Origin of the sequence: Streptomyces sp. NPDC004610 (genome assembly GCF_040609715.1) — a bacterium.
Taxonomy (GTDB): Bacteria; Actinomycetota; Actinomycetes; order Streptomycetales; family Streptomycetaceae; genus Streptomyces.
Genome location: NZ_JBEXLA010000055.1, coordinates 1 through 46,455 on the forward strand (window position 1 = coordinate 1; position 46,455 = coordinate 46,455).

The window sequence follows — 46,455 nt, forward strand, 5'->3', positions numbered from 1 at the left end:
CGAGATGACGACCTGCTGAGTGTCCATACGGTTGCCCTCCAGTTGGTCAACGACCAGATCACATCGGTACAGCGGCTCTAGGTCACCGACCGAGAACCTCTGCGCAGTAAACTAGGTCAGTGACCAATAGACAAACGTGCCCTATGCATTCCAGCCAGAGTGGCCGATTCCGTCCACGTTGACCCGGCTGCGCCGCTTCGTCGCTCCGGTGCCCGCACACGCCCCACCGCGATGCCCGCTGCCAGGCGCGATCGGTCAAGGTGTCGGAGCACTACCGGCGCCCGCGCAGTGCGCGGAGTTCGTCCACCGTGACCGGCAGGCCGTGGTAGCGGAGCGTCTCGCGCATGTCGCCGCCGCTGGTGACGGTCCAGCCGGTGATGGTGTCGGCGATCGCCGTGACGACGCCGTGCTGCTGCGGGGTGAGCGGGGCACCCAGGCCGTATCCGCCGTCGGGGAAGGCCGCCTCCAGCAGGAGCCAGGTCAGGTCGGCTGCGACGTAAGGGCCCGCCGAGTCGAGTAGGGCGCACAGGCCGGTGAGGTAGTGGCCGAACTCTTCCGGTGAGAGGTCGCAGAGGGCGACACGGGGGCCGGTGGGCGGGTGGGCGCCAGGGGTGTCCGGTCCGGGCAGGGAGGGCAGGGCGTGGGTCTGGAGGGGGAATGCTCGGGTCTCGGGGGTCGCGCCGGTCTTCGCCCAGGTCCTGGAGGCGCAGTAGACGAGGAGGGGGTCGTGGTCGTCGAGGAAGGGTTCCACGAGGGCGTCGGTCGCGGCGCCGGGGGCCTGGGACAGGCACAGGAGGAGGTCGCTGAGGGTCGCGCGGTCGCGGTCGCCGGGGCGGGCCAGTTCCCTGGTCATGCAGGCGCGGAGCGCGGTCGCGGCCTTCTCGCCGGGGGCGGCGGCCAGCAGGTGGCGGGCCAGTTCCCGGACCCGGCCGGAGCCTTCCCGGGCCAGCCGGGTCCAGGTCGGTACGGCGGCGGCGAGACAGGTGTAGATCTCGTGGTAGGCGGGCTCCGTGCCGGAACGGGCATAGAAGGCCGCCGGGTCGTCCTCCCTCTCGGCCAGGGCGTGGAGGATGTTGAGGTGCCTGGTGGCGTAGAGGGTTCCGTCGCGGGTGGCGATGTCGAGGACGAGGCCGAGGAGATCCTCGTCGTGCGGTCTGGACTCGGCCAGCGCGATCATGTGGCGCATCGCCGGACCGGCGATGTCGGCGACGCTGCTGCTGACGGGGCTGATGCCGGGGGTGATGCGCCGGTGCAGCAGCGCGTCCCGGAGTGCGCCGCGGGCGTGGCCAGCGGCGAGTTCGTCCGGTGCGGCGAGTCCCTTCAGGAGGAGGGGGAAGTCCGTGGCGGCGCCGGTGAAGGGCCGGTAGCGGGACCAGTCGGCGTCGGCCACGCCGGTCAGGGCGTCCGGCAGCGGCATCGTCCGCCAGCGGTGCAGCGCGTGGGCGAACCGGCCCAGGTCACCGGCACGCCGGACGGTCAGCCCCGTGAAGCCCACCTTCGTGGTCATCGTCACGGGCGCGGGCACGGTACCGCGCTCCTCGCCCTCGCCCTCGCCGTACAGCGTCCACTCGCCCACCGGCGGGCCCTTCGGTCCGGGGCGGACCGGGCCCTCGGCGATCAGCCCGCCGACGCCGTCCAGCGCGCGCCACCACTCGACCGGCCCGCCCTCCACCCTCATGTCGCAGGGCGCGACCCGCGCCACGCGCGTCCGGCCGTCCTCGGCGAACCAGACCTCGGACACCAGGGCGCCGCCCCGCTCGACGCGTTCGGCGCGGCAGCCGTCGAGGAAGCGGCGGTGGACGACCGTCCCGTCCGGCAGGTACTCGGCCTCCGTGTCCCGCCGTCCCCACTCGTACGTGCGGTGCAGCAGCACCGCGCCCTCGGCGTCGTACGTCCACTCCTCGTCCAGGTCGTCGGAGCGCACCGGCAGGTACGCGCGCCGGGCGGCCGGGCGGCCGTCGCGGAAGTCGGTGACGATGTGGCGGCCGATCACCGGGAAGGGTGTGCTCTGCCACAACCGCCAGGTGCCCAACGCCGCTCCGGTCGCACGGTCGGCCTCCCCGATGACCCACGACGCCAGACCCGCCACCCACACCGCCTCCCCCGGTACCTCGCCCCGCCGGTCCGGCTCCGTCGTATACGCGGGACCGGCGGGCGCCTCGCCGTCCGCGTCCAGGAGCCGCAGCGCGAGCGCCGCCCGGCCCTCGTACGCGGCGTGCAGCGCGGCGCCCGGGGCGGCGCCGAGCCCGAGCGCGAGGCACCGCTCGACGGCGCCCGCGTCACCGGCCCGGTCGGCCTCGATCAGGGGACTGCCGCTGCCGAGCCGGGCGAGCAGCCCGCCGTCGAGGCTGTGGTACTCCACGTCCTTGAGTGTTCCGTCGGTCCCCCAGAGGCAGTGCAGTCCGGCGCTGCGCCGCAGCCCGCCGGGCTCGAAGCGCTGGAGGTACCAGTGGCCCTGCCGGGACATGTACTGGGCGGCCTCGGGGACGTTCACCGGGCGGGGCGGCACCGGCTCGCCGTCGAGGTCGACCTCGGAGCCGTCGGCGGTGTGGAAGCGCCGGCGCACGACGTAGCCGTCGTCGTCGAAGTCCTGGGTCATCCGGCGCACGGACGGCGGGAGCCGGTCCATCGCGCTCTCGCGGGAGGTGCCGTCCGCGAGGTGCACCACGGTGGCGTGCCGTCGGCCGTCCCTCCACCGCACGACCAGCGCCACGGACCCGTCGTCGCGGTAGCGGGTCTGCACGCCGTGGAGCACGCCCCCGGTCCAGTGGGAGTCCTCCACGAGAGTGCCGTCCGCCCGCCACGCGTGCCACGTCCCGGTCCTTGCCCCGGCGCCCGTCTCCCCCAGCGTCCACTCACCCTCCTCCGCCTCCCACACCGCCCCGGAAGGGACACCGTCGGGCCGGGCAGGGGTGACGGGGTGGTGCGTGCTCATGTCCGGGTCCTTCTCAGGCGGGTGGTGGGATGCCGTGGCCCAACGCGATGTCACTGGCCGTCAGGTTCAGATGCAGCGGTTGGGTGGAGGGGGATTCTGCCAGAGGGGGGGTGGCATGGGCCGGGTCGGGTCCGGGCTTGCCCAGCGCGACCCACCCGGAGCGCGCGCCCGCCCGAACGCCCGCCCGGCGGGGCCCAGGCGACGGGGGAGCGGGATGTGGGCGATGGTGAATGTCCCATGCCGGATGCCCCATGTCCCTTACCTCATGTCCCATGTCCCATGTCTCCGGGCGCAAGCCCAGGCAGGTTCCGGGTCCGCTGACGTGCGGCCCACGGTGAGGCAGGTCGCATCAGTCCCACCAGAGCACGATGAGAAGTGGGCGTCGGGATGCGCCACGGTAGAACTCACGCAGGGCGTTGAAGTGCACCGTCAGGTGCTTCTTCGGGCCACCGACGATGCCGTCCGCTCCGTTGCCGAGCAAGGTAGCGATCTCTGTTTCGTCCGGCGGCAGGGAGGCCGGCAGGGCCGGGAAGTCGATCTGGGCGAGCAGTTCCGCGGCGCGGGCCACTTGAGCCGCGGAGAGGGATGTGGGGGGCGGGCCGGAGGGGCCGATGGCGTGCGGGTGAGTGGTGAGGAAGGTGAGGTCGATCGCAGTGTCGCCGTGGAGGGCCATGCGGAGGCCATCGTGTTTTCCCTGACTGGGTTGTTGGTGGGGATGCCTGTGGGGACGGGACGTGTGGGGGGCGGTGGGGTTCGTCGTGCACGCGGAGCGGGCCCTCTCCGCTCGTGCGTACTTCCCTTGTCCAGATCTGGGATGCCGGATACCGTATATCAAACATCAGCATGAGGAGCGCAGCATGAGCGGTCTCGCCGATCCCGCAGGTCTCGCAAGTCCCACAGGTCCCTCAGGTCCCGCAAGTTCGACAGGGCAACGGCTTCGCCATCTCCCCAGGGGGATCTGGGGTCTGCTGGCCACCCCCTTCACAGAGGGGGGTGACGTGGACGAGGAGTCCCTGGTCCGGCTGGTCGAGTACTACGGTCGGCTCGATCTGAGCGGGATGACCCTGCTGGGGGTCTTCGGGGAGGCCGCCGACCTCACCCCCGACGAGCGGCGCCGCGTCGTGGCGCTGGTGCGGGAACGGGCGCCCGGGGCACGGCTGGTGATCGGCGTGACCGCGCTCGGCACCGAGGACGCGATCGCCGAGATCCGCAATGTGGAGAAGGTGGCCGGGGACGCCGTCGACAGCTATCTCGTGCAGCTGAACAGCGCCGACCCCGGCGAGGTCGTCGCGCACTACCGGCGCCTCCACGAGGCCACCGGCGCCCGGATCGTCGCCCAGGACTACCCGGCCGTCAGCTCCGTGCACATGGGGCGGGAGGATCTGCTGACGGTGGTGCGCGAGGCGGCCATGGTGTCCGCCGTGAAGCTGGAGTCGGTGCCGACGCCCGGCAAGGTCGCGTATCTGTCAGCGGGTGCCGACGTGCCCGTCTTCGGCGGGCTGGGCGGCAGCTATCTGCTGGACGAGCTGGAGTGCGGGGCGGCCGGCGCGATGACCGGCTTCACCGCGCCGGAGGGGCTGATCGCCTGCTGGCGGGCCTATCTGGACGGCGGTTTCACGGCGGCGGCCGAGGCGTGGGCGCCGTATCTGCCGCTGGTGAACTTCGAGTTCCAGCCGGGGCTCGCCCGTACGCTGCGCAAGGAGGGGTTCAGGGCGCGCGGGCTGTTCACCACCTCCGTCTCGCGCACGGGCGCGGCCGAGCCGACCGAGGAACTGCGCCGGCTCGTCCTCATGCACCATGCGCGGCTGCCTGGGCGCTCTGCTGGGTGAACCCGGCCTCCACCAGCCCCTGCACCTTGGACAGATGCTCGCGCAGCCGCTGCTCGGCCGCGTCGGGGGTGCGCTCCGTGATCGCGGCGGCGATGCCGATGTGGTGCTGGGCGCACTCCAGTGAGTTGTCCACCTGCGGGACGTCCCGCAGCCGCAGCGTGGCCACCAGGTCGACGTAGTCCCGTACCAGCCCGGCCAGCCGGGTGTTGCCCGCCGCGTCGGCGACGGCGAGGTGGAAGCGGCGGTCCAGCGCCCGGAAGGCGGTCACGTCGCCGTCGTGGACCGCGTCGTAGGACGACTGGGCCAGATTCGCGATGTCTCCGGCCTCGCCGTCGCCCCGGCGCAGTGACGCCAGTCGTACGCTCTGCGCCTCCAGCCCGGCCCGGACCTCGTAGGCGGCCCGGATCGCCGGGAGCGACGGGGTGACCACCCGCAGCCCGCGCCGCGGGCCCGGCTCCACGAACCCGATGTAGGCCAGCCGCACCAGCGCCTCGCGCACCGGGGTCTTGCTGACCGCGAGCTGCTCCGCGAGGCCCGCCTCGGTGACCTGCTCGCCGGGCGGGATCTGGCGGGTGACGATCGCCGAGCGGATCCGCTCGTACACGGTCTCCGTCAGGCTCGTCAGCCGTGCCGGGATCGGGTCCAGCCCCACCATCGCGTTCTCCTCCGGTTCCCGGGGTTCTCACCCGCTCGTCCGCGCTCGTCCACCGTCACCGTCGTACGCCCGGTGCGCCCCCGTTCCGCAGCCGAGTCTAACCGACCCATTGACGCTTCATATCTCGTATGTGAAGCTCCCGTGACTGAGATTCCGTATCCGTATATGGAGTACGGGCGGAGAGGAAGGTCAGAGAAGGTCAGAGAAGGTTCAGAGAAGCAAGAAGGTCACGGAAACACCCATCGGAGAGAAGAGGAGGTGCGCGCGGTGCCCGATCCCGTCGCGCTCGTCACCGCAGGAAGCCGGGGCCTCGGCCTCGCCTCGGCCCATGAGCTGCTCAAACGCGGCTACCGGGTGGCCATCGCCGCCCGGACACCCCAGGGGGTCGCGGCGGCCGTCGAGGAACTGCGCCCCTACGGCACCGTCGAGGGCTTCAGCGCCGATCTCGCCGACCCGGCCGCGCTGGAGGCGCTGGTGTCATGGACCCGGGACACCCTGGGGCCCGTCACCGCACTGGTCGCCAACGCCGGGGGGCCGCCGCCCGGGGGCTTCTTCGACGTCACCGACGCCGACTGGCGGGCCGCCTTCGAGCTGACCCTGTGCAGTGTCGTCACCTCGGTGCGGCTGGTCGTGCCGGACATGCGGGCCGCGGGCGGTGGGCGGATCGTCGTCACCGGCTCCTCCAGCGTGCGCCGCCCGCTGGACGGGCTCGTCCTGTCCAACGCCTTCCGACCCGCCGTGAACGGCCTGGTCAAGGATCTCGCCGTGGAGCTGGCCCCGGACGGCATCACCGTCAACATGGTCTCCCCCGGCCGGATCGACACCGACCGGGTACGCGGTCTCGACCGCGCCCGCGCCGCCCGCACCGGCGTCCCCGAGCAGGAGGTGCGGGCCCGCTCCCAGGCGTCCATTCCGGCCGGACGCTACGGCACCCCCGCCGAGTTCGCCGCCGCCGTCGGCTTCCTCGCCTCCCCCGAGGCGGGCTATGTCACCGGGCAGAGCCTGCTGGTCGACGGCGGCCTGGTCCCCGCCCTGCCGTGACCCCGGCCGGTCACCCCCATCACTCCCCTGCACACCCTGAGAAGGAACCCCGTGATCATCAGCCACTTCCAGGCCCACCACCTGCGTGACATCCCCATGCAGTCCCCGCCCTTCCGCGACCTGCCCGACCGCACCCGCGCGCTGCTCGTCGAGGTGCGCACCGACGACGGACTCACCGGCTGGGCGCTCGCCGGGTACGCCCACAAGTCGCTCGTGCCCTTCCTCAACCACCATGTCGCAGAACTCGTCCTCGGTGAGGACCCGTTGCGCACCGCCCGCCTCCACAACAAGCTCCAGACCCATCTCACCCGCCGCCATCTGGGCGCGACCCTCACCAACGCGCTCGCCACCCTCGACGTCGCCCTGTGGGACATCCGGGGCCAGGCCACCGGGCTGTCCGTGCACACCCTGATCGGCGGCGCCCACGACCGGATCCCCGTCTACATCACCCACGGCGCCGCCTACGACAACGCGCCCGTCTACTCCGTGGAGGAACTCGCCCGCGAGGCGAAACTGCTGGTGGACATGGGCAACACCCACATCAAGAACGTCGTCGGACGCCAGGCCGTGCCCGACCCCGACGACGACCACCGGCGGATGGCCGCCATCCGCGAGGCCGTGGGACCGGACATCTCCCTCGCCATGGACGGCAACTGCCGGATGACCCTGCCCCAGGCGGTGCGGCTGTGCCGCCTCACCGAGGAGCTGAACATCTCCTTCCTGGAGGAGCCTCTCCTCGACAACGACCCCACGCTGCTGCGCCAGCTCCGCGACCGCACCGCGATCCCGATCGCCGCGGGCGCCAACCACCGCCACTCCGCCCGCGATCTGCTGGTGTCGGGGGCCGTCGACATCATCCAGCCCAATGTCTGCAACGACGCCGGGTACACCGCCGGGATCGCCATCGCCGAACTCGCCGACGCCTTCCAGGTCCCGCTCGGCCACGGCAACGGCTGCGGTCCGCACAACATCGCCCTCCAGGCGGGTGTCCGCAACGGGCGGATCGTCGAGTACCACTTCCACAAGTGGATGGCGTACAACGCGATCTTCGAGCGGGTCCCGCAGCCGGAGAACGGGTTCCTGACACCGTCGGCAGAACCGGGCACCGGGCTGCGCCCGCGTGACGGGCTCATCGCCGAGTACCGAGTGGGCGAGTGACGCCATGGTCTCCGGTACCGCCCTGCACGACCCGGTGACCGCGCCCGCGCGGCCCGCCGGGAAGCCCCCCGGACGACGGGCCCGTCCCCGGCTCGGCCCCACCGGCGCCCTGTTCGTGCCGGCCGTCCTGCTGCTGCTCTACTTCGTCGCCCTGCCCATCGCGGGCATGCTCGTGCAGAGCCTGCGCGGCGCCGAGGGCGGCTTCACCCTGCGCAACTACGCCGACTTCGTCACCAGCGAACGGCTGATGCGCGCCACCCTCAACACGGTCGTCGTGTCCGTCGCCACCGGCGCCGGCAGCGTCCTGATCGCCACCCCGCTCGCCTTCGGTGTCGCCCGCACGAACATGTGGGGCAAGGGCCTGGTGCGGTTCGCGGTGCTGGTCTGCTTCGCCAGCCCGCCCTTCCTCATGACCCTCGCCTACATCTTCATCGCCGGACCCAACGCCGGATACCTCAATGTCCTGCTGCGCTCGCTGTTCGGGCTGGACACCACCGAGGGCCCGGTGAACGTCTTCTCCCTCGGCGGATTCGTGCTGCTGGCGCTGCCACACACCGTGGCACTGGTGTTCGTGATGATGCTCCCGGCGTTCGGCACCATGGACGCCTCCCTGGAGGAGGCCAGCCGGATCGCCGGGGCCGGACCGCTCCAGACGGTGTGGCGGATCAGCCTGCCCACCATGCGCGCCGCGATGATGGCGGGCGGCCTGCTCACCTTCAGCCACGCCCTCGCCATGTACGCCACCCCGCAGATCCTCGGCATCGACGTCCTCACCGTGTCGATGCGCCGCTCGATCCTGATCGACGGCGACTTCGGACAGGCCGCCACCATCGCCGCCGTCTCCGCGGTGCTGTCGATGACCGTCCTCTACTTCTACCGGCGCAGCGTCAGCGCCGGACTGCGCTACCAGACCATCACCGGCAAGGGCCTGCGCCTGGGCGCGCTCGACCTGCGGCGCGGACGGCATCTGCTGGGCGGGGCCGGCCTGCTGTACGCGGTGCTGGGCGCGCTCATGCCGTACTCGCTGATGATCGCGATCTCCTTCATGAAGGTGCCCGCCGACGGGCTCGCGGCGGCCAATCTGACCCTCGGCCACTACACGACGATCCTCGGCGACCACACCGTACGGCTCGCGATCTACAACAGCCTGCTGCTGGGGGTGGGCGCGGCCACCGTGATCGCGGTGCTCGGGTTCCTGCTCGCGTACCTCGTCACCAAGACCGAGGCGCGCGGCCGGGCGGTCGTCGACTATCTGACCGTGCTGCCGCTCGGCATCGCGGGCACCGCCTTCGCGGTCGGGGTCATCGTCACCAACCTGGAGACCCCGCTCAGATCGCTCGGCCTGTACGCCAGTGTCTGGATCCTGCTGGTCGCCTATATCGGCCGGTACATCCCCTTCGGGATGCGCACCGCGCAGGTCGCGCTGCTCCAGGTCTCCCGGGAGCTGGGTGAGGCGTCCCGGGTCTCCGGGGCCGGGCAGGTGCGCACGCTGTGGCACATCGCGCTGCCGCTGGTGCGGGCCGGGGTGTCGTACGCCTGGATCCTCGGTTTCGTCCAGGCGTTCGCCGAGGTCAGCGCCTCGGCGATCCTGTCCGGGCCGACCACGCAGGTCACCGCGGTCTCCCTGATCGGCCTGTGGCAGGGCACCGACGGGCTCCAGCGGGCCAGCGCGCTGGGGGTGCTGATGTTCGTGCTGACCCTGGCGCTCGTCGTGCTCGCCCAGCGGCTCGGCGGCCAGTCCATCGTGCCGAGGAACCCGGGGAGTCCGTCATGAAGTCCGCTGTCACAAGGGTCACGGTCGGGACCGCTGCCGCGAGGAGAGTTGTCGGGAAGACCGCCGCCCGGAAGCCGCCGGTACGTCGGCGGACGCTCCGCGCCGCGGCCACGGTCGCCGTCACCGCCCTCCTCGCCACCGCGCTCACCGCCTGCGGCGACTCCGGCCGTGTGGAGCTCGTCCTCTACCAGTCCCTGTCCCCCACCCAGATCAAGCCCATCGCCGAGGGCTTCGAGCGCTACTACCGGGCGACGACCGGCCATGAGGTCGAGGTGTCCGCCTTCCACCAGTCCGGCGGCGATCTGCGCGCCACCCTCGGCCTGGAGGCCCGCGCCGACGCCGTACAGGCCGATGTCGTGATCACCGACAGCAGCGACCTCACCGCCCTCCAGGAGCGCGCGCCGGGTCTGTTCGAGCGCCTCGACCTGCCCGAGACCCGCGACCCGCACCTCACGCCCGCCGTCCGGTCCGTGTCCACCGGCGCCAACAGCGTCGTCACCGGCCTCCAGCCCTATGTCATCGCCTACAACACCGACCGGGTCTCCCCCGCCGACGTGCCCCGCTCCTGGGCCGATCTGCTGCGCCCCCGTTTCGAGCACCGCATCGGCATGGGCGACCCGGAGACCACCAACGGCGCCCATGTCCCGCTCTGGTTCCTCACCGAGCGGCTCGCCCGGAGCGAGGGGGCCCCGTACGGCTGGGAGTACTACCGGCGGCTCGGCGCGCTCGGCCCGCGCACGGCCGGCAGCCACGACGCCGTGATGGCGTACATCGCGCAGGGCGAACTCGACGCCGGGATCCTCGGCTACGGGACGGTCGCCCAGTCCGCCGCCGACGGCAACCCGGTCGCCGCAGTACTGCCCGCCGAGGGCGCGGGCGCGCTGGCGATCGGCACGGCGGTCGTCGCGGACGGCGAACAGCGCCACATCGGGCGGATGTTCACCCGCTGGATCGTGGGGCCCGAGGGCCAGGCCGCCGTCTACGAGGGCACCGGCTACCTCCCGGTCCGCGACGACGTGCCCGTCGGTCGGCCTCCGTTCCCCATCGACCTCGATGTCGGCCGGATCGCCCCCATCGACACCACCTGGGTGGCCACCCATCGCTCGGCCAACATCGCGCGGTTCCGCGAGGAGATCGGCTAGCCGCGCCGCGAAGCCGGCGAACTCAGTAGTTGGAACGGCCAGCACGATCAGAAGCAACAGCGCGAAGAGATCCACCGGATCCGATAGATCGGACAGTCAATGGCGACTCTCACCACCGCACCTTCGACCCCCACCGCCGCTGCCGTCGGGCTGGAACTGCGCGGTCTGGGCAAGATCTACGACGGGGGCGTGCCCGCCGTCACCGGCCTGACCCTGTCGCTGCCACCGGGGCGGCTGCTGGCCCTGCTCGGCCCCAGCGGCTGCGGCAAGACCACCACTCTGCGCATGATCGCCGGTCTGGAACGCCCCACCAGCGGCGCGATACGGGTCGGCGAGGAGACCGTCGCCGACGGCAGCCGCTGGGTCGAACCCGAGGATCGGGGACTCGGCATGGTCTTCCAGAGCTACGCCCTGTGGCCGCACATGACGGTCTTCGAGAACGTCGCCTACGCGCTGCGCCGCCGTCGCGTCGGCAAGGCGGCCATCGCCGAACGCGTCCCCGAGGTGCTGGCCATCGTCGGCATGACCGGCTACGGGTCCCGACCCGTCGCCCACCTCAGCGGTGGCCAGCAGCAGCGCGTCGCCGTGGCCCGCGCGCTGGCCGCCCGTCCCCGGCTCCTCCTCTTCGACGAGCCGCTGAGCAATCTGGACGCGGTGCTGCGCGAGTCGATGCGGGTGGAGATCCGCGCCCTCCAGCAGGAGAACGGCATCACCGCCGTGTATGTGACCCACAGTCAGGAGGAGGCGCTGTCCATGGCGGACGTGGTGGCGGTCATGGACCAGGGCCGGCTCCAGCAGCTGGCCCCGCCGGAGGAGCTGTACGCCCGTCCCCGCAACCGGTTCGTCGCCGGGTTCGTGGGGCTGACGAACCTGCTGGAGGTGACCGTGCGGCACGTCGACGGCGACACCGCCGCCGTGTGCCTGGCGGACGGCACCGCGGCCACCGCCGTCGCCCCGCGCGGCCACCGCGCCGGGGACCGGGCGACGGTCGCGCTGCGCCCCGAGCACCTGACCCTGCGCCCGGCGGGCACCGGTCCGCACGAGGGTGAGCTGGAGCTGACCGGCGAGCTGGTGTCGTCCATGTTCTCCGGCAACATCATCGACTACTTCGTGCGCGTGCCCGGTCTGCCGGACCTGGTGCGCGTCCAGGACTTCCCGCCCCGGGCGGCGGCGCCGGGCGACCGGGTGGTGCTCACGGCACGGGCCGCGCGGTGTGTGCTGCTGGAGGACGAGGCGGGGACGGCAGCCGAAGGGGAGGTGGCGTAGTCGTGCGCATCGCGCGCTTCACCACCACCCCGGGCGGCCCCCCGCGCTACGGCGAGATCACCGGCTCCACGGTGCGCCCGCTGGACGGCGACCCGTACGCCCCCGGCGCCGCGCCGCCCGCCCGCACCGGCGAGCGCCTCCCGCTGGACGCCGTACGGCTGCTGGCGCCCGTGCCGCCCACCGCGAAGATCATCGGGGTGGGCCGCAACTACGCGGCGCACGCGGCGGAACTGGGCAACGCGGTTCCGGCGCCCCCGCTGCTGTTCTTCAAGCCGTACACGGCGGTCACCGGGCCCGGCGCCCCCATCGAAGTGCCCGCCTTCTCGGCCGACCTGCACCACGAGGCGGAGCTGGCGGTGGTGATCGGCGCCCGCGCCAAGCACGTACGGGCGCGGGACGCCCGGGGGGTCGTCCTCGGCTGCACCGCCGCGAACGATGTGACCGCGCGGGATGTGCAGCGCGCGGATGTGCAGTTCACGCGGTCGAAGGGGTTCGACACATCCTGTCCGCTGGGCCCCTGGATCGACACCGCGCTCGCACCGGACGACCTGCGGGTGCGGTGCCGGGTCGACGGGGTGACCCGGCAGGACGGCCGAACGGGGCAGATGGTCCTCGGTGTCGACGCCCTGATCGAGCACATCAGCGCCGCGTTCACCCTGCTCCCCGGCGATGTGATCCTCACCGGCACCCCGGCGGGCGTGGGACCGCTGCGGCCCGGCCAGACGGTGGAGGTGGACATCGAGGGGTTGGGGGTGCTGAGCAATCCGGTGGTCGCGGGGGGCGGCTGAGCCCGGGGCTCGGATCGGTGACCCGGCCAGGTCGGGCCCACACCACCGCCGGTGCGGCGGCAGCCGGGTACGGGGACGGGGTTGGGTGCCGGGCTGTTCCGTGGCGGTGCGCCCGCCGGCCGTTGGGAGCGGACGGCGGGGTGCCTCAGCAGATCCGGGGGAGCTGTTCGCCCAGTGGCATGTCGACGACTCGGGTGCCGCCGAGGCCGGTACGGGCCACCACCATGCCGGGGTGCTGGGCGACCACCTCGCCGATCACCGCCGCCCCGGCGCCCTGGGGATGGGCCCGCATCGCCGCGAGCACGGCGTCGGCCCGGTCACGCGGGACGACGGCGACGAGCTTGCCCTCGTTGGCGACGTAGAACGGGTCGAGGCCCAGTACGGCACAGGCGTTGGCCACCGCGGGCGGGACCGGGACGTCGCGCTCCGTGAGGACGACGCCCGTGCCCGACGCGGTGGCGATCTCGTTCAGGGAGGCCGCCAGTCCCCCGCGAGTGGGGTCACGCAGCACCCTTACATCAGGCGTGACGGCGAGGACGGCCGCCACGAGGTCGGCGAGGGGCGCGCAGTCACTGACGATCTCGACGCCGAACTCCAGGCCCTCGCGGACGCTGAGGACGGCGACGCCGTGCTCGCCGATCGGGCCGCTGACGAGCACCACGTCGCCGGGCACGACCCGCGCGGGGCGCAGGTCGACGCCGGGCGGGACCAGGCCGATGCCGGAGGTGTTGAGGTAGATGCCGTCGCCGTGTCCGGACTCGACGACCTTGGTGTCACCGGTGGCAATCTCCACCCGCGCGGCCCGTGCGGCGGCGCCGACCGCGTCGGCGACCCGGGCGACGGTCTCGATCTCGACGCCCTCCTCCAGGATGAACCCGCAGGACAGATAGGCGGGGCGGGCACCGCTCATGGCGAGGTCGTTGACGGTGCCGTTGACGGCGAGGTCGCCGATGCTGCCGCCGGGGAAGAACAGCGGCCGGACGACGAAGGAGTCGGTGGTGAAGGCGAGCCGGGCGCCGCCGAGGGCCAGGACGGCGGCGTCGCCCTGTTCGGCCAGGGGCGGGGAGCCGAAGGCGGGCATGAAGACATGCTCGACGAGTTCGGCGGTGAGGGTGCCGCCGCCGCCGTGGCCCATCACCACACGGGACTGGCCGCGCAGCGGTGCGGGGCAGGTCCAGCCGGTCACGTCCAGGATGTCACTGGTGTCAGGCAACGGGGCTCGCCTCCCGGGGCGCGGGCGTGCTCTCGAGACGCCGGTACAGGTAGTAGGCGGCGCAGGCTCCCTCGCTGGAAACCATGGTGGCGCCGAGCGGGGTACGCGGGGTGCAGCGGGTGCCGAACATCTCGCACCCGGTGGGCTTGAGCAGCCCCTGGAGCACTTCGCCGCTGCGGCACTCGGCGGGTTCGCGGGTGCCGGTGCCGTCGACGCCGAAGCGGGTCTCGGCGTCGTAGTCGCGGTACTTCTCCGCCAGTCGCCAGCCGCTTGCGGGGATGACCCCGATGCCGCGCCAGGGACGGTCGGTGACCTCGAAGACGTCGGCCAGCATCGCCTGCGCGGCGGGGTTGCCCTCGTCGCGGACGGCACGCGGGTAGGCGTTGTCGACGGTGTGCTCGCCGCGTTCGAGCTGTCGCACGGCCCGGCGGACGCCTTCGAGGATGTCGAGGGGTTCGAAGCCGGTGACGACGAGGGGGACGCGGTGGCGTGCGGCGATCTCGGGATACTCGCCGGTGCCCATCACGGTGCAGACGTGCCCGGCGGCGAGGAACGCCTGTACCCGGCAGTCGGGCGAGCTCATGATGGCCTCGATGGCCGGGGGCACCCGCACATGGGAGACAAGCAGGCTGAAGTTGCGGATGCCGAGCCTGCGGGCCTGGTGGACGGTCATGGCGTTGGGCGGTGCGGTGGTCTCGAAGCCGATGCCGAAGAACACCACCTCGCGGTCCGGGTTCTGCCGGGCGATCCGCAGGGCGTCCAGCGGCGAGTAGACGACCCGCACATCACCGCCCGCGCCGCGTACCTGGAACAGGTCACAACCGGTGCCGGGGACGCGCAGCATGTCGCCGAAGGAGCAGAAGATCACGCCGGGGCGGGAGGCGATCTCCAGCGCCTTGTCGATCATCTCCAGGGGGGTGACACAGACCGGGCAGCCGGGTCCGTGGATCAACTCGACCTGTTCGGGCAGGAGTTGGTCGATACCGTGCCGGATGATGGAGTGGGTCTGGCCGCCGCACACCTCCATCAGGGCCCAGGGCCTGGTGACCGTGGCGTGGATGTCGTCCAGCAGTCTGCGGGCCAGTGCGGGGTCCTGGAACTCGTCGATGTACTTCACGGGCGCGTCTCCTCGCCGCCGTGCGGGGCGGCGGCGGGGTCCGCCGTCTCCCAGGGGTCGCCGAACTCCTCCTGGAGCATGCCGAGTTCGGCGAAGAGCGCGAGGGTCTGGAGGGCGGACTCCTCGTCGAGGCGCTGGAGGGCGAAGCCGACATGGACGATGGCGTACTCGCCGACCCGGAGGTCGGGCAGGTACTCCAGGCACACCTCCTTCACCACGCCGCCGAAGTCGACGCTGGCCACCCGGGTGCCGTCGCGTTCGCCGATGTCCAGCACTCTGCCCGGTACCGCCAGGCACATGGGCCTCTCCTCGCTGTGGGGGTCGTCATCAGGGGTTGATCGGGGTTCGATTGGGGGTTGTGTTTCGGAGGTTGTCGAGGGGCGTTCGGGGGTGTCAGGGGACGGGCGCGGTGGGTGGCCCGGTCGGGTCCGGGCGGCCGGTGCGGGCGGCCACCATCAGCTGGCCCAGGGCCAGGCCGCCGTCGCCCGGCGGGACCAGGTGGTGGCGCAGCACGGTGAAGCCGTCCGCGGTGAGGGCCGAGGCGCAGGCCGAGGACAGCAGGGAGTTGAGGAAGACACCGCCGGTGAGGGCGACGGTGTCGACGCCCCGGCGGTCGCGGGTCAGCAGGCAGACGCGGTGCACGAGAGCGGTGACCGCGCGGTGGAAGCGGGCCGCGATCACCGGCGCGGGCACCCGCGTCCGCAGGTCGGCGACCACGGCGGCCAGCAGTGGGGCCGGGTCCGCCCGGAGCGGGCCGTCGGGGGATCCGCTCTCGTGCAGGTCGAAGGCGTAGGCGGTGGTGTCCCCGGCGGGGGCGGCCAGCGCGGCGGCCTCCAGTTCGACGGCCGCCTGGGCCTCGTAGCCCGAACGGTGGCAGATGCCGGTCAGGGAGGAGACCGCGTCGAAGAGGCGGCCCATGCTGGAGGTGGGGACGCAGTTCAGGCCGCGCTCCAACTGGCGTTCCAGGACGGTGAGTTCGTCGGGCGGGCACGCCCTCGTGCAGGGCAGGTCGGGGTCCCAGCCGAGGCCGGCGGCGCGCAGGTGGGACAGGGCCATGCGGTAGGGGCGGTGGACGGCGGCGTCGCCACCGGGCAGGGGGACGTAGGCGAGGTGGGCCAGACGGAGGAAGCCCGCGTAGTCGGCGAGGAGGAACTCGCCGCCCCACACCGCCCCGTCGTCGCCGTACCCGGTGCCGTCGAAGGCGGCGCCGAGGACCGGACTGCCACCGTCGAGCCCGTGCTCGGCCATGGTGGCGGCGATGTGGGCGTGGTGGTGCTGGACGCGGACCACCGGGCGTCCGGCGGCGTGGCTGTCGGCCCAGCGGGCGGAGCGGTAGCCGGGGTGGCGGTCGGCGGCCAGGAGGGTGGGCCGTACCGGGGTGAGGGACTCCAGGTGGGCCACGGAGCGGGTGAAGGCGTGCTGGGTGGCGAGGTCGTCCAGGTCGCCGATGTGCGCGGACAGCCAGGCCCGTCGGCCCGCGCCGAGGCAGAAGGTGTTCTTGAGGTCGCCGCCGACCGCCAGGGCGGGGCGCACCGCAACGGGGAGGTCCAGGGGCAGGGGCGCGTGGCCCCGGGCGCGGCGCACGACGAGGGGGCGTCCGTCGCAGATCCGGACGACGGAGTCGTCGCACGGGACCTGGATCGGCCGGTCGTGGACGAGCCAGGCGTCGGCGAGCGGGGCGAGGCGTTCGAGTGCCTCGGTGTCGTCGGTGACGATGGGCTCGCCGGAGAGGTTGCCGCTGGTCATCACCAGCAGCCGGGGTCCTTCGGGATCGTGGGGCAGGCCCAGCAGGAGGTGGTGCAGGGGGGTGTAGGGCAGCATGACGCCGAGGTCGGGACTGCCGGGGGCGACCGCCGGTGCCGGGCGAAGGCCCGCGGGCGCGGGACCGGTGCGGCGGCGCAGCAGGACGACGGGGCGGGCGGGGGACGTGAGCAGGGTGTGCTCGGCGTCGTCCAGGGTCACCAGGTGGCTGATGTCCCGGGGTGTGCGGGCCATGAGCGCGAAGGGTTTGCCGCCCCTGGCCTTGCGCTCTCTCAGCAGGGCGACGGCGGCCGGGTCGGTGGCGTCGCAGGCTAGGTGGTAGCCGCCGAGTCCCTTCACCGCGACGATCGCGCCCTCGGCGAGCAGTCGGCGGGCCCCGGTCACCGGGTCGGCGCCGTCCGCTTCCTCGGGTGCGGTGCCGGGGCGGGCGAGGCGCACCAGCAGGCGCAGCCGGGGGCCGCAGTCCTTGCAGGCGACGGGCTGGGCGTGGAAGCGCCGGTCGGTGGGGTCGGCGTACTCGCGGGCGCAGTGCGCGCAGAGGGGGAAGGCGGCCATGGTGGTGTGGGCGCGGTCGTAGGGCAGGCCGGTGACGATGGTGAAGCGGGGACCGCAGTAGGTGCAGTTGACGAAGGGGTGGCGGTGGCGGCGGTCGGCGGGGTCGGCGAGTTCCTCCAGACAGGCCGGGCAGGTGGCGGTGTCCGGGGGGATGAGGGCGCCGGCCGGGCCGTCGGGGCGGGAGACGAGGATGGTGAACCGGCCGTCGCCGGTGGCGGGCAGGTCGTGCTGGTCGATGCCGTCGACGCGGGCCAGCGGCGGGGCGCCCGGGGCGAGGCGCCCGCAGAACCGGTCGAGTCCGGCGCGGTCGCCCTCGACCTCGACGACCACCCCGCCGGGGGTGTTGGTGACATGCCCGGCCAGACCGAGCGAGGTGGCGAGGGAGTGGACGTACGGCCGGAAACCGACGCCCTGGACGACACCGCGCACGGTGACACGGCGGCGCAGGACGGTGCCGTCGGCGGCGCCGGTGGGACTCACGAGGTGACGGGGGCCGGGGCACCGCTGGGGGCGGCGTCGCCGTGGCTGCCCTGGCTGTGCCCGGCGTGGGGGTGCGGCTCGCTGCCGTTGCCGTTGTGGCCATGGGCGTGGCCGTGTGTCCGGCCGGACATGACCGGGGTGTGCGGTGCGCTGCCCGTGTCCGCGGCGGTCAGGGCGCGGTCCAGCAGTGTGCCGAGGCCCGTGCCGTCGCGCACGGAGGTCAGCAGCACCTCGACGCCCGGGTTGACCTGCTCGACATGGGCGCGGAACGCGGTCTCGTCGAAGTCGACGGCCGCGGCGATGTCGGTCTTGGTGACGACGACGAGGTGGGCGAGGCCGAACGCCGTCGGGTACTTGAGGGGCTTGTCCTCGCCCTCGGTGACGGACGCGAGGACGACCCGCAGCGTCTCTCCGAGGTCGTAGGTGGCCGGGCAGACGAGATTGCCGACGTTCTCCACGAACAGCAGGCGCGGGGGCTCGGGCAGCCAGCCGTCGAGGTAGCGGGCGAGCATGCCCGCCTCCAGATGGCACAGCCCGTCGGTGTGGACCTGCCGGACGGGGGCGCCGGAGCGGGCCAGCCGGGCCGCGTCGTTGTCGGTGGCGAGGTCGGCGGTGAGCGCGGCGACGGGCACGGACCGTTCGCGGGCGAGGGTGAGTTCGTGTTCCAGCAGGGCGGTCTTGCCGCTGCCGGGGCTGGAGAGCAGGTTGACCATGGTGGTGCCGCCCGCCGTGAGCCGGGCACGCAACTGCTGCGCGGACTCGTCGTTGCGGGCGAGCACGGACTGGTGCAGATCCACCGCACGGCACATGTTCAGCGCTCCTCGCTGCTGGGTTCACGGATGCGTCCGGCGTCCGCGGGGCCGTCGTCCCAGCGGACCTCGGTGATGCGCAGTTCCCGGCCGGAGAGCAGGTCGGTGCTCGATCCCGCGCAGCGGGGGCAGCTCAGCCGCGGGGGCATGCCGACGGCCCAGGTGTGGTCGCAGGGGACGCAGCGGGCGCGTCCCGGCACGGGTTCGGCGATGAGTTCGGCGCCGTCCAGGAGGGTTCCCTCGCGGGCCAGTTCGAAGGAGAACGCCAGGGCGTCGGGCACGACTCCGGCCAGTTCGCCCACCTGGAGCCGGACCGAGCGCACCGCGGTGACCGCACCGGCCCGTCCGGCCGCCTCCTCCACCTGCTCGATCACCGCCAGCGCGATGGACATCTCGTGCATCTCTCTCCGTCCCGGAGCGCGCCGTACGTGGGGCGCAGGGCCGGATCCCATTAGAGGCGCGGGACGGCGGTCCCGCGTCCCGGCACGCCGCCGGGGCCGGGCACGTACGTCGTTTGCCGCACCGGCCGCCGCCGGACGGGGTGTCACATCCTGCGGATGCGCAGATAGCGCCGGATGTCGGGCAGGGACAGAGCGGCGATCACGGCCAGCGCAGCGGCGAGCGCGGCGGCGACGGTCTTCTTCACGGGGTCTCTCCTCAGTTCGCGGCATGGCCGGCCGGTGGGCGCGGCGGTGTGTCCGGGGCAGCCGTCAGCAGGTCCTCGACGAGCCGTACGGCGCGGGGCACGGCGCCGGAGACGGGCCCGCTCAGCTCCATCCCCTCGTCCAGGCAGGCGGGCTCGCAGCCCACGACGAGGATCCGGCGCGGGGGCCGTCCGCCGGTTCCGGCGCACAGGGCGGCGAGGTGGGCGAGGACGGCGTCCGGGGTCATGCGGTGGCCGTCCAGGGGGGCGGCGGCGGCCTCGGCGACGGCGGTGGTGTCGTCCTCGTGCTCGATGACGTAGAGGGTGCCGGGCGGTCCGCCGCGGGCGGTGGCGTCGACCAGGACCAGGGTGTCGTAGCCGTCCAGCAGCCGGTAGGCGAGGTGCACGCCGCGCACCCCGATGTCGGCCACCTCGACCCCGGCGGGCAGCGGGCGGGCGGCGAGGACGCGGGCGGTGCGGACACCGAAGGCGTCGTCGCCGAGGAAGATGTTGCCCATTCCGGCGACGAGGGTGCGGGGCGGGGCGGGCGGGGCGCTCATACGGGGTCCTCGGGCGAGGGGTGTGCGTCGGGCCGGGCGGGGTCGTCGAGCGAGACGGGCTCCTCGGGCGAGGGGCGTTCGTCGGGCCGGGCGGCCTCATGGGGCCGGATGGGATCGTCGGGCCAGGCGGGCTCCTGGGACCGGGCGGGTTCGCCGAGCCGGGCGGCCTCCTGGGGCCGGACGGGTTCGTGTTCGTCGGGCCAGGCGAGTTCGTCGGGCTGGAAGTACAGAAAGCGGCCCTGGGCGCGGCGCAGGTCGGCGCCGGGGTCGCCGTCGAGGACGACCGCGAGGTGGACGGCTCCGTCCACGTCGTGCAGCACCGATTCGACGGTGGCGGTCCGGCCGTGCAGGAACAGGTCCTGGGCGTCGGTGCGGCGCGGCCCGGGGCGCAGCACGAGCCGGGTGCCCGCACCGGCGGGGCGGCCCGCGACGAGGGCCTGGTCGCGCCCGGGGTCGAATCCGGCGTCGGCCGCCGGGTCCCACCACGGCGCGTCGGGCTCGGGCACGCCCTGCGCGTCGGGGAGGCCGGTACGGGTCCCGGGGGCCATCCCCCCGGTACGGGTCCCGGGGGTCGTCGCCTCGCGCAGGCCGCGGATCGCGCCGTGCAGGCGTTCCAGCATGTCGGGGGGCAGGGAGTCGGCGAGGTCGATGACGGCGGCGGCCCGCTCGTCGGTGCCGCGTGCCTCGCGCTTCTCCTCGTCGGTGAGGGCGGCGGTGCGCAGGGCGAGGATCTCGTCGATCTCGGTGGCGTCGTAGAGCGCGCCGGGGCTCTCGGGGGCGATGGCGGGGTGGTCCGCCAGGATGATCGGTGAGGACAGCAGCAGGTCCGCGTGGCCGGGCTCACCGGCGAGGACGGGCCAGGTGTGCTCGTTGCGGCAGGCGGCGACCGCGCCCCTGGCCCATTGCGGCGGGTCGGTCATCGACAGGAACGCCCCCCGGTCCACGGCCATGAGCAGATGCGCGGCGACCAGGGAGCGCGGCAGGGCGGCGTCGCGGTCGTGCCCTGCGTCGGCGGGCGGGGTCCAGGCACCGGTGTTCTCGACGAGGGCAGTGAGGTGGACGACCCGGTAGGGGCCGTCCAGTTCGCGGGCGGTGAGCCGCAGGCGTGCGCTGAGCGGCTCGTGGCGGTGGACGGTGCGTCCGGCGGTCCGGCCGTCCGGGTCGAGGACGGGCTCGTGGACGGTTCCGGCGGGCCGCTCGACGGGGATCGTGACACCGTCACCGAGGAGGTCGGCGACCGGGACGACCGCGGTGACGCGTTCCTCCACTCCCTCGTCCCAGGGGACCAGGATCCGGTCGGCGAGCCGGAGTTCGGCCACGGTCTCGAAGCCGCCGTCCGGGAGGATCCGCTGGACCGTGCGGCGGCGGGCGCGCAGGAATCGCAGCTCGACGCCGAGGGTGGCGCCGGTCCTGGGTTCCAGGAGGCATTCGGTGCGCTGGTGGGAGTGTTCGGCGCGGTCGGCGCCCCAGCCGGGCGGCACCAGGACACCGAACTGCCAGCGCAGCCGGTTCTTCGCGGCGGAGGCCCGGTAGGGGTAGAGGACATACCCCTCGAAGAGGACGGCGTCGGCCACCTGCCGGGCGAGGGCGAGGCGGGCCTCGGTCCGCGGGGCGAACGCGGTCGTGCTCACGGGGCGGTCCTTCCCGGTGTGCGGGTCAGGGCGGCGGCGGGGCCGGTGGCGCGGGCCCCGGCGAGCAGATCGCGCACGGTCGCCTCCCAGGAGGGCAGGGCCCGGCGCGAGCGGTGGGCGAGGAGGGCGTCCATGGTGTCGCGGGGCAGTCTGATCCAGCCGCAGCCGGGGAAGTGCTGGTCGACCATCTCGCGCCAGGTCGCGACCGGCATCCGGAACGCGGCCTCCCGGTCCCAGGGCACCGGCCGGACCCGGAATCCACCCGCCCCGGTGAATGCCGTCCCGGAGAACAGCATCAGCAGCGGCACCTCCCCGCCGTCGAGGGCGGCGAGATAGCGGGTGGCGGCGATGTCGAGGTCGTAGGTGCAGGGCACGAAGAGGTCGGCCTCGGTCTCCCCGGTGAAGCCGGGGACCATCAGCGGGACCTGGGCGAACTGGAGCGGCTGTAGGGTGCTGCCCCACCGCGACGGCTCGCCGAACAGGTCCACCAGGCCGTCGGTCTCGGCCGGGCCGTACCCGCGCCGGGCGGGTTCGACCCGGAGCTGACAGTTCAGCACGAGGGCGTGTACGGGTTCGTCGCCGGTGTGGGTGACCTTGAGCCGGAAGACCAGGGTCGGGCCGGCGGCGTAGCGGTCGGCGCGTACGCCGGTGCAGCTGAAGGTGAATCCGCTCATGCCGGGTCCTTCCCGGTGACCGGCTGGGGATGGTCGATCGGCAGGGCATGGTCGACACGTCGCGCACGATCGACCCGCTGGGCGCGGTCAATCACCGCCTGCGCACGATCGACCGGCTGGGCATGGTCGATCACCGGCTGGCCACGATCGACCGGCTGAGGATAGTCGACTACCGGCTGGCCACGATCGACCGGCTGAGGATAGTCGACTACCGGCTGGCCACGATCGACCGGCTGGGGATAGTCGACCGCCGCCTGGCCATGGTCGACCCGCCGAGCACGTTCGACCGGCCGGGCACGGTCGTCGGCGGCGGCGAAGAAGGCGTCCAGGGCGGCTCGTGCCTCGGCGCCGCCGTCGAAGCCCTGCCACAGCATCCGCATCCGGCCGACGAGTTCGTAGCAGGCGTCGATGGGCACCAGGTAGGTGCGGATTCCGTCGCCGGTGCGGCGCAGCAGCAGCGCCTCCACGTCCGGTTCCAGGAGCCCGGCGAGGGGTCCGGCGCCGAGGACGTCGGTCCAGGCGTCCGGTTCCAGTTCGCTCTCGGTGGCCCCGACCGGGCTGGGGTAGAGGGCGATGAGCCGGTCCAGAGCGGCGTTGCGGAAGAAGAACGCCACGCCGACGGGGATGCGCAGACGGTCCCAGGCCCGGTCGTCCAGACGGTGCGCGGGGTCGGTGAGCCAGCGGGCGGGCACCGGGCGGAAGCGCTGGCCGCCCGCGCCGGGCCGCTCCATCAGCAGGAAGCAGGCGGGGCAGGCGCAGACCAGGCTGCGCCGCTCGGTGTCGACGAGGTGCCGGTGGTCCGTGTCCGCCACCGGCGCCGCGCACAGTCCGCAGCGCTCCTGCGGCGGGGGGCGGTCGGTGAGGAAGCGGCGCAGTCCCGGGCGGGGGCGGTCGGTGGCGGTCGGGGCCGGGCTCATGCGCCGGTTCCCGGGCGTACGCCGATCTGGAGCAGGGCGGGTTCGGCCCGGCGGGGCTCGCTGCTCACCTCTACGGCGGTGACCTCGGGGGCGAAGCAGGAGAGCGCCTCCTCGGCGGCCCGAGCCGCGGCGCGCTCGGCGGCCCGAGCGGCGTCCGGTGCGCCGGACGAGCAGCCGCAGCCGGTGGCGGTGGCGGGCGCCGCGCGCAGCCGCAGGGTGCCGGTGCTCTCGTCGTGGTCCAGGATGTCGTAGCCGGTGCCGTCGACACGGTCCAGGGCGCGGCGGATGCGGGTGGGGAGGTCCTCGGGGTGCAGATCGTGCAGGAGCAGCAGGCTCGCCACGAGGTCGTCGCCGAGGAGGTTGTCGAGGCGGTCACCGAGGACGTCTCCGGTGCGGCCGGTGGGTGACAGCAGGTCGAGGACGCGGGCGAGTCCGGCGCCGTAGAACTCCATGAGGGAGCCGACGAGTTCCTCGGCGGCGGCGGTCGCGGCCGGGTCGCCGGTGGCGGTGAGTCGGTCGAGGGCGGCCTCGACCCGGCGTCCGGCCCGTTCCGCGTGCGAGGGGGCGGAGGCGGCGCTCATCCGCCGAGCCCGCTCAGTCCGGTGGGCACGTGCATCTTCTGCACGGTACGGCCGCCGCCGACGTACATGTGGACTCCGCACGGCAGACAGGGGTCGAAGCTGCGGACGGCGCGCATGATGTCGATGCCCTTGAAGTCGTCCGGCGGGTTCTCCTCGAAGATGGGGGTGTTCTGCACCGCGTCCTCGTAGGGCCCGGGAGTGCCGTAGGGGTCGCGGACGCTGGCGTTCCACGGGGTGGGCGGGTAGGGGTGGTAGTTGGCGATCTTGCCGTCGCGGATGACCATGTGGTGGGAGAGGACACCGCGGACCGCCTCGGTGAAGCCGACGCCGACGCTCTCGTCGGGGACCTCGAACTTCTCCCAGGTGGAGGTGCGTCCGGCGCGGACCTCGGCGAGGCCCTTCTCCGCGAAGTGCAGGGCGAGGGCGGCGGTGTACGCCTGGAAGTAGCTGCGCGCCCGGTTGCGTTCGAGGGCGTTGCTCCACTTCGGGATCTTCCACTCGAAGGTGGTCTCGGGCCGGGTCATGGTGCGCGGCAGATTGATGACGACGCTGTGCCCGGTGGCCTTCACCCCGCCGGTGTCGACCAGCCCGGCGAGGGCGGTGGCCCACAGCCGGGCGATGGGGCCGCCGCCGGTGTCCAGGGCGAGGTGGTCCTTGCCGTCGAACCAGCGCGGCGACATGACCCAGCTGTACTTGTCGTCGAAGTCGCGCTTCTGCGGGGCGGGGATGGTGTGCTGGTTCCAGGGGTGGCGCGGGTCGACCGGGTTGCCGAGCGGGTCGTGGGTGACGAACTGCTCCCGGCCCTGCCAGTCCTCGTAGTAGGAACTGCCGAGCAGGATGCGGATGCCGAGGTTGATCTCGGTGAGGTCGGTGGTGACGAGCTTGCCGTCGACGACGACACCCGGGGTGACGAACATCCGCCGGCCCCAGTCGGTCATGTTGGCGTAGGTGAAGTCGCAGTGCTCGGGGTCGTTGAGGGCGCCCCAGCAGCCGAGCAGGACGCGGCGGCGGCCGACCTCCTCGTATCCGGGCAGGGCCTCGTAGAAGAAGTCGAACAGGTCGTCGTGGAGTGGGACCACGCGCTTCATGAACTCGACGTAGCGCATCAGGCGGCTGAGGTAGTCCGTGAAGAGCTGGACGGAGGCGTTGGTGCCGACGCCGCCCGGGTAGAGCGTGGAGGGGTGCACATGGCGGCCCTCCATCAGGCAGAACATCTCCCGGGTGTAGCGGCTGACCTGGAGCGCCTCGCGGTAGAACTCGCCCTCCATGGGGTTGAGCGAGCGCATGATGTCGGCGATCGTGCGGTAGCCGTGCTCGGCGGCGTGCGGCGCCTCGGTGCGCTCGGCGAGTTCCAGGACGCCCGGGTTGGTCTCCTTGACCATTTTCTCGCAGTAGTCGACCCCGACCAGGTTCTCCTGGAAGATGTTGTGGTCGAACATGTACTCAGCGGCCTCGCCGAGGTTGATGACCCACTCCCCCAGGTGCGGCGGCTTGACCCCGTAGGCCATGTTCTGCGCGTACACCGAGCAGGTGGCGTGGTTGTCGCCGCAGATGCCGCAGATGCGGCTGGTGATGAAGTGGGCGTCGCGCGGGTCCTTGCCGCGCATGAAGACGCTGTAGCCGCGGAACACCGAGGAGGTGCTGTAGCACTCGGCGACCCGTTTCTGCTTGAAGTCGATTTTGGTGTGGATCCCCAGACTCCCGACGATCCGGGTGATCGGGTCCCAGGACATCTCCATGAGGCCGCTGCCGTCGCCGGCCGCCTTGGTCGTCGGTGCCATCGTTCAGTCGTGCCCTTCTGGGTTCTGCGGTGGGGGTGGGGTGGTGGGGGGGTGGGGGGCTGATCGGGGGTGCGAGCGGCGGGTGGAGAGCGGCGAACGGCGAGCGGCAGCGGGCGGAAGGGGCCCGGGATCACCAGGGGGGCCGGTAGCCGGTGGTGATCTTCGTGCCGGGGTGGCGCCACTTGGGTTCCCGGTCGACCGTGTGCTCGGTGACGTGGCGCAGTCTGCGGATCACCGCGCCGTAGGCGCTGCTGGCCTTGGTCGACAGGGTGGCACCGGGCGGCTCGTCCATGAACGGCATGAACTTGTCGGGGAAGCCCGGCATGGTGCAGGCAATACAGATGCCGCCGACGTTGGGGCAGCCGCCGATGCCGTTCATCCAGCCGCGCTTGGGAACGTTGCACTTCACGACCGGCCCCCAGCAGCCCAGTTTCACCAGGCACTTGGGTGAGTCGTAGGTGCCCGCGAAGTCACCCTGCTCGTAGTAGCCGGCCCGGTCGCAGCCCTCGTGCACGGTGGCACCGAACAGCCAGGTGGGGCGCAACTTGTCGTCCAGCGGGATCATCGGGGCCGAGCCGGCCGCCTGGTAGAGCAGATAGGTGAGGGTCTCGGCGAAGTTGTCGGGCTGGATGGGGCAGCCGGGCACACACACGATCGGAATGCCCGCGTGGGACTTCCAGTCCCAGCCCAGGTAGTCAGGCAGCCCCATGGCCCCGGTCGGGTTGCCCTCCATCGCGTGGATGCCGCCGTACGTGGCACAGGTGCCGATGGCGACGACGGCGAGGGCCTTGGGCGCGAGCCGGTCGATCCACTCACTGGTCGTGATGGGCTGACCGGTGTCCGGGTTGTCGCCGAAGCCGCACCAGTAGCCTTCCGGCTTGATCGCCTCGTTCGGTACGGATCCCTCGACGACCAGCACGAACGGGTCGATCTCGCCCCGCTCCCCCTTGAAGAACCACTCGATGAACGTGTCGGCGCCACCGACCGGGCCGCACTCGAAGTCGATGAGCGGCCAGTGGACCTGCACCTTGGGCAGGCCCGGCAGCACACCCAGGGCGATCTGCTCGATGCTCGGCTGCATGGCGGCGGTCAGCGCGACCGAGTCACCGTCGCAGCTCAGTCCGGCGTTGATCCAGAGGATGTGGATGGTGGGGGGCTCGGTGGGGGGTTGGTCCACGGGCTCGGTGGGGGTGTCAGTGCGGGTCTCGTCCGGGGGGCCGGTTGGGGGCTCGTCCGGGGGGCCGGTGGGGGGCTTGTGGGGGGCCGCATCCTTGACGGGCTTCGCGTCGGCGCCGCGGGGCTTGGCCGGAGTCATGAGACCGCCTCCTCGGGGAGGTAGGGGACAAAGGCGGATGTTCCGACTGCCGCGTTCTCTTGCTACCAGAGGTCGACCGGGCATGGGCGGTTGGTACGGGCCATTCCGGTGATGTGGGGGCGTGCTGGTGGGGTGGGGTGAGGGCTGGGTGGAGGGGGATGGGGTGAAGGCTGGGTGGAGGGGGATGGGGTGAAGGCTGGGTGGGGGCTGGGTGGAGTGGGGTGGGGGCCAGGTGGACGGGGGGACCGGGGGTGGCGCGGCGCGGCGCGGCTCGGTTCAGGTCTGGTCGGATGCGTCGGCCACTGCGTGGCGGTGGGGCGGGCGCGCGGTGGAGCCGTGGATTTTCCCGGCCCCACAGCCCCACAGCCCCGGTGTCCGCTGCGAGCGACGGCCCGAGAATCGGTCCGCTCCGGCGGGCAGCCGTCGACGGCCTCCAGGCCCCCTGCTGGGCGCCCCCGGCCATCGCGCCCCTTCCGGCCTGACGGGGCCGACCTGGTCGGCCAGGCTCTCGCCCGGCGCGCTGTCGGCGTACGGCCCGCCGCAACGGCGGATCTCCGGGCCCGGTTCGCCTCGACCCGACTCCCCCGGCGATGCCCACCGCGGGGCGGACCGGTCTCCTACTAGACGAACGGGGCCGCGATCTCCTCTACGACCCCGGCGCGCACCTCGACGGTCCTGACGCCGATGCCAGAAGCCGACGTCAGTACCGGAGCCCGGATCCTGATCGAGCAGGAATCCAGGCCGCTCGATCAGCCCTCCGGCCGAAGCCGCTGCCGCTGCCGCTGCCGCTGCCGCAATCAGAGGGGCGGTGCGACGAACAGGCTCTCGTCGGGGTCGTTGAACTGGCGGGATGCGAGGATCTCGCTCCAGGGGTCGGCCGTGCCCCACTGGTCCACGATCTCTTCCTGGCTGGCGTCGAAGACGGTGGGGTGCCAGGTGTCCTCGTCCACCAGCGCCAGTTCGGTGGTGTACTCGACGGTGTTGCCCGCCGGGTCGATGAAGTAGCTGAAGGTGTTGTCGCCGGCCCCGTGGCGTCCCGGGCCCCACAGCTTCTCCACACCGGCACGCAGGACGCGGCCCGTGCCGCGCAGGTACTCGTCGATGCCCCGCATCTCGAAGGAGGCGTGGTGCATGGCCACGTGCGGGGCGCGGGAGACGGCGAAGCTGTGATGCCATTCGTTGCAGCGCAGAAACCACATGAGCTCCCCCGTGCCCGGCAATCCGATGGAGTCCGTGAGGCGGAACCCGAGGTGCCGGATGTACCAGCGGACGGTGGCTTCGGGGGCGGGTGAATTGACGACGAAGTGCGACAGCCGCACCGGGATCGACTCCCGGGGTTCGATGACGCGGTGGGTACGGGGGACGACATCCGCCGAGACCTCCACCACCCGGCCGTCGCCGTCGAAGAAGCGCACCCCGTAGCCCCCGCCGGGAGTGTCGAGAGCCCGTGGCTCATGGACGAGCCGCACACCGTCCGCGACCAGGCGCGAGGTGAGTGCGTCGATGTCGGCGGCGGTGGCGGCGCCGAACGCCATCAGGTCCAGACGCTTCCGGGCGGCGCGGCGCAGGCGCAGGATGTACCGCTCGGGCGATCCCTCCGCGGCGAGGAAGTGGACGCCCGTGTCGTTGCCGACCTCGGTGAGCCCCCACAGGTCACGATAGAAGGTGAGCTGACGGTCCAGATCGGGCATGGCGATACCGACATGACGCAGATGCGTGATGAGGTGCCGGGTCATGGGTGGATCCTCTCCGCGACCGTGGGGGCGAGATGTCCGCACAGCCACTGACCGATGACGTCCTGGATGGTCCGACGGCGGGCATGGTCCGGGCCGCCGTCCAGACCGGCGACCCGGAAGAAGCTGAGGCTGGGGACATCGTGCCGACGCTGGGACGGTCGCGGGTGGCGGCATGGACCCGGGACCCCTCCAGCCCCGACAAGCCACATCGTTCTCTCATCTCCGCCGGGTGGCAACGGAGTTCGAGACTCGGGTCGCTGGGCTGGCTGCCGTCCGGGTGAATCCTATGAAGCCCTTCCGCTTTGATGTGGGCCCCTCCCCGCGCGAGCCGGGAGGCCCTCCGAACGATGAGGTGGTGAGCCGGGCAGCGCACCTGCGATGACTCCCCTACTCATCTCGCCTCCACGAGCTGCATCGCCTTCTTCCCCCGGCCGGGTCTGCCCCGCAGGACGGTATTCACGGGTGGGTTCAGAGGCCGGCGTCCTGGCCGAGGAGGGTGAGTACGTCGCGGAGTATGCGGGTGATCTCGTTGAACTCGGTGGTGTCGGCGACGAGTGGGGGTGCGACGCAGACCACGGGGTCGCCGCCTTCGAGGGTGACGCGCAGGAGCAGTCCGCGTTCGGTGAGCCGGTCGGCGAGTAGTTCCTGGCCGTAGAGGCGGGCCTTCTCGTCGGTGGTGAGGGGGGTGCCGTCGGGGCGGATGCCGGTGAGTTCGACGGCGTAGAAGAAGCCGCTGCCGCGGACGTCGGCGACGATGGGCAGGTCGAGGAGTGTCTCCAGTGCGATGCGCAGTTCGCTCTCCTTGGCCAGGACGTGGCCGGGGGTGTCGAGTTCTTTCATGATCTCGATGTTGCGCAGGGCGACAGCGGCCATGACGGGGTGGCCGCCGAAGGTGTTGCCGTGGGTGAACATGCGGTCTTCGGTGTAGAAGGTGTCGTAGATCCTGTCGGTGGTGATGACGGCGCCGATGACCGCGTGCGCGGAGGAGAGGCCCTTCGCGGTGGTGATGATGTCGGGGCGGGTCTGGTAGCGGTCGGAGGCGAACCAGGCGCCGCAGCGGCCGAAGGCGGTGATGGTCTCGTCGGCGACGAGGAGGATGCCGTACTTGTCACACAGGGCGCGGACGCCGGCGGAGTAGCCGGCGGGCGGGACGAGCATGCCGCCGTGGTTCTGCACCGGCTCCATGATGATCATGGCGATGGTGGTGGGGTCCTCGGTGAGGATGCGGTGTTCGAGGTCGTCCAGGAGGTGGGCGGTGAACTCTTCGTCGGTCTCGTCGGCGGGGCGTTGCAGGCGGTGGGTGTTGCGGACGTGGCTGGCGCCGGGCACGAGGGGTTCGAAGGGGCTGCGGATCTCGGATATGCCGTTGAGTGAGAGGGCGCCGAGGGTGGTGCCGTGGTAGGCCATGTCGCGGGCGATGGCTTTCCAGCGGTTCTCACCGCGCAGGAGATGGTACTGGCGGGCGATCTTCCAGGCGGCTTCGACGGATTCGCCGCCGGAGGGGGTGAAGTAGACGTGGTTGAGGCCGTCGGGTGCCAGTTCGGCAAGGGTGTGGGCGAGTTCGATGGCGACGGGGTGGGTGGAGCCCCAGTTGGAGTGGTAGCCGAGTTGCTCGTACTGGGTGAGTGCCGCCTTGCCGAGTTCGGTGCCGTAGCTGTAGCCGAGGTTGACGCAGAACAGATTGGACAGGCCGTCCAGGAAACGGTTGCCGTCGGCGTCGATGAGGTAGCAGCCCTCGCCGCGGACCATCACGGGCAGGGGGTGCTTGTCCGCGAACGACATCTGCGCGAAGTGCCGCCACAGGTTCGCGGCTGCGGTCTCACGCAGTGCCCCGGCGTCCGGCGTGGTGGGTTCGGCGTGGACGGTCATCAGGATTCTCCTTGCGGATGTGAATAACGCTGGACAAAGCTGGACAGGACTGGACAACGCTGGACAGGGCTGTGGGCGCGGAGGTCAACGCGACTGCGTCAGGGCGAGGACACCCGCATAGCGTTCGGGGCTGCGGGCGCGCAGGTAGAGGGCTCGGGCGATGCCCGCGAGGGCGAACAACGGCACGGCGCCGGCCAGTGCGTACGCGAAGACCGGTCCCTTGGCGACGAGTTCGGGGAAGTTGTCACAGGTCACATATGTCAGGGCCAGGAGGCTGAGGAAGCCTGCGGAGGGCCACACGCGGGTCTGCCAGAGGCGGCCGTCGGCTCCGGTGCGGGCGAAGAAGACCAGGGTGGACAGGCAGGTCAGACCCAGCAGGACGAAGAAGCCGAGAGCGGAGACGCCGCTGGCCCAGGTGAGGATCTGGGCGACGGGGTCGAGGCCCAGTGCGAGCGAGATGCCCAGCAGGACCAGTGTCACCGCCGTCGTGACGAGGGATGCGGTGTACGGAGAGCTGTGGGTGGCGTGGACCTTGCCCAGTGCCGAGGGGAGTACCGACGAGCGGCCCAGCACGAAGTCGTAGCGGGCGAGAATGTTGTGGATGGACAGTGCGCAGGCGAACAGGCTCGTGGCCACCAGTACCTGGATGATGTCCGACAGGGCCTTGCCGGCGTAACTCTCGGCCGCGCCCAGTAGGAACGGCGCCCCCAGCGCGGAGGTCGCCACCAGGTTCTCGTCCCGCCAGGCCAGCGAGACGATCCAGGTGGACAGCGCGTAGATGGCGCCAACGAAGCAGATGGCCAGGTAGGTTGCCCTGGGCACAGTACGGTCCGGGTCGCGGGCCTCGTCGCGGAACACGGCGGTCGCCTCGAAGCCGATGAAGGACATGGCGCAGAACATGGCGCTGATGCTGAACCCGGAGCCGCTGGGGAAGACAGCCGTCGGCGTGAATCCGTTGGCGTTGATCCCTTCGGCCCCGCCCTGCGCCAGTACGGCGAGATCGACGACGACCACGACGAGGATCTCCAGCACCAGGACGACACCCAGCACCTTGGCCGTGAGGTCGATCTTGCGATAGCCGAGGTAGGCGATCACCGCCACCAGCAGCAGGCTGTAGATCCACCGTGAGATCGCCGGGCCGCCGAAGAGCTGTGACCACCATCAGCGTGATGTCGAGGACGCCGAGCGTGCCTTCCAGCTTCGGCGCTTCGGTGACTTCGTCCACGACTGCCGCATCAACCTGTGGCATGACACTCCTTGAGGACCTGGACGGAGCATGAGGGTGCCGCCCACGGGGACGAGAGAGCGGACCGCGTCGATCCGCTACGTCAGTGAGCCAGCGATTCGTTACATCCTGGTTTCCGGTGAAGAATGTTCGAGAGATTCCTCGTGATTGGCTCTTTCTTCGGGGAGTATCGGAGGGGACAGGAGCGGGCCGAAGATTGTTCGCCCGCCGGAGGCTCGTGCCGCCCACCCACCAGGCCCGCCACCGCCCAGGCAGCCCATGTCAGCCCTCGGTGCTTGCCGAGAGTTCGGGGCTCCGGGCCCGCTGGACCACCACCGGCCCCCAGGCCGCGCACGATGCACGGGCCGCGCGGCCGGTTGCCAGTCAGGGCGGCCGGATTCCGGTCCTGAGGAATGGTCGTGAGGAATGGTCGTGAGTCGATGAGAGGGCTGGCACGGATGCGCTACGAAACCGGAAACCGGTCACCCAGGCACACGGTGGACGCCATCGACGAGATCCTGTTGTGGGAACTGGCCCGCAACGCACGGATCACGAACAGCGCGTTGGCGGAGATCGCGGGCATCGCGCCGTCCACCTGCCACAACCGGGTGAAGGCGATGCAGGACGCCGGGGTGATCCAGTCGTACCACGCGCAGATCGACCTGGAGGCGATCGGCTTCCCGGTCCAGGCACTGGTGTCAGTGAACCTCCGTGCCCAGGCCCGAGAGGACATCCGCACCTACGCGCAGCGCGCCATTCTGCTGCCGCAGGTGCTGAATCTGTTCTTCATCGGCGGCCAGCATGACTTCCTCATCCATGTGGCCTGCACCTCGACCCGGCAGCTCAGGGATTTCGTGGCGACGCGGCTCAGCATGGATCCTGCCGTGGCCGGCACTCAAACCAACATCGTCTTCGACCACATGCTGGGCCACCAGCACATGGATCACGTCAGCGGACTGACCCACATGCGCAGGAGCATCGAGGACGGATCCCCGTCGGCGTCGGCACCTCGACACGGCCCGTCGGGCACCTGATGCCGCGCCATCGGGCGGTGGCCCCGGGCACCGGCCTCGCCACTGCCGGAGGGACGCCGGGAGCACTCCGGCCCGATCCTGGCCGGACGGTCACCGGCCCATGCCGGTGCGCGGCCCCCGCCCGGTCATCCGGTCATCCAGTGATCCGATGGGCCTCGACCTTGTGCCGCGGCTCCAGGTACCCGACGTCCCTGCGGATCGTGCCGTCCGCCACCCCCGCCGAAGCACGGCGCCAACAGGTCGGTCTCGAACTGTTCCAGTTCCTCCACCGTGGCCGACTGACGGACATCGCGCAGGTCCCGTACGACGCTCGACGCCAACCCGAGCCCTCTCGCCTTCCGCTCGATCGTGAACCGATCAGGCAGAGTGAGACCGCTTCTGGAAACACGAAGTTGCCTCCACCCGCGAACCAATGCCTCAAAACAAGTCACCCCCCTGGCCACGAGGTTGGGAACTCAGCGAGGTTCAGTGCAACCCACTGGATGTCGCCCAATGGCAACCGACGTTCCGGCACCCATCGAACACCACGGGGGCTACCCCCACCCACCAGACTCCCGGCTGCCGGATGGGCGCCATGTCCTCCGTCAACCACCCTTGCCTCATGGCTACTTACCGCAAGCCCACGGCCCTGACTCTCGCGGTCGCCGCCGCCATCACGACCCTCACCGGAGTCGCCGCCGCCACCCCCGCCGGGGCGCCCATCCCGGCCCTCGACTGGAGGGACTGCACCAAACCCGACGGCCCGCCCAAGCAGCAGTGCGCCACGCTGGATGTACCGCTCAACTACCACGACCCCGGCGGCGAGAAGATCTCCCTAGCGGTGTCACGGGTGCACAGCGCCGACCCGGGCAAGCGGCGCGGCACGCTCCTCGTCGTCCCCGGCGGCCCCGGTGCCTCCGGGGTGCAGCGGCTGGAGCAGAAGGCGAAGGCGCTGCGGGAGCAGGTGGGTGACGCGTACGACCTGGTGGGCTTCGATCCGCGCGGGGTCGGCAACAGCACCAAAGCGGCGTGCGGGCTGCCGGCCGAGGACTTGTATCTGACGTCCCTGCGGTCCTGGCCCGACGCGGACGGCGGTATCAAGGGCAGCACGGAGCGGTCCCGGCGCATCGCCGAACTGTGCGCACGCAACGGCGGTGCCGTGCTGCGCAGCATGAGCAGTGTGAACGAGGCGCGGGACATCGACCGCCTGCGCCAAGCGCTGGGCGAGCGCAAGCTGTCGATCTGGTCGACCTCCTACGGCACGTATGTCACGGCGATCTACGCGCAGAAGTTCCCGCGGCACACCGATCGTGTGGTGATGGACAGCGTCCAGGACCCCGATCCGCACCTGGTGGGCCGGGGCTGGCTGGCGAACACCTCCCGGGCCGTCGAGGAAAGGTTCCCCGACTTCGCGAACTGGGCGGCGGACCCGGCACGAGACAGCGACGGCCTGCGGCTCGGGCAGCGCCCCGAGGACGTACGGACCCTGATCGTCGACCTCATGGCAGCGCTGGACCGGGAGCCGAAGGACACCACCCACCCGACCCTGAAGCTGACCGGCAACGCCCTGCGCCAGTCGCTGCTTGACGCGCTCTACGACGACCAACGGTTCACCGACCTCGCGAAGCTGGTCAAGGCCGCGCACGACCCGGACGGCGTACCGGTGCTGGGGCCCGCGCTGACGAACGTACTGGGGGACCCGGACGCGGCCGTGTCGATCGGCGTCCTCTGCAACGACGTACGCTGGCCGGGGCCAGGGGCGTCGGCCGAGTACGAGCGGGCCGTGGCCGCCGACCGGGCCCGCTACCCGCTGACCGGCGGCATGCCGAAGAACATCACACCGTGCACCTTCTGGCAGCACGACCAGCTAGAGAAGCCCACCCGCATCACCGCGGACGGGCCCTCCAACATCCTGCTGATCCAGAACCGCCGGGACCCCGCGACACCGCACTTCGCCGCCTCGCGGATGCGCACGGCCCTGGGCGACCGGGCCAGGATGGTCACCGTCGAGGGCGGTGGGCACGGCGTGTATCTGGGGACGGGCAACGCGTGCGGGGACCGGGCGGTGACCACGTTCCTCACGACAGGCGAACGACCGGCGGGAGACGTCTCCTGCTCCCCCGAGTGAGCTGGTCCCGGCACGCGTTGCCGCGCGCGGCGACGCGTGCCGGGAGTCGGCGGCAGACGGCCTTCTCGACAGCGACGCGCTCAGCACGCTCGGCATGCTCGGCACTCTCACCCGCGAGACCGGACCGAAGACCAATGCCATACGGCTGCCGGGCGCCCGACACCCGAGGAGCCGCGCGAGACCGTTGTCTCGCGGTTCTCCGCCGGGACGGCAATCACCCAAGCCGCCCTGCACCAGCACCCTTGACGCGTCGCGTGCCTTCCCCACCGGACGGCACACGCCCATGAACGGCCCGACCCCCGGGGTCAGAACAGGCTCTTCTCCACGATCGCGTCATCGGGAAAGCGCGGGTTGGCGCCGGCGTTCCAGCTGATGCCGAGTTCGAGGGTGTTCCCGGCGCCCGTGAGCGAGGGCCTGCGCTGTGACGGGCCCGCGCCGTCCGTGGTGCGGTTCCAGCCTTCCCAGTTGGATCCGCCGTTGCTGGTCTGGTTGGTCCATACGTTGCCGTCGGTGCCGAGACAGGCCACGGCCTGGTGGTTCATGCTGTGGTAGTCGGAGTCGCCGGGGGCGGCGACCCTGTCCGAGGGGCCGCCCCGGGCGGCGGCCACGCTGGAGTTGCAGACGCCGCCGCCCGGCAGGGGGGCGGGTGACACGCTCTCGCCGGGGTTGTTGAGGTTGAAGGCGCCGGTCCACACCTGGCGGTCCAGTCCGACCGCGGCGACATTCATGTACATCTCCCGGTTCCCGATCGCGGTGTTCCAGGTCCACGCGATGACGCCGTTGTTCCCCGCCGGGAGTTCCGGGGGCAGCTGGAAGTTCATCAGCTCGGCGTAGTTGCTGCGGTAGGACGTGCCGCCGGGCTGGATCTCCATGCGCTGGACCGCCACCCGGCCTTCCCGGGTGACCACCGTGATCGCTGCGATGTTCCCGTTGACCACCGCGACGGAGGGTGGTCCGCTGGTGACCGCGGTGCCCGGTACCCGGGTCCACCCTGACCAGCCGTTGTTCTCCAGGTTCTGTAGCAGCGTGTAGTAGACCGCGCCGTCGGTGCCGGTGTGGAACACGGCGATCCGGCCCCCGATGACGGCCACGGCCGGCTGTTCGCGCGTGTCATGGCCCGTCGGGATCTGCCGGAACGGGTTGCCGTTGTAGCTGACCCAGATGCGGTTGTCGAGGCCGGTCACGACGGTGTACTCGATGCCTCCGTAGTTCAGGACGGCGGGCGCGAAGTCGCTGCGGGCGCCGCCGCCGCTGTTGACCCACCCTGACTCCGGACGGGCGGCCACCGCGGGCGGCGCGGCGAGACCGACGAGCAGCCCGGCCCCGGCCAGTGCGACCAGGCAGGTCCGACCCCCGGTGCTGCGCCTCTCGCCTCGTAAACGACCGCGCTCGATCCCGGAGAACAACGTTCCTCTGCTCATCATCTGCCTCTCTGCGACGCACCGTTGCGGACAGCGCCCGTTCCGACCCAGGCACCGGGACCGGACACTAGGCGTTTCGTCCACCGGCGGGTGTTCCGTCCGCGCCCGGTGCCGGTTCCCGTAGCGCCCATCACGGCAACGGCCGACGGCCGACGGGGGAGGTCGGAGGGGCGGCGGGCGGGTGGGCCTGCGGGAGAGGCGTTCGGGGCGCTGGCCGGGTGGCGTATCTGTGGGCGTTCCACCGGGGAGAGCCAATGTCGTTCCGGACACCGATGACGCGCCGCCAACGGCGACAGCTGCTGATGCGGTGACCTACGGGGCGGTTGCGGCGGCACGGTCCCTGGGCAGGGCGATGAGCTTGTCGTAGGTCAACCTCATCTGCGTCGCTCCCTGACCGCGCGCCTGCTTCCCGGCCCGTACGAGCCGCAGGTGTCCGGCTCGACCAGCGGCCGGGTAGGCACCTCCACCACTTCCGGACTCAGTAGTACGAAGTTGCCCCCCACCGCGCGGGTGCTCCCCCATCCGGCTCGGAATCCGAGTTCGGCTACATCGGCAACGTTCCTGAGGACCCGGTCGGCGCCCCGCTCTACGTGGAGGAGGCCAGGAGCCTCGGCATCTGGTACGACGGTGAGTTCGATCTCAGCCGGATGCTGGAGGACGATGAGCTTCGCGCCAAGTCCGGCCTCCTCGAACTCCACTTCCACGAGGCCGTGACCGACCTCGCCCGCTACCTCCACGCGAGCGGCACCATCGAGAGGATCTTCGGCCGCCCCCTGCCCGTGGTCGTGTTCGACATGGACTGCCCAGGCTGGGAGGAGGAGGCCACCAGAGCCGCCAACCCGGGCGCGCTGATCGAGGGCTTCCTGGATCAGTCTCGGCTGCCGTGACGGCAAGGTCCACAGGGTGCGGGCGTGGCACCCGGTCATGTACCGGGTCACCAAGTACGAACCCGCTGACCGCGACCAGCACGGCCGCCCCCGCCCGACTGGGGCGCGGGGGGCCGCCCACACCCCACCACCGCTCCCCGTCACCGCTTCACCCGGCTCCGTACCGCCAGAGCCGCGAGTGTGAGCAGGGCCGGTTCGGCCAGGCGGGCGGTCATCTCGATGTATGTGCCCGCGGTGGTCAGGTCCTGGCCGGACGCGCGGAAGATCACCGAGTTGGCCACCACCCGCAGTGACTTCTCGAACCTGTCCGCGGACAGGCGCTGGAAATGGGGGCCCTGCGGGTTGGCCGGGTCAGGCTTCTTCGTGGTCACCGTCACTTCGGTGCCGACGACGGTGCCCGTGCTCACCGGGGCCGGGTCGTTCCCCGGCAGGCCCCACAGCATCATGGCCAGCACGGTGGCGGTCATGGCCAGGCCCAGCCAGGCCAGGGCGCGGACGGCGCGCAGGCCGTAGCCGGACACCGCCCAGTACAGGCCGAGGATCATCCGCTCGCCGCGGGAGGTTTCGCGGTCGTGGCGGCGCATCTCCATTTCGCCGTAGTAGAAGTCGGCGGCGCCGGGCTCGTTCCTGCCGTCCTCCAGTGCCTTGCGCAGTTGCCGGTAGACCGGGGCGAGGACTGCGGGCTCATGGGGCCGGACGCCTTCCGGGGCGGGCGTCCAGCCGCCCGGGGTGTCGTGGCGGGCGGCACGCCAGTGGTGCTCCTCGGCGAGGGTCCGGCGGCGGGTCCAGCGCACGGGGAGCGGGCCGCGCCGGGACAGTCCCTCGGGTGGCGGGCCCAGTAGCGACCGGCCCTCCAGTCTCAGCTGGTCGAGGTGGACCGCCTCCACGAAACGGCAGTGCGTCAGATCGATGCCGGACAGCACCAGGTGGGCGGCGTCCACGCCGCTCAGTGATGTCACACGTACGGTGGCGCTGCCGGTCGGGGTCGGGGCGTTCGGCGGGGTGCTGAAGGGGGCGGACCGGTTCGCGACGGTCACCGGGAATTCGAGTACGGCATCGGTGAGATCGACGGCGGCGTGCCGCAGCCGGAGCGCGGCCGTGGACGCCCAGCGGGTGTGGCGGCAGTGGAGCCGTGCCGCCGCGGCCTCCACCGTCACGGCGGACTCGAAGACCGCGTCGGACAGGTCGACCAGACCCGGGGTGACCAGAGGGCCGATCATCGCCGTGCGGCGGAACACCGCTCTGCGGAAGCTGACGTCCCCTTCCACGCGGGCCTGGGAGAAGGCGAGGTCGCCGCCGATCCCCGCTCCGGCGAAGGTGGCTCCCGTCTCCAGATGTGCCTCGGTGAAGTGGACCTCCGCCCCCAGCTCCGCGCCCTCGAAGGTCGCACGGCTGCGGTGGAAGTGGGCGCCTTCGAAGTAGGCGGCGCCGGTGATCGTCGTTCTCTCGAAGTCCGCGCCGTCCTCGAAGACGGCGCCGTCGAAGTACGCCCGGCCGTTGACGACGGCCCCGTCGAAGCGCGCGGCGCCCCGGAAGCGGACCCCGGTGAAGTGGGCCTCCGCGGTGGTGGCGCCCTTGAACATCGCCGTGCCTCCGACGTGGTCGACGCAGAAGCGCAGTACGTTCCCGATCCGGGCGCCGTAGAACCAGGCGTCGGCGTCGACGAGCGTGTTCTCCAGCCAGAGTTCGCCGGTGACGTCGGTGTTGCCGCATCTGAGGTCGTGCCGGAAGTGGGTGTCGCGGAAGTAGGCGCCCGCTTCGAAGACCGCCGACGCGAACGAGCAGAAGCCGGAGAAGACGATCTGTTCGAAGGTGATGTCGCCGACGAAGCGGGCCTCGTCGAACTCTGTCTGTCCGAGCCGGGCACACCCGGTGGCCGGGTCACGGAGCGGGGTGAGCACTTGGTCCAGGAGGGCCTGGGTGAAGGGGGTGCCACGGTGGTCGAGGGAGGCGCCCGGGGCCAGACCGGACAGGTACGCGGCGCGCTCGTGGGGGTCGAGGTGTGCCAGACAGGCCGTACGGGTGCCTGCCCGGCGGCCCCGGCAGCGCTGTCCGGCGTCGCTGTGCGTGCACTGCGGCCAGTCAGGGGCGTTGTCCCCGTCGGTGTCGGGCGCAGGTGTGATGGCGTGTTCCCTTCTTGTCCCGGCGGCTCCGGGCTTGCTCGGTCCGTTCCAACGCTCGGCTCCCCTGCCTCCCCTCCTCCCCGAACCCCGGCTCAGGCCGCGAAGACCGTCACGTCCCTGCGGTCGAAGCGTTTCGGGCTGTCGACCACCGCCTCGACCCACCAGCGGCCCGGCGCCGCCGCCACTTCCGCCCGGTACCGGTCGGGTCCGTGCTCCTCGAAGACGACGGGCTCTCTGGTGGCCGCCCTGCCCGACCGCCACATGAACGTCCGCAGATTGCGGCCCCTGAGGTTGTGGCCGAGCAGTTCGACGGCGAAGGGGCGTCCGGCGACGACGGCCGGGGAGGGGAAGTGCAGGGCGATGCCCTCGTCCCCGGCGAGCATGCTGCCGGGAGCGCGTCCCCCGCGGACCGCCGCGAGGATGTCACGCAGGACGGGGGCACCGGCCATGTCGGTGTTGCGGGAGCCGGTCCAGAGCATGGGGCTGTGCTCGTCGCCCGCCCAGTCCGCGAGCGCGGATTGACGCGGGACCGTGCCGTCTCCCGGGCCGAGGCCGAGGGCGTCCTCGCCGCCGCACAGGAGACCGGAACCGTCGGAGGCGACGGTGAGGGTCTCGGGGGTGGGGAAGTCGGCCCCGGCCAGACAGTGCACCGTGTACGGCGGACGGCCGTCCGGGTCGGTACGGCGGTGTGTGTCCCTCGCCGTGCGGAACCTCTCGTGGAGGTCCAGGGCACCACGGATCGCGGCGGTGGGCAGGCCGGGGACCGGGAAACGGTGGTCGGTGACGGTCCTCAGGCGGGTCCTGCCCTCGGCGCGGACCGCGGCGTACACCGGCAGCAGCTCGGCGACGGCGGGCAGGTCGAGAGCCCAGTCGCGCAGTACGTCGTTCAGCCTGGCCCGGATGTCCGCGCCCGGACCGCCGGTCCGGGGGATCGCGTGGCCGGAGAGGAGTCGGGCCGCCTGGGCAAGGCCCTTGTACGGGGTGCCGAGGGTGACCAGGCTGCGGGTGGTGTTCCGGCCGTCCTCGCATTCGAGGTAGTGACGTCCGATCAGGCCGCCCGTGGAGTGGCAGACGAGGACGACCCGGGGATCGTCGGGGCGGTCCGGGTAGTGGGTGCCGACCTGCTCGCTCCAGCGGTCGAGTTCGCTCGCCACGCGTGATCTCAGCCGGCGGGCGGCCAGGCGGTGGGAGAGCCGCCAGTCGTAGGTGAAGACGACGGTCTGCGCGGCGGGGAGGTCGCCGAGAGCGGCGCGCAGGTCGGGGTGGCCGAGGGAGGAGATCAGGCCGGGCAGTGAGTCGGGGGTGGTGAGCAGTTCGTCGGCGTCCAGGCGGAAGCGGGCCTCGGGCGGGCTGTCGCCGAGTCCCGGCGGGAGGGCGATCTCGGCCAGCGTCTGGGCCGTGGGCGGCGAGTGGATGAGGGACTCACCGCATCGCGCCCAGACGTCCTGCCCGTCACGGCACAGCCGGGTGCCGAGAAATCCCGGCACGAACACCACGAGGTCGTGTTCCACTCCGCGCTCCCCCTCTTCGGTTTCTGTCTCGCCGCCACTTGTGGCCGGTGCCACTGCCGTACTTCTACGTTCGGCACCCCACACCTACCGCCGCTGCCCCACAGCCAGTGCCCCGTCGCACGGCGGCATCCGCAACCCCTGCGCCGCCGCGCCGCCTCCGACCGGTTCGCGTCCAGGAACCGTCGTGAAGAACGAGTCCGGCAGCCGGATCAGGTCGCACCGGTCCCTGCCCTGCAACGCCACCACCAGCCCCTCACCGTCGGGAGCGGTGTCGACGGCGTGGACGTCGTAGCCGCGTGAGGGGATTCCGGGGCCGTCCAGCCAGTTGCCGGACCAGACGTCCCACGCGGGGGAGATGGTTCGCTCGTCGCAGAGCAGGAGCACGGGCCGCTCCACGGGGCCCGCGAACAGCAGCGAGGTCACTGCCGGGAAGTACCCCTCCAGTCGCCGCGGCGGGTTCAGGCCCTCGCCGGAGCAGTCCTTCACGTACACGCTGCCGCCGTCCGCCCAGGCCAGCAGCGGCAGCGACTCGGCGTCCTCGGCGTCGTACAGCTCGCCGAGGGCCAGGCACGAGGGCGTGGCGGTCATGCGCAGGCGCTGTTCCATCGTCCCGTCCCCCTGCCCGCGCCACACCCTCAGCTGGTCCCCCAGGTCCCCGGCGAGCCAGTGGGTGCCGTCCGTCATGATCCTGGCGTCGATGCCGCAGAAGCCGGAGTCGGTCCTGATGCGGGCCGTCGCGCTGCCGTCGGGGTTCCCGGTGCCGACCGGGATGTCGTGGAGGGTGAGACTCCGCTCGTCGGGGACGGACAGCCGCAGGGTCGCCCCGTCCGGGTCCGCGAGCAGGCTCAGGGCGCGGGCGGGCTGCCCGGCGTCGCCGCCCAGCGCGATGTCCCGGCTGGCCAGCACGCCCAGGTCCTCGCCGAGCCGCCACAGCCGTACGGTCCGGCCCGCCGCGGCGGCCACCGCCCAGCCGTCCGCGACCCGGGCCGCGTCCACCGCCGTCACCATGCGGTCATGGGTGAGCTCGGTGACGGGCCCGGAGGCCGGGGCGTCCCGCTCGGGGCGGGACACCCGGACCCGGTCGCCCCAGGTGCGGCACAGCAGGGGCGGCCCGCCGGGTGCCGGGGCCAGGGCGACGGCGGGGCGCTCGTTGCTCGGGCGGCGCAGCGTCTGGTGGCCGGACTCCAGGGCGGCGACCGCGTCGACGAAGCGGATGTCCGGGCCGTCGGCCACCGCGAGGAGCCCGCGCCCGCCGGGCTCGAAGGCCATGGCGCCCTGCCGGGGCGCGTCGAGCTGGAACGCCGTCTCCCGTCCGGATTCTCCGACGGACCAGATCCGGACGACGACGTCCTCGTACCCCGCGAGCAGCAGTTCGCCGTCGTGTCGGCCGAAGGCGAGCCCCTGGGCCTTCGAGTGGTACTGCGCCACGAGCACCGGCTCCGGCAGGTCGCCGGGGGTGCCGCCGTCCGTCTCGCAGCGCCACACGTGGACGCGCTGGCCGTCGGAGACGGCGAGCCAGCCCTGTTCGGGGGCCGTGGCGGTCGCCGGGGTGCTGACCGCGGCGGCGGCCAGCGCGGGGTAGTCGAGCACGCCGACGGCCAGGTGCCCGGGGTGCAGTCCGCCGACCCGGTTCACCCGCCGGTCCACCTCGAAGAGTTCGGCGCTCTCCCCCGCGGCCAGGACGAACAGGCGGGTCCCCAGGGTCAGCGCGGCCAGGTGCCGTACGTCGACCGTGCGGATGTCGGCCAGATGGGTGCCGTGCTGCTGCATGCCGCTCTTCCAGAACCACAGCCAGATGCGGGACCCGTCGGCCGCCAGCGCGACGGTCTCGGTGGCCGTCTCGGCGGTGGCCAGCGCCCTGACCGTGCCGCCCCACCGGAACTCCTGGTCGGGGGCGCGGGCGCCGGCCCGCCAGAAGTAGACGGCCTGGTCGTCGCGGGCGACGGTGGCCCAGCGGGGTCCGGCGCCCACCTCGCGCACCTCGCTGAGGATGCCGGACCGTCCATCGCCGGACCGGGGCAGACGCCGGGTCAGCAGGCGGGCGCCGGACTCGGGGTGCAGGACCTGGATCTCGCCCACTCCCCCGGCCGTCAGCGTGTCCGAGGCCGCCGCCCCCGCCGTTCCGGTCCGCCAGCTGAGGGCTCTGGCGCCGCCCACGGGGGCCGCGCGCCGCCACTCCGCGGGCGCCGGCCATACGTCGGTCCAGTACTCCTGCCAGGGCAGGAACCCGTCCGTGTCGCGGAGCGTGCGGTAGGTGGCCTCGCGGTGGCTGACGAAGGCGGTGGCGCTGGTCAGGGCCTTGCGGGCGAGCAGGGCCCGCGGTGGCGGCGGAGAGGGGGTGCGGGGGAAGGAGCCCGCGACCCGGCCGTACAGGGCGGCCCCGTCGCAGTCCCGGGCGAGGCCGGCCGCGAGCGGCAGCATCACATCGGGGTCGGTCCGCATCAGGAAGCGGACGTCGTCGAAGAGTTCCCGCAGGGCCTGCGGGCCGACCTGGGCGGCATGGGCGCCGAGATAGGCGAAGGTGTAGTCCCCGGCGCCGCTCCAGTCGCTCCCGGCCCGGGTGCGCAGGGTCCCGACCACCTTGCGGTGTGCCTCCTGGGCGCTCAGCCGGGCGTCGTCGAGGAAGAACTCGCCGTAGCTGGGGTGCGCCAGTTGGTAGCGGACCCGGCCGGTCGCGTCCGGGCCGGTCTCCTTGCGGGTGGCGACGATGCCGCCGTCGGCGCTGCGGCACACCTGGCGCAGGTCGTCCAGGGTGAGTTCGGGGGTGCCGTCGTCGCGGAGCGCGTCGGCGAGGGTGAGCCAGGTCGGGTCGGGGGTCAGCCCGGCTCCCTGGATCACCGCCAGCGCCCGCAGCACCTCCCGGGCCCGCCCGGCGCCCGGCTGCCGCTCCAGGTGCCCCGTCTCCTCCGCGAGGCGCCGGCGCAGGTCCATTCCTCCGCCGCGGATCCAGGTGAGGAGATCGGCCTCGGGGACGATCCGGGCCCGGCGGGCGAGTCCGGCCGCCACCAGTCGGGCCACCAGGAACGATCCCTGGCTCCGCGCGGCGATCGTCTCGGCCGTCCAGGCGCGGTCCTGCGCGGGCCGCCCGTCGCCCCGGTACGGGGAGCGGTCCGCGTCCAGGACCGACAGGGCCATGCCGGTGATACCGGCGCGCGCCTCGGCGTCGTCCCGCAGCACGACGGGTTCCACGCTCTGCTCCAGCGTGTCCAGGAGCGATTCCTCCACGGCCGCGGTGGTCCGTCTGCGGGGCTGGGCGCGGGTTCCGACGATCACGCGGACGCCGGGCAGGGCGGAGAGCGGGTTGAGGAGTTGGCGGGCGATGTCGTGGGCCTGGTCGGGGAGCGCCTCGTCCAGGGCGTCGAAGAGCAGGTTCACCGAACCGGCCCGCTCGACCAGTTCCCCGAGGGCGTCGGTGAACGCCTTCGACATCATCCGGTCCTCGGGCAGCGGCGGGGCGCCGTCGACCTGTGAGAGCACCTCGCGCAGGGACGCGGCCAGCGAGTGGGCGGACTGTCCGGTGCAGCTCAGCGCGGCGTGCACGGTTCCGGGCCGGGGCAGGGTCGCCGGGTCGAGCGCCGGTCCCAGTGTCTCGTGCCTGCTCGGGAGGGAGGTGAGGGCGAGGCGGCCCAGCAGTGCCGTCTTGCCCGTCCCCGCCAGGCCGGTGACGGCGAGGAGTCCCTTCGGGTGGGTCTCCATCCACCGTACGATCCGGCTCAGCGCGTCCCGTCGGCCCGCGAAGTGGCGGGTGAGGTGGCTGCCGTGCTCCAGTCCGAACTGCTCGGCCTCGATCCACGGCGTGCGCCGGCTCATCACGGCCGGCCGGTACTCCGGATGGTCCAGGGCGCGGTAGTACGGGTTGTCGAGGAAGCTGTTCGGCAGGGCGCGCACCTCGATGTACCCGGGCCGCTGCGCCGGGTCGTCGAGACCCGCGGCGGCGGCCTCCGCGTCGACGGCGTCGCGCAGATAGGGCAGGGGGAGGTAGAGGGCGGACGGCTCGAAGGGGCGGGCCTGGTCGGGAGCGACGAAGTCCGGTTTGGCCAGCGCTTCCTGGAGCCACTGCACCCAGCGGCCCTCGGGTACCTCCGTGTCGGCGCCCGAGGTACCGATCACGGCGAAGCCGCCGCTGCGTGTCTCCCGCGCCCGGTACACGGCCGCGCTGCGCTCCAGGTCCAGGGCGTGGCGCAGGGCCTCGTTGAGGGAGTGGTAGCCGTGCGAGGAGCAGGCGTCGACGACGAGCAGGGTGTGGCTCTCGTCCCCGGGCCGCAGCAGCCTGTCCACCAGGGCGACCAGGGACACGGCCCGCTCGGGCCGGAACTCCCCCGACTGCCAGGAGTCGGAGCAGGCGAGGTAGTAGCCGCCGTCCGCGCGGTGCACGCCGTGGCCCGTCCAGTAGAGGACCCTGCGTGCGGCGTTCACGGCCAGGAACGACTCCAGCCCGGCCCACAGCTCCTGCCGGGTGGACCCTCCCCCGTCCAGGGGCAGGCCCTCACCGAACCCCAGTTCCTCCCGTACGGTCCTGGCGAACCGGACCCGGATCTCCTCCAGGCGCGGCCGGGCCAGACGCTGCCGCGCGCCCTCGTCCGGATGCGCGTACGCGGCCACCGCGACGGTGCCCACCAGGGACGAGGAACGCCGTTCCGTCCGCCAAAGCGCCCGCTGATCGCCCACATCGCTCCGTATCATGCACTCGACGGGGTCCCGCCGCCGTCGTCCCATCCCACCCTAGTTGCAGTGGAGTTGACGATGCGAGACAGATTCACGATGGTCGGCCGGGCGACGGGCTGCCACCTCTTCGAGGGCGACGGGACCCGGCCCATCCGCGAGGAGAACGTCCGCGTCCGCCACATACCGGAACGGGTGGAGTTCCCGGCCGAGATCGGGGCCTGGCGGCGTTCCATCGAGGCGGAGGAGGAACGCAAGGAGGCCAGTGGCCTGCCGCACCGCTGGAACAACGAGCGGTTCGCCGTCGACCGGATCGTGGTGACCCGTACGCACCTCGCCGAGGAACCGGTGGTCTCGCTCTCCCTGCGGGACGCCGACTACTTCGACTTCCTGACCACCTCGCTGAATCTGGAACGGCGCCAGCACAACGGCCTCACCCTGCGCAAGCAGTACCTGGAGGACAAGGACCCGGTCGAGGCACCCGCCTGGATGAACTGCAGTTTCGGCGTCAATGTGGCTCTGGAGACCGGCAAGGACGCCAAGATGCTGTTCTCCCGGCGCAGCGCGCAGGTGGCCGGTCCCAACACCGCACGTTGGAACTCCTCGGCGAACGAGGGCGTCGCCCGCGAACACGACCTTCCCAAGGACGGCAGCCCGATCAGTCTCCACGCCGTCGCCCGCCGCGCCCTCCACGAGGAACTCGCCGTCCACCACGCGGACCGGCTGCGCCTGGAACTCCTCGGCTTCGGCATCGACCTCGTCAACCACCAGTGGGCCGGGTTCTTCCGCGCGGTCCTGCCGGACCTCGACGAGGCGGCCCTGCGGCTGCGCTGGACACGCGGCATCACCGACAAGTGGGAACACGACCGCTTCGAGTTCGTCGACGCCGACCCGGAGTCGGTGCTCTCCTTCATCGCGGACAAGCCGGAGGACCGCTGGACGCCCTGCGCCCCGACACTCTTCTACCTCGCCCTGGTTCGGGCAGCGGTGGAGCGCAGGAACGGGGACCCTGCCGGGCGGTACGAGGTGGAGCAGGCGGAGGAGAGGGTGCGGGGGGCTCGGGGGTTGTGAGGTGGGGGTGAGCCGTCCTTCCCGGGGGGAGGTACGGGCAGAGTGTCAATCGTTCGTTGTACGCGTGGTGCCACGAAGCGCTCCGCCCTCTAGGGCGTGTCCGCAAAGTTGGTTGGTCGTTGCTCCGTTCGTGGTGCGACGTCATGAATTGACTGATCAGGCCTGGACGGTGATCGGGCCGCTG

General features: G+C 72.1%; 33 protein-coding genes and 1 pseudogene. 11 read left to right on the top strand and 23 right to left on the bottom strand.

Annotated features, from left to right (window positions below; genetic code table 11):
* Positions 1-271: 271 nt before the first annotated feature.
* Positions 272-2,935, bottom strand: a complete 2,664-nt coding sequence (locus ABZX40_RS38500; RefSeq protein WP_355749985.1) for a hypothetical protein — start codon at positions 2,933-2,935, stop codon at positions 272-274.
* 349 nt (positions 2,936-3,284) lie between these two features.
* Positions 3,285-3,608, bottom strand: a complete 324-nt coding sequence (locus ABZX40_RS38505; RefSeq protein ID WP_355749982.1) for a hypothetical protein — start codon at positions 3,606-3,608, stop codon at positions 3,285-3,287.
* A 184-nt stretch (positions 3,609-3,792) separates the two neighbouring features.
* On the opposite strand from ABZX40_RS38505, the gene ABZX40_RS38510 reads away from it, so the two are divergent.
* A complete protein-coding gene (locus ABZX40_RS38510) occupies positions 3,793-4,764 on the top strand; it encodes a dihydrodipicolinate synthase family protein (protein ID WP_355749979.1) in 972 nt (323 codons plus the stop codon).
* Here the strand turns inward: ABZX40_RS38510 and ABZX40_RS38515 are convergent.
* Complete coding sequence (locus ABZX40_RS38515; RefSeq protein ID WP_355749976.1) at positions 4,724-5,419, bottom strand: GntR family transcriptional regulator; 696 nt, start codon at positions 5,417-5,419, stop codon at positions 4,724-4,726. The genes ABZX40_RS38510 and ABZX40_RS38515 overlap by 41 nt on opposite strands.
* 267 nt (positions 5,420-5,686) lie before the next feature.
* Between ABZX40_RS38515 and ABZX40_RS38520 the strand changes: the two genes are divergently transcribed.
* The 6 genes from ABZX40_RS38520 to ABZX40_RS38545 all read left to right on the top strand — a co-directional run bounded on the left by ABZX40_RS38520 (position 5,687) and on the right by ABZX40_RS38545 (position 12,588).
* Positions 5,687-6,460, top strand: coding sequence for an SDR family oxidoreductase (locus tag ABZX40_RS38520; RefSeq protein ID WP_355749973.1), 774 nt, complete (start codon positions 5,687-5,689; stop codon positions 6,458-6,460).
* A gap of 51 nt (positions 6,461-6,511) precedes the next feature.
* Entirely contained in the window at positions 6,512-7,618 is a 1,107-nt protein-coding gene (locus ABZX40_RS38525) for a mandelate racemase/muconate lactonizing enzyme family protein (RefSeq protein WP_355749970.1), read from the top strand.
* A gap of 4 nt (positions 7,619-7,622) precedes the next feature.
* Complete coding sequence (locus ABZX40_RS38530) at positions 7,623-9,392, top strand: iron ABC transporter permease (protein ID WP_355749967.1); 1,770 nt, start codon at positions 7,623-7,625, stop codon at positions 9,390-9,392.
* The gene (locus ABZX40_RS38535; RefSeq protein WP_355749964.1) at positions 9,389-10,534 is read left to right on the top strand and encodes an extracellular solute-binding protein; all 1,146 of its coding nucleotides are present in this window, start codon (positions 9,389-9,391) and stop codon (positions 10,532-10,534) included. Before ABZX40_RS38530 ends, ABZX40_RS38535 begins: the two co-directional genes overlap by 4 nt.
* Positions 10,535-10,633: 99 nt before the next feature.
* Positions 10,634-11,800, top strand: coding sequence for an ABC transporter ATP-binding protein (locus ABZX40_RS38540; protein ID WP_355749961.1), 1,167 nt, complete (start codon positions 10,634-10,636; stop codon positions 11,798-11,800).
* Between the two features lie 2 nt (positions 11,801-11,802).
* Complete coding sequence (locus tag ABZX40_RS38545) at positions 11,803-12,588, top strand: fumarylacetoacetate hydrolase family protein (protein WP_355749959.1); 786 nt, start codon at positions 11,803-11,805, stop codon at positions 12,586-12,588.
* Between the two features lie 145 nt (positions 12,589-12,733).
* On the opposite strand, the gene hypE is transcribed toward ABZX40_RS38545, so the two are convergent.
* The 16 genes and pseudogenes from hypE to ABZX40_RS38625 all read right to left on the bottom strand — a co-directional run bounded on the left by hypE (position 12,734) and on the right by ABZX40_RS38625 (position 31,361).
* Positions 12,734-13,801, bottom strand: coding sequence for a hydrogenase expression/formation protein HypE (hypE, locus tag ABZX40_RS38550; protein ID WP_355749956.1), 1,068 nt, complete (start codon positions 13,799-13,801; stop codon positions 12,734-12,736).
* On the bottom strand, positions 13,794-14,918 hold the full coding sequence (hypD, locus tag ABZX40_RS38555) for a hydrogenase formation protein HypD (RefSeq protein WP_355749953.1): 1,125 nt from the start codon (positions 14,916-14,918) through the stop codon (positions 13,794-13,796). The genes hypE and hypD overlap by 8 nt, the downstream gene beginning before the upstream one ends.
* Positions 14,915-15,217, bottom strand: a complete 303-nt coding sequence (locus ABZX40_RS38560) for a HypC/HybG/HupF family hydrogenase formation chaperone (protein WP_355749950.1) — start codon at positions 15,215-15,217, stop codon at positions 14,915-14,917. Before ABZX40_RS38560 ends, hypD begins: the two co-directional genes overlap by 4 nt.
* A 94-nt stretch (positions 15,218-15,311) precedes the next feature.
* Entirely contained in the window at positions 15,312-17,714 is a 2,403-nt protein-coding gene (gene hypF / locus ABZX40_RS38565) for a carbamoyltransferase HypF (RefSeq protein WP_355749947.1), read from the bottom strand.
* Entirely contained in the window at positions 17,711-18,523 is an 813-nt protein-coding gene (gene hypB, locus ABZX40_RS38570) for a hydrogenase nickel incorporation protein HypB (protein ID WP_355749944.1), read from the bottom strand. The genes hypF and hypB overlap by 4 nt, the downstream gene beginning before the upstream one ends.
* A gap of 2 nt (positions 18,524-18,525) precedes the next feature.
* A complete protein-coding gene (locus tag ABZX40_RS38575) occupies positions 18,526-18,924 on the bottom strand; it encodes a hydrogenase maturation nickel metallochaperone HypA (RefSeq protein WP_355749941.1) in 399 nt (132 codons plus the stop codon).
* Between the two features lie 256 nt (positions 18,925-19,180).
* Positions 19,181-19,726, bottom strand: a complete 546-nt coding sequence (locus ABZX40_RS38580; protein WP_355749938.1) for a hydrogenase maturation protease — start codon at positions 19,724-19,726, stop codon at positions 19,181-19,183.
* Positions 19,723-21,357 carry a hypothetical protein gene (locus tag ABZX40_RS38585; RefSeq protein WP_355749935.1) on the bottom strand — a complete coding sequence of 545 codons (1,635 nt, stop codon included), beginning with the start codon at positions 21,355-21,357 and terminating at the stop codon, positions 19,723-19,725. Before ABZX40_RS38585 ends, ABZX40_RS38580 begins: the two co-directional genes overlap by 4 nt.
* The gene (locus ABZX40_RS38590; protein WP_355749932.1) at positions 21,354-22,031 is read right to left on the bottom strand and encodes a DUF6084 family protein; all 678 of its coding nucleotides are present in this window, start codon (positions 22,029-22,031) and stop codon (positions 21,354-21,356) included. Before ABZX40_RS38590 ends, ABZX40_RS38585 begins: the two co-directional genes overlap by 4 nt.
* 290 nt (positions 22,032-22,321) lie before the next feature.
* Positions 22,322-22,948, bottom strand: a pseudogene (locus tag ABZX40_RS38595) (DUF5947 family protein); the annotation flags it as partial.
* On the bottom strand, positions 22,945-23,529 hold the full coding sequence (locus ABZX40_RS38600) for a hypothetical protein (RefSeq protein ID WP_355749929.1): 585 nt from the start codon (positions 23,527-23,529) through the stop codon (positions 22,945-22,947). The gene ABZX40_RS38600 and the pseudogene ABZX40_RS38595, both read right to left, overlap by 4 nt.
* Positions 23,526-25,310, bottom strand: a complete 1,785-nt coding sequence (locus tag ABZX40_RS38605) for a nickel-dependent hydrogenase large subunit (RefSeq protein ID WP_355749927.1) — start codon at positions 25,308-25,310, stop codon at positions 23,526-23,528. Before ABZX40_RS38605 ends, ABZX40_RS38600 begins: the two co-directional genes overlap by 4 nt.
* Positions 25,311-25,440: 130 nt before the next feature.
* Positions 25,441-26,625 (bottom strand): hydrogenase expression protein HypE, encoded by a 1,185-nt coding sequence (locus tag ABZX40_RS38610; protein WP_355749924.1) that lies wholly within the window; start codon positions 26,623-26,625, stop codon positions 25,441-25,443.
* A gap of 797 nt (positions 26,626-27,422) precedes the next feature.
* Positions 27,423-28,361, bottom strand: a complete 939-nt coding sequence (locus tag ABZX40_RS38615; protein WP_355749921.1) for a VOC family protein — start codon at positions 28,359-28,361, stop codon at positions 27,423-27,425.
* A gap of 468 nt (positions 28,362-28,829) precedes the next feature.
* Positions 28,830-30,230, bottom strand: a complete 1,401-nt coding sequence (locus ABZX40_RS38620) for an aminotransferase class III-fold pyridoxal phosphate-dependent enzyme (RefSeq protein ID WP_355749919.1) — start codon at positions 30,228-30,230, stop codon at positions 28,830-28,832.
* Between the two features lie 84 nt (positions 30,231-30,314).
* Positions 30,315-31,361, bottom strand: coding sequence for an APC family permease (locus ABZX40_RS38625; RefSeq protein ID WP_355749988.1), 1,047 nt, complete (start codon positions 31,359-31,361; stop codon positions 30,315-30,317).
* Between the two features lie 591 nt (positions 31,362-31,952).
* Here ABZX40_RS38625 and ABZX40_RS38630 point away from each other — a divergent pair.
* Together ABZX40_RS38630 and ABZX40_RS38635 are read left to right on the top strand one after the other, a co-directional pair.
* Positions 31,953-32,489 carry an Lrp/AsnC family transcriptional regulator gene (locus tag ABZX40_RS38630; RefSeq protein WP_355749916.1) on the top strand — a complete coding sequence of 179 codons (537 nt, stop codon included), beginning with the start codon at positions 31,953-31,955 and terminating at the stop codon, positions 32,487-32,489.
* Positions 32,490-33,090: 601 nt separating this feature from the next.
* Positions 33,091-34,596, top strand: coding sequence for an alpha/beta hydrolase (locus tag ABZX40_RS38635; protein WP_355749913.1), 1,506 nt, complete (start codon positions 33,091-33,093; stop codon positions 34,594-34,596).
* 305 nt (positions 34,597-34,901) lie between these two features.
* Here ABZX40_RS38635 and ABZX40_RS38640 read toward each other — a convergent pair whose 3' ends face one another.
* Entirely contained in the window at positions 34,902-36,017 is a 1,116-nt protein-coding gene (locus ABZX40_RS38640; RefSeq protein WP_355749910.1) for a hypothetical protein, read from the bottom strand.
* Positions 36,018-36,607: 590 nt separating this feature from the next.
* Here ABZX40_RS38640 and ABZX40_RS38645 point away from each other — a divergent pair.
* Positions 36,608-36,904, top strand: coding sequence for a hypothetical protein (locus tag ABZX40_RS38645; RefSeq protein WP_355749907.1), 297 nt, complete (start codon positions 36,608-36,610; stop codon positions 36,902-36,904).
* A 140-nt stretch (positions 36,905-37,044) separates the two neighbouring features.
* Here the strand turns inward: ABZX40_RS38645 and ABZX40_RS38650 are convergent, their stop codons facing one another.
* From ABZX40_RS38650 to ABZX40_RS38660, 3 genes are all read right to left on the bottom strand, one after another.
* Complete coding sequence (locus tag ABZX40_RS38650) at positions 37,045-38,805, bottom strand: pentapeptide repeat-containing protein (RefSeq protein WP_355749904.1); 1,761 nt, start codon at positions 38,803-38,805, stop codon at positions 37,045-37,047.
* 314 nt (positions 38,806-39,119) lie between these two features.
* Positions 39,120-40,538, bottom strand: a complete 1,419-nt coding sequence (locus ABZX40_RS38655) for a hypothetical protein (protein WP_355749901.1) — start codon at positions 40,536-40,538, stop codon at positions 39,120-39,122.
* A gap of 84 nt (positions 40,539-40,622) precedes the next feature.
* The gene (locus ABZX40_RS38660; protein ID WP_355749898.1) at positions 40,623-45,221 is read right to left on the bottom strand and encodes a peptidase C14 caspase catalytic subunit p20; all 4,599 of its coding nucleotides are present in this window, start codon (positions 45,219-45,221) and stop codon (positions 40,623-40,625) included.
* A gap of 60 nt (positions 45,222-45,281) precedes the next feature.
* Here ABZX40_RS38660 and ABZX40_RS38665 point away from each other — a divergent pair, with 60 nt between their 5' ends.
* Complete coding sequence (locus ABZX40_RS38665) at positions 45,282-46,271, top strand: translation initiation factor 2 (RefSeq protein ID WP_355749895.1); 990 nt, start codon at positions 45,282-45,284, stop codon at positions 46,269-46,271.
* The last annotated feature ends 184 nt before the right edge of the window (positions 46,272-46,455 follow it).

Coding starts and splice junctions, on each gene's coding strand:
- ABZX40_RS38615 (WP_355749921.1), bottom strand. CDS start 28,361: ATGACCCGGCACCTCATCACGCATCTGCGTCATGTCGGTATCGCCATG.
- ABZX40_RS38620 (WP_355749919.1), bottom strand. CDS start 30,230: ATGACCGTCCACGCCGAACCCACCACGCCGGACGCCGGGGCACTGCGT.
- ABZX40_RS38500 (WP_355749985.1), bottom strand. CDS start 2,935: ATGAGCACGCACCACCCCGTCACCCCTGCCCGGCCCGACGGTGTCCCT.
- ABZX40_RS38605 (WP_355749927.1), bottom strand. CDS start 25,310: ATGGCACCGACGACCAAGGCGGCCGGCGACGGCAGCGGCCTCATGGAG.
- ABZX40_RS38515 (WP_355749976.1), bottom strand. CDS start 5,419: ATGGTGGGGCTGGACCCGATCCCGGCACGGCTGACGAGCCTGACGGAG.
- ABZX40_RS38575 (WP_355749941.1), bottom strand. CDS start 18,924: ATGCACGAGATGTCCATCGCGCTGGCGGTGATCGAGCAGGTGGAGGAG.
- ABZX40_RS38560 (WP_355749950.1), bottom strand. CDS start 15,217: ATGTGCCTGGCGGTACCGGGCAGAGTGCTGGACATCGGCGAACGCGAC.
- ABZX40_RS38640 (WP_355749910.1), bottom strand. CDS start 36,017: ATGAGCAGAGGAACGTTGTTCTCCGGGATCGAGCGCGGTCGTTTACGA.
- ABZX40_RS38540 (WP_355749961.1), top strand. CDS start 10,634: ATGGCGACTCTCACCACCGCACCTTCGACCCCCACCGCCGCTGCCGTC.
- ABZX40_RS38610 (WP_355749924.1), bottom strand. CDS start 26,625: ATGACTCCGGCCAAGCCCCGCGGCGCCGACGCGAAGCCCGTCAAGGAT.
- ABZX40_RS38535 (WP_355749964.1), top strand. CDS start 9,389: ATGAAGTCCGCTGTCACAAGGGTCACGGTCGGGACCGCTGCCGCGAGG.
- ABZX40_RS38635 (WP_355749913.1), top strand. CDS start 33,091: ATGGCTACTTACCGCAAGCCCACGGCCCTGACTCTCGCGGTCGCCGCC.
- ABZX40_RS38530 (WP_355749967.1), top strand. CDS start 7,623: ATGGTCTCCGGTACCGCCCTGCACGACCCGGTGACCGCGCCCGCGCGG.
- ABZX40_RS38660 (WP_355749898.1), bottom strand. CDS start 45,221: ATGATACGGAGCGATGTGGGCGATCAGCGGGCGCTTTGGCGGACGGAA.
- ABZX40_RS38590 (WP_355749932.1), bottom strand. CDS start 22,031: ATGAGCGGATTCACCTTCAGCTGCACCGGCGTACGCGCCGACCGCTAC.
- ABZX40_RS38580 (WP_355749938.1), bottom strand. CDS start 19,726: ATGAGCGCCCCGCCCGCCCCGCCCCGCACCCTCGTCGCCGGAATGGGC.
- ABZX40_RS38510 (WP_355749979.1), top strand. CDS start 3,793: ATGAGCGGTCTCGCCGATCCCGCAGGTCTCGCAAGTCCCACAGGTCCC.
- ABZX40_RS38505 (WP_355749982.1), bottom strand. CDS start 3,608: ATGGCCCTCCACGGCGACACTGCGATCGACCTCACCTTCCTCACCACT.
- ABZX40_RS38665 (WP_355749895.1), top strand. CDS start 45,282: ATGCGAGACAGATTCACGATGGTCGGCCGGGCGACGGGCTGCCACCTC.
- hypB (WP_355749944.1), bottom strand. CDS start 18,523: ATGTGCCGTGCGGTGGATCTGCACCAGTCCGTGCTCGCCCGCAACGAC.
- ABZX40_RS38600 (WP_355749929.1), bottom strand. CDS start 23,529: ATGAGCGCCGCCTCCGCCCCCTCGCACGCGGAACGGGCCGGACGCCGG.